The sequence below is a fragment of the Nocardioides bruguierae genome (genome assembly GCF_023656415.1).
Classification (GTDB): domain Bacteria; phylum Actinomycetota; class Actinomycetes; order Propionibacteriales; family Nocardioidaceae; genus Nocardioides; species Nocardioides bruguierae.
In genome coordinates this window covers 1-53909 of sequence record NZ_JAMOIL010000031.1, presented here as the reverse complement: position 1 = coordinate 53909, position 53909 = coordinate 1, and the positions used below count along the sequence as shown (strand labels likewise).

The following is a 53909-nucleotide window of genomic DNA, read 5'->3' as shown; positions in this document are numbered from 1 at the left end:
CCAGGATCAAACTCTCCATCGAAAACCCACACACAGTGTGAGATGATGCAAAATCAATCACTGACAGAAAGAACCTGACAAACTTGTCAGAATCATCGTCAAAGAAACCCACCCACCAACACAACCAGACCAAAGCCCAGCCATGCCAACGAGAGGGGCATAAACAAACTAATTCGTCGACTATCAATGACACACTGTTGAGTTCTCAAGAATCACACGCACCAACCAGACCCATCTCCCGACGAGCCCGAAAGGACTTCCAACACGCTAGCGACGCGTTCTCACAGACCCAAACCGGGCCCGGCGACGTCTTCGCCAACACCATCAACCCCGGGGCCGGAAGCCCGACCAGACCGGCCTTGCTCCCCGCCGCTCCCTGGCGACAGATGAAACATTAGACGCCAGGCGGTGCGATGCCAAATCGGATGCGCTCCCCCACCGGGTCCGCACCGTCGTCGCAGGTCAGCGCGGTACGGGCCGCCGCTCAGAGGCCCGGATCGAGCAGTCCTCGAGCGTCCGGGGGCGTCCTGCTCCCTGTGAGCCGGAGCACCTCGGTCGTCTCCTCGCGGAGCCGCCGGTGCACCTGCGCGACGCCGTCGGCGCCGTCGACCAGGCCGTACAGCGGCAGCCGGCCGAGGAAGACGGCGTCCGCGCCGGCCGCGAACGCTGTGACGACGTCCGTGCCCGAGCGGATGCCGCCGTCCACGTAGACCGTGCCGCTCTCCCCCACCGCGGCGCGCACCGCGCGTACCGCGGTGGCCGTGTCGACCGCCCGGTCCAGCTGACGTCCCCCGTGGGTGGAGACCCACACCGCGGCGGCACCCGCCTGGAGGCAGCGCAGTGCGTCGTCCGGTCGGAGGACACCCTTGGCGACCACGGGGAGGCCGGTGCGCCGCAGGAGCCAGTCCACGTCCTGCGGGCCGAGGTCGGTGGCCTTCTCCGAGCCGGGCTGCGAGTCGTGGTCGGCGGGGAAGTTGGCCCGCGCCGAGCCGGGGGGCACGACGTCCCAGACGAGGTCCCCCGCCACGTCCCACGACGCGACGACGGGGGTGTCGACGGTGAGGACGACCGCCGAGGCCCCGGCCGCGACGGCGCGCTGCAGCATGGGGAGCGCGAGGGTGCGGTCGGCGGGCAGGTAGACCTGGAGCCACCAGGTGACCCCGGTGGCCGCGATGTCCTCGAACGGCGTGCCGGTGTTGCTGCTGACGACCATGACCCCGCCGGCCTCGGCGGTGGCGCGGGCCATGGCGACGTCGCCCTCGGGGTGGAGGGCGACCTGGAGCGAGGTCGGGGCGACGCCCCACGGCAGGGCAGGAGTGCCGAGCAGGTCGACGGTGAGGTCGGCGTCCGTGACGTCGCGCAGCACCCGCGGCCACAGCCGCAGCGACGACCACGCCGGCGCCGCCTCGTCCCGGGTGAGGGACTGCCCCGAGCCGTGCTCGACGTAGTCCCACACCGCGGCCGGGGTGAGCTCCCCCGCCCGTGCCCGCAGCCGCTCCTGCCAGGACGTCACCTCAGACGACCTCCACGCCCTTGAAGTTCTTCTTGCCCTTGCGCAGCACCAACCAGGAGCCGCCCACCAGGTCCTCGGGACCCGGCACGGCATCGCCGTCGGTCACGCGGACGTTGTTGAGGTAGGCGCCGCCCTCCTTGATCGCGCGTCGGGCCTCGTTGCGCCCCGCGACCAACCCGGCGGTGACGAACAGGTCGACGATGCTGGTGAGCTGGTCGCGGGTGACCTGGACCGACCCGGCCTCGCGCAGTGCCACCCCCAGGGTCTCCCCGGAGAGCCCGCTCATGTCACCGCCACCGAAGAGGGCCGCGGACGCCGCCTGGATGCGCGCGGTCTCCTCGGCTCCGTGGACCAGCGTCGTCATCTCCTCGGCGAGCCGCTTCTGGCCGGTGCGCAGGAACGGCTTCTCGGCCGTGAGCGCCTCGATCTCCTCGATCTCGGCGTGCTCCAGGAACGTGAAGACCCGCAGCAGCTCGCCGACCTTCTCGTCCTCGGCGTTGAGCCAGAACTGGAAGAAGGCGTAGGGCGAGAGCATCGTCGGGTCGAGCCAGAGGGCACCGCCCTCGGTCTTGCCGTACTTGGTGCCGTCCGCCTTCGTGATCAGCGGGGTGGCGAACGCGTGGGCCGTGCCGGACTCGGCGCGGCGGATGAGCTCGGCACCACCGGTGATGTTGCCCCACTGGTCGGACCCACCGAACTGCAGCGAGACCCCGTGGGTGCGGAACAGGTTCAGGAAGTCCATGGACTGCAGCAGGACGTAGGAGAACTCCGTGTAGCTGATGCCGCCGGCCTCGAGCCGACGCTTGACCGTCTCGCGGGCCAGCATCCGGTTGACCGGGAAGTGCTTGCCGATGTCGCGCAGGAAGTCGATGGTCGAGAGGTTCTGGGTCCAGTCGAGGTTGTTCACCATCGTGGCGGCGTTCTCGCCCTCGAAGGAGAGGAACGGCTCGATCTGGGCCCGGACCTTCGCCTCCCACTCGCGCACGGTGTCGTGCGAGTTCAGGGTGCGCTCGCCGGAGTCGCGAGGGTCGCCGATCATGCCGGTGGCGCCGCCGACGAGGACGAAGGGCGTGTGCCCGGCCCGCTGGAGGCGCATGGCGGTGACGATCTGGAGCAGGTTGCCCATGTGCAGGCTGGGCGCGGTGGGGTCGAAGCCGACGTAGTACCGGACGCTCCCCGACGCCAGCGCCTCACGCAGCGCGTCGATGTCCGTCGAGTGGGCGATGAGGCCGCGCCACTCGAGGTCGTCGAGGAGGGTCTGGTCGATGGGCACGTCGGCCCCTTCCGTCGTCCGGGCCCGACGTCCGCCGGGCCGCGCTGGTGCCGCCCGGCCGCACGACCGGGCGCGGCGCCGGTCCTCGACGCCGGGCCCAAGCCTGCCTCATGCCCGGTGTCGACCCGCAAGCCAGTTGCCGCCCTGACCGGTCCTGCTGCGCGCCGCAGACCGGCCTCACCCCGTCCGGCCTGTGCGTTTTCCTTTCCGCCCACCCGCCCGCGGCCGTATTCTTCGCGAGCACGACGACCACGCTGGGACGAGCGGGGTCGAGCGCGGTGTGGCGCGTCGTGACGGGACTGGGAGGTCGTGGATGGAGCTGGCGGGGCTGTACCGCGACGTGGTCGAGCGCTCGCCCAATGGCATCTGGGTCGTGGACCTGGAGGACCGCACGGTCTACGCGAACCCGGCCATGGAGCAGCTCGCGGGCGTCGGCCCGGGCGGGCTCGCGGAGCGTACGGTCACGGACCTGCTCGACGCCGCCGGCCGAACGCAGTACGCCGAGCACCTGCTCCGGCGCAAGGCCGACGGCGCCGAGGCGGACGCCGTGGAGGTGCGTCTCCAGCGCCCCGACGGCACCGTGCTGTGGTGCCTGGTCCGCGAGCGCGCGGCCCACGACGAGGACGGCACGCCCAGCGGTTGGGTCATCACCTACACCGAGATCACCGACCGGCGCGCGGTCGGTGCCGAGCTCGCGGCCTCGCAGCGGCTGATGGCCGAGGCGCAGAGCATCGCCCGGGTCGGCTCGTGGGAGATGGACGTGGCGACGGGCCACATGCTCGGCTCCGACCAGCTCGACGAGATGTACGGCCTCGACGGCTCCGACGGCCCGTGGACGCCGGGGCGGTTCCTCACCCTCGTCCACCCGGCGGACCGCGGGGAGCTGGCCGCCGGCCTGGCCGCCCTCGTCGAGCACGGCACCCCCCTCGACCAGACCGCCCGCGTCGAGGTCGACGGCGAGTACCAGTGGACCCGCGGCCGCGGCGTGGCGGTGCGCGACGAGCACGGCACCATCACCGCCCTGCGGGGCACCCTGCAGGACGTCACCGAGGCCATCCGTGCCCAAGGGGCGCTGCGTGCCCAGGTCGCCACGAACGACGTCATGTACATCGTCTCCAGCGCCGCCAACCAGGCGGAGACCCTGCAGGACCTCCTCGACCTCGTGCCGGTCACCCAGATGCCGCCGGACTGGGAGGGCGCGCAGGCCTTCGTCGTCACCGACGACGGCGTCTCCCCCTGGCCCGCCGACAGCACGGGCCCCCGCGTCGTGCTCACCGCGCCCCTCGCCCGGCAGGTCGCGGCCTGCGGGCAGCGCTGCTGGGACGAGACCGGCGCGCTCATCGGCTTCCCGCTCACCCTCGGGGGCGACGTGCTCGCGGTGGTCGTTCTCGAGGCCTCCGCACCGGTCGTCGACACCACCCTCGTCGAGGGCCTCGTCGACCACGTCGCGGAGCAGATGTCCCGCGTGGCCTGGCGCGAGCAGGTCGTCGCCGACCTGGCCGAGGCGCGCGACGCCGCCATGGAGGCCTCCCGCATGAAGTCGGACTTCCTGGCCACCATGAGTCACGAGATCCGCACGCCGCTCAACGGCGTCATCGGCCTCAACGACCTGCTCCTGCGCACCCGCCTCGACGCCGACCAGCAGCGCCTGGCCACCGGCGTCCAGGTCGCCTCCCGGGCGCTGCTCGGCGTCATCAACGACATCCTGGACTTCTCCAAGATCGAGGCGGGGCGCCTGGAGCTGGAGGTCATCGACTTTGAGGTCCGCCCGGTGTTCGACCAGGTCGCCGGCGTGCTCGGGGAGGCCGCCCGCGGCAAGGGGGTCGAGCTGGTCCTCTCGTGCGCCCCCGACGTGCCGCGCGTGCTGGCGGGCGACCCCACGCGGCTCGCGCAGGTGCTGACGAACCTCGTCTCCAACGCCGTGAAGTTCACGGCCGAGGGCGAGGTCGTCGTGCGCGCCACGTCCGTGCCGGGGCGCACGCCCGACGGCGCGGCCGTCCACCGGCTGCACGTCAGCGTGGCCGACACCGGGATCGGGGTGGACCCCGAGCGCGCCACGGGCCTCTTCGACCCCTTCACCCAGGCGGACGCCTCGACGACCCGCACCTTCGGCGGCACCGGTCTGGGCCTGGCCATCTCGCGCGAGATCGTCACCGCCCACGGTGGCGCCATCGGCTTCCGGGCCCGTGAGACCGGCGGCTCGGAGTTCTTCTTCGACGTGCTGCTCGGCGAGGCGCGCACGACGCTGCCCGCCGGCGCCGACGACGCCGCGCGGGACCTGCTGGGTGGCCTGCGGATGCTGGTCGTCGACGACCACGACCACAACCGGCTCATCGTCGGCGAGCAGCTGCGCTGGTGGGACGTCGAGCCGGACGGTGCGGTCGACGCGGACGGCGCCGAGGAGGCCGTGCGCCGGGCTCGCGAGGAGGGGCGGCCGTACGCCGCCGTCCTGCTCGACATGGCCATGCCCGGTCGCGACGGGCTCGCCCTGGCCCGGTCGCTGCGCGACGACCCCGCGAACGCGGACGTGCGCCTGCTGATGCTCACCTCGGTGACGCACCTGACCACCACCGAGGTCCAGGCCGCCGGCGTGGACGACCTGCTCGTCAAGCCGGTGCTCAGCGACGTCCTGCGCTCCGCGCTCACCAGCCAGCTCGGCGCCGAGGGCACCGCCACCCGCAGCAGCGCGACGCGCGCGGACCGGCCGGGCGCCGGACGACGGGTGCTCGTCGTGGAGGACAACCCGGTGAACCAGATGGTCGCCGCGGGCCTGCTCGAGCACCTCGGGTACGGCCACCGCACCGTGGACGACGGCCAGGCCGCCGTCCTGGCCGCCGAGACCGAGCGCTGGGACGCGATCCTGATGGACGTGCAGATGCCGGTGCTCGACGGCTACGGCGCCACCCGCCGCATCCGCGACGCCGAGGAGATGGGCGGGCGCCCGCGCTGCCCGATCATCGCGATGACCGCCGCCGCCGTCGAGGGCGAGCGCGAGCGCTGCGCCGAGGCGGGCATGGACGACTACCTGACCAAGCCGGTCGACCCCGCCTCGCTGTCGGCGGCCCTCGAGACCTGGCTCGGCCCCGCTGCCCAGCAGGCGCGGGCCGACCTGGCCTCCGGCCGCGCAGGCGTGCCGCCGCCCCGCACACCCGCGGGCTCCTCGTCCGCTCCCGGCCCCCTGAGCTCCCCCGAGTCCCCGACCCCCCACGGAGGCACCCTGATGGACACGTCCACCCCCCAGACCGCGCAGGAGGAGATGAACGGCCCGACCGTCGCCGAGCTGGCGACCCGGCCCGAGCTGGCCGGCCTCGACCTCCCGCGGCTCGAGACGCTGCGCGACCTGGACCCCGGCTCCACGGCGTACCTCGAGCGCGCGATCGGCAACTTCACGCGCAACAGCCTCGACGTCGTGGACCTGCTGCGGGCCGCCACCGCGGAGGGTGACGTCGTGGGGCTGCGCCAGCACGCGCACAAGCTCGCGGGCGGCGCGCTCAACCTGGGCGCCCGCGAGGCGGGCGTGGCGCTCCAGACGATCGAGCTGCTCGCCGACACCGGGACGACCCACGGCGCCGCGCCGCTCATCGACACCGCCGAGCAGGCCCTCGTGCAGGCCCGGGCCGCGCTCGACGCCTACGCGGCCACCTTCAGCACCGGAGGCTGAGCACGGAGCAGCCCGGGCCTGGACCAGCCCGGGCCTCAGACCGGCCGGTCTCCTGCCGATGGGCGCAGTGACGCCGCCCGCTGCGGTGGCGTCCGACGTCCTGCCCTCACCCACCCCGGGTCGAAGCCACCAGGAGCGGCCATGAGCCCCCGCCTCGAACGCATGCCCCGCCTCGGCAGCAGCCCCCGCGAGGAGGCCGGCCACTTCGGCGACCTGCCGCGGCTGCTCGTGGACCGCGGGACGACGGCGCCGCGGCAGGCCATCCAGGCGCTGCTGGCGTTCGGGCACCGCCCGCAGCAGTGCGTGGCCGTGCGCGACCAGGAGGGCACCGAGTGGCTGCTGGCGGCACTGGTGGCCGGCGGCCTGGTCGAGGTGCACGCGGAGGCCCGCGAGCCGTGGTCGTTCGAGGACGAGCAGGTGCCGTTCGGTGCCCGGGTGCGGGCGACGTGGCACCCGCTCGACACGGTGCGCGCCGTGCACTTCTCCGTGCCCGAGCTCGACGAGGCCCACGACGGGACCGCCCCGATGCGCGGCACGTGGACGATCCACCTGGCCGGGGGCGCCACGCTGCAGCTGGACTCCAGCGGCGAGGAGACCGCGCCCGGTGCCGCGGGCAGCGTCGAGGTCTTCGCGCAGGCCGTCACCGTCGCGCGCTGCCGCTGAGCGCGCCCCGCCGCGTGGGTCAGTCCGCCGGCCGGGGCCACCAGGGCGGCATCTGCGCGTAGACCGCCGCGGCCCAGGCCACGGAGTCCTTGTCGTCGGAGTGCGCCCACGCCTCGAGGGCGGTGGACAGCCCGCCGGCCCCGAACGGGACGGCGGCCCAGGCCTGGTCGTCCACGGCGAGCCCGGCCCGGGACATGAGGTCCATGGCGTACTGCATCCTCAGCGTCCACATGGCCAGCAGCGCACGCCTCAGCGGTGCGGACGCGTCGGAGTCGAGCCCCGCGCGGAAGAGCGTCCGCTCGCGCGCGACCAGCTCGAAGGTGTCGACCAGGTTGTCGCGCAGGCGCCGGCTCAGGGCCTCGAGGTCGAGCTGCTCGCCGTCGTCCACGCCGAGGGTGGCATCGACGCCGCCCACGAGCATGTCGGTGAGCAGCGCCGCGGGACTGGCGACGTGGGTGTAGAAGGTCGTGCGGCGGACGTCGGCGGCCCGGCACAGGTCCGAGACCGTGATGTCGTCGAGGGGCCGCTCCGCGAGCAGCGCCCGCAACCCCCGCCGCAGGGCGGCAACGGTGCGGGCGCTGCGCGGGTCACCCGTGGCGCGGTACGTCACGGGCGACATCCTCTCGCGCGGGTCGCTCACCTGGCCAGGCCGAACGGGGGCGCGTCCCGTGCGGGGAGCGACGAGGTGTTCACCAGACCAGGACGGCCTTCACGGCCTCGCCGGTCTGGGTGGCCTTGATCGCCGTGTCCATCTCGGAGAAGGGGTAGGTCGTGATGAGCTGGTCGAACGGGAACTGGCCGGCCCGGTAGAGGTCGAGCAGCCGGGGGATGAAGGTCTGCGGCACCGCGTCGCCCTCGATGGCGCCCACGAGGGACTTGCCCGCGCCGGAGAAGAGGCCCAGCGGGATGGTCGCGCCCGGCTTCGTCACGCCGATGGCGGCGATGGTGGCGCCGAACTGGGTGCCGGCGACGAGGTTCTCGATGACGGCGGGGACGGCCGTGGTGTCGACCGCGTACTTGGCGCCCAGGCCACCGGTGGCGGCCTTGATCTGGTCGGCGACGTCGTCGGCCTTGCCGTTGACGGTGTGCGTGGCCCCGAGCTTGGCGGCGAACTGCAGCCGCTCCTCGAGCACGTCGACGGCGACGATGGTCGTGGCGCCGGCGGCCTTGGCGGCCATGATCGCGGAGAGACCGACGGCGCCCGTGCCCGCGACGACGATCGACTCGCCGGCGCGCACACCGAGGCTGTTGAGCACGGTGCCGGCGCCGGTCTGGATGCCGCAGCCGAGCGGGCCGGTGAGCTCCAGCGGCACGTCCTCGGGCACCTTCACGGCGTTGCGCGGGGAGATCACCGCGTACGTGGCGAAGGAGGACTGACCGAAGAAGTTGCTGTGCAGGTCGTTGCCCTCGGTGTCCGCCAGGGCGGTGGAGCCGTCGGGGCGGGCGCCACCGAAGTTGTAGGGCCAGAAGTTCAGGCAGTAGGCGTTCTTGCCCTCGTCGCAGTTGGCGCAGTGGCCGCAGGAGTCGAACGAGGCCGCGACCTTGTCGCCCACGGCGAACTCGGTCACGGCGGAGCCGACCTGCTCGACGACACCGGCGCCCTCGTGCCCCAGCACGATCGGGAACGGGGACGGGATGTGACCGTGCTGGACCGACAGGTCGGTGTGGCAGAGGCCGGTGGCCGTGATCTTCACGAGGATCTCGTCGGCCCGGATGTCGCGGACCTCGATGTCGGCGAACTCGAACGCGGCGTCGGTGCCGGACAGGACGGCGGCCTTGGCGGTGGTCATGCGTACCCCTTCCAGGGTGATCGGGGACGGCCGCACGGGCGGCCGTGACGTGAGCGGGTGCCGGGATCGGCGAGTCGGGGTAGACCGGGACTTCTCGACACCCGTCGACAATCATGCCCGATATCTTGATATCAACACATGTCGGAGAACGTGGTCTCGCCCACGTGCACGCGAGGCCCGGAAATGACCCGCGACGACCCTGAAGTGGGCCCGAGATGACCGCGAAGATGGCCCCCCAGATGGGGCAGGGCCCGCCGTGATCCGGCGGGCCCTGTAGGGCGTGTGGGGCTCGAACCCACGACCCAAGGATTATGAGTCCTCTGCTCTGACCGACTGAGCTAACGCCCCGAGCACCGGGGGCGCAGCGCCCCCGGGTGCGCCGGGAGCGTACCCGGGCTCGGCCCGTGCGCGCCCACCGGGGCGAGCGCACACGGACCGCTGCGCGAGGCGGGGTCACTCGCAGCCGTCGACCCGCTCACCGCGGGCGGGCAGGGCGTCGGCGGCCGCCGGGTCGGTGGCGTCGAAGGAGCCGTCGGCCAGCGCCTCGGTGATGCCCTGCATGCTCGTCAGCGCCTCGCGCACCAGCGCACCCCTGTTCTTCTGCCCCGCCTCCTGCTGGCCGCGCTGCTCGATGAGGAGCGCCGGGTAGCCGTCGAGGCCGAGCCCGTTGCGGGCCGTGGTGGACGTGTCCGACTCCGGGTAGCGGGTCACCGTGGCGTGGCCGTCGCGCTCCAGGGCCGCGCCCACCACGGCCGCGGCGCGACGTCCGTCGGCGGCCACGGCCGGGTCGACGTCGGGGTGCGTCGACCACAGCACCGACATGGTGGCCATGTCCCCCTCGTCGGTCCGGTAGGTCACCTGGTGGTGGTAGTCGACCACCAGGTCCGGCTGGTGCTCGGCCAGCACGGCCTCCACCGCCGCGACCTCGGGTGCGGTGGCCGGGTCGGGGTCGGCGTCCGGGCCCCAGAGCCGGTTCAGGTCGAGGTCGGCGGAGTTGCGCCGGGGGTCGATGCCGTCGCGGAAGTCCTCGTCCGTGTAGCGCTCGAAGCCGTCGGGGTTGATGCGCGGCACGACGACGACGGTCACGGCCTCGCGCAGGGCGGCGGCCTGCGGGGTGTCGGCACTGATCTCGCGGAGGAAGGCGACGGCCGCCTCCGTGCCCATGGGCTCGTCGCCATGCTGCTGGGTCAGGATCGCCAGGGTGCGCGGCCCGTCGCCGACGACGGCCGAGTAGAGCGGCCGGCCGTCGAGGGACTCCCCCACGACGTCGAGGTCGAGGGCGTCCCGGCGCTCGGCCAGGGAGGTCAGCCGCTGCTGGAGCTCCTCGTGGGAGAGCAGGCCGGACAGCGGGACGGCCTCACCGCAGTTCCAGGGCCCGCCGGGGACAGGGTCGGCCGCGGCGGGGGCCACGAAGGCGGTCAGGGGCGCCGCGAGCACGGCCGCGGCGGCGAGCAGGCCGAGACGCCGCCGGGGCGCGCCGACGGCCGAGCGGGTGTCACCGCGCGTGGATGTGGGGCTGGTGGGCGTGGGGCATGCCGAGATCATGCGTCCTCCGTCGTGGGGGTGCTGCTGAGGTGGACGACCACCCGGTCGGGTGGCCGTGGTGCCCCTGCCTGCCCCGCGTCGGCGTCCCTCAAACCGGGGAGGGCGAGGTTCTCAGCGTCCGGGACGGGCGCGGGAGTACCACTCGGTGCCGAGGGCCACGGATCGCTGCTGGGGGTCGAGGGCGGCCACGACGCCGGGGGCCCCGCCCCGCTCGACCTCGCTGCGGTGCGCGAGGACGGCGGCCACCTTCGCCGGCAGCCACGGTCGGACGTCCAGGGTGAGCACGGCGTCGGCGTCCGGCACGGTGTGCCGGCTCCGTCGCTCCCCCAGCAGGGCCCGCAGCGAGGCGGCGGCACCGTGCGGGTGCGTGGCGAGCAGGACCTCGGTGGAGGTGAGGCCCGCGGCCTCCACCGCGGCCAGCGTCACCTCGTGGGTGCGCACGTGGTCGGGGTGCCCGGTGACGTTGCCCAGCGCGTCGTGGGTCAGCACCCGGGTCGGGGCCGTCGCGCGCAGCAGGGACGTGAGGGTCTCCGCGGCCTCGTGGAGGTCCAGGTCGAGGAGCCGGGGTGCGGCGGGCGCCGACTCCGGGACCCGGGCGTCGGCCCACCCGAGCAGCACCGGCGGGCGTCGCACGCCCAGCGCGGCCACCGCGCACGCCAGCTCGCGGGCACGCACGGTGCCCGGCGCCCAGGTCGCGGTCACGACCGTGACGTCGTCGCCCGCGGCGGCGTGCCGGGCCAGCATCCCGCCCACCGCGAGGGCCTCGTCGTCCGGGTGGGCGAGCACGGCGACGACGCGCTGCGGGGAGGACACGACGGACATGGTGCCGGGTCGCGGGGAGGGCGAAAAGCACCAGAGCCGCCGACCTGGTGGTCGGCGGCTCTGAGGTGGCTCCCCCGGCTGGACTCGAACCAGCAACCCTCCGGTTAACAGCCGAATGCTCTGCCAATTGAGCTACAGGGGATCGCTCCTTGCGGCGCCCGCACACTGTAACAACGCCGCTGCGCACGGATGAAATCGCGGGTCCGGCGGCCCTCGGCGGCCCAGGCGATCAGGCCCCGACGAGCCCCTTGGCCTCGGCCAGGAGGCCTCGCGCCACCTCGGCGACCCGGGGATCGGCAGGGTCGACCCCCTCGTCGAACTCGTAGAACCAGGAGAGCGCGCGATCACCGGTCGGGGCCCGCCGGACGACCACGCGGACGCCGGCCTCGCCGACCACGGCCCGGTGCCGCTGCACCACGACGGTGGCGGTGACGCGCTCGCGGACGAGGCGCAGGAGCGTGTCGGGGTCCTCCGGGTGCCAGCGGTGCACCGGACGGTCCGCGCCCCACTGCCCCACCTCGGACACCGTGAGCAGGCCGGACTCGGCGTCCCACTCGGCCGCCTGCACCCGCTCCCAGCCGACCGTCACCGTCGGCGTGCCACCGGGCGGGCCGGCGTGCAGCGCGGCGCGGGTGCCGACGAGCACGTCGCCCTCCTGCGTCGTCGCCGACACCAGCGGCTGCTCGCCGCGCACCCGCGGGCCGACGATCCTCCTGCTGCCGAACATCGCTGGTCTCCTCACGGGCGTCGGGTGGGCGCCGCCGTCGCGGCGGTGCGGCTCAGAGCGCGGCGGCGAGCCGGTCGCGCAGGCTGCGTCGGTGCTGCTCCAGGGCGGCGAGCTCGCCGAACATGCGGTTGTACTCCTCGACGTTGTCCACCGGGTTGGTGCGCTGCAGCTTCGACTTCACGTCGGCGATGCGGCGGGCCGCGGTGAGCTCGAGCAGGCGCAGGGCGTGCTGGGCGAGGTAGGGCCCGTCGGGCTCGCGGGCGATGGGCAGCGGCTCCACGGAGAGCGCGGCCACCAGGGCCACGGCCTCGGGGCTGCCCGCCGCCTGCCCGACGTGGGAGGCCCAGTGCTCGTCGGTCGAGCCGGCCAGCGGGCCGCCCAGGCCGGCCATGACCTCCCACAGCCCGCGGTACAGCGGGTGGGTGAAGTCCTCGGGGCCCAGCTCGCCGGTCGTGCGACCGACGACCATGGGGTGCTGCAGCAGGATCTTGAGGGTCTCCCGCTCGAGGGAGAACCGCGGGTCGCGCGGGTCCGGGCCGGTCGGGCGTCGCGGCGGCTCCGGGGCTTCCTCGCGCGGGTTGCGGCGGCGGGCGTCCCGCGAGGGCTGGGGCCCACGGGCGGCGGCCCGACGGACCTCGGCGCGCGCCTCGTCCGGGTCGATGCCGATCATCTGCGCGAGCTCGCGGGCGAAGGCGTCCACCTTGGCCTTGTCCCGGACGCTGGAGACCAGCCGCGCGGCCTCGCGCAGCGCGTCGACCCGGCCGTCGGCCCGGTCGAGGTCGTACTGCTCGAGGATGTTGGTGAGCACGAACCGGTACAGCGGGATGCGCTTGGCGACCAGCTCGCGGACCGCGCCGTCGCCCTCCGCCATCCGGAGGTCGCACGGGTCCTTGCCGGTGGGCTCGACCGCGACGTAGGTCTGGGAGACGAAGTTCTGGTCGCCCTCGAAGGCCCGCAGGGCGGCCTTCTGGCCGGCGGCGTCGCCGTCGAAGGTGAAGATGACCTCGCCCCGGAACTCCTCGTGGTCGGCCAGGAAGCGCCGCAGGACGCGGGCGTGGTCGTCGCCGAAGGCGGTGCCGCAGGTGGCCACGGCGGTGGTGATGCCGGCGAGGTGGCAGGCCATCACGTCGGTGTAGCCCTCGACGATGACGGCCTGGCTGGACCTGCCGATGTCGCGGCGGGCCAGGTCGATCCCGTAGAGCACCTGGGACTTCTTGTAGATCGGTGTCTCGGCGGTGTTGAGGTACTTGGCCTCGATGCGGTCGTCGTCGTGCAGACGCCGGGCACCGAAGCCGATCGTGTCGCCCCCGGGCTCGCGGATCGGCCACAGCAGGCGGCCCCGGAACTTGTCGTAGGGCGAGCGACCGACCGCCACCAGCCCACCGACCGTCATCTCCTCGATGGAGAAGCCCTTCTGGCGCAGGTGCCGGTAGAGGTCCTCACCTCCGCGCGGGGCGTAGCCGAGGCCGAAGTGCTCGGCGGAGGCCTGGTCGAAGCCGCGCTCGGCGAGGAACCGACGGGCGACCACCGCGTCCGAGCCGGGGGCCATCAGCTGGTCGGCGTACCACTCCTGCGCGACGCGGTGGGCCTCGAGCAGCCGGCTGCGCTGCGGCCCCTTGGGACGCTCCGGGGCGCCGTCGCCGTCCTCCCGCTCCAGCGGGATGCTCACCTTCTCGGCGAGCCGCTCGACGGCCTCGGCGAAGGAGAGGGCGTCGATCTTCATCAGGAACGAGATGGCGTCCCCGCCCTCGCCGCACCCGAAGCAGTGGAAGAACCCACGGCCGGGGTTGACGTTGAACGACGGCGACTTCTCGTCGTGGAACGGGCACAGGCCCTTGAGGGAGCCACCGCCGGCGCGCTTGAGCGTGACGTACTGGCTGACGACGTCGTCGATGCGGACCTTGTCGCGCACCGCGGCGATGCTCGTCTCGCGAATCCGGCCGGCCACGACGCGATCCTACGGGCGCCCCGGGCGCGGCGTGCAGCCCGCCCGGGACCCCTGTGGAGACCCGCTCGTCCGGGGGCTCAGTAGGCACCGTCCATGACGTTGTCGAGCGGCTGCCCGGCAGCGAACTTCTCTAGCTGGGAGCGCACGAGCCGGTGGGCCCGGGGCCACATCGCCGTGCTCGCGCCACCCACGTGCGGGGAGATGAGCAGGTTCTCCAGCGCCCACAGCTCGCTGTCGGCGGGCAGCGGCTCCTCGGGGAGCACGTCGACGGCGGCACGCAGGCGGCCGGAGCGGAGCTCGGCGACGAGGGCCGAGGTGTCCACCACCGGGCCGCGGGCCATGTTGACCAGGAGCGCGCCGTCGGGCATCCGGGCGAGCAGGTCGGCGTCGACCAGCCCGCGCGTCTCGTCGGTGAGCGGGCAGATGAGGACGACGACGTCGGCGTCGGCGACCAGGTCGCCCAGCTCGGTGAAGGCGTGGACGTGGCCGGCGTCCGTGTCACGGGCGGTGCGCGCCACCCGCACGACCTCGACCTCGAACGGGGCGAACCTGGCCTCGATGGCCGAGCCGATGGACCCGTAGCCCACCAGCACGACCTTCCGGTCGGCCAGGGCGGTGCGCCAGGGCGTCGTCCAGCGGGACGCCTGCTGGTCGCGCACCATCGCCGGCACGCCGTTCATCGCCGCCAGGGTGAGGGTGAGGGTCAGCTCGGCGGTGGAGGTGTCGTGGATGCCACGGCCGTTGCACAGGGTCACGCCCTCGGGCACCACGCCGCGCACGTTGTCGACGCCCGCGGAGAGCACCTGGAGCACCTGGAGGCTGCTCATCTGCGGCACCGCCTCGGCCACCGCGGGGCTCATCCCGTAGGGCGCGACGAAGTAGGCGACCTCCGAGACCGAGGCCGGCACCTGCTCGCGCGGGTCGACGTGCTCGTAGCGCAGGTTCGTGGGCAGGCCCTCACCGAGGTCGGCGGGGTCGAACGGCAGCCAGACGAGGGGATCGCTCATGGGACCGAACCTAGTCCGACGGCTGTCGAGGCGATCACCCGCCCGGACGGTGGGCGGACGTGCGCGCCTCCGGTCTCGCGACAGGACTTCGTCCTTCCTCGACCATCGGAGGTCAGGCCTCGGCCTTCCTCGACCACCGGTGGGCGCCGGTGCGAGCAGGTGTCAGCAGAGGCGCTGGTGCCAGGCGACGGCGGAGGCGTCGGTGAGGCTGGCGACCTGGTCGACCACCACGCGCAGCCGCCCGGCGTCGTCCGCCGCGTCGCGCCAGTCGTCGGCGAACGGGCGGTCGAGCACCTCGGGGCCGCGCTCGCACAGCACGGTCACCAGCTCGGCGAGCAGCTCGCGCTGGCGCTCCAGCAGGGCCAGGCGCTCGTCGGTCTGCATGACGTAGTGGGCGGCCACGCCCTTGAGCAGGCTGATCTCGAGCAGGGTGCGGCGAGGCACGACGAGGTCGGTGGCGTAGCGGACGAAGGGGCCGTCAGCAGCGGCGGACGTGGCGGTCTGCACGTCCCCGCAGAACCGACCGATGAGGTCGCTGGTGAGGTTCTTCAGCGCCGCGAGGGCGGCTCGGCTGCCGTCGTGCGCGCGGCCCGGCCAGGAGCCGACCGCTCGCAGGTCGGCGAGCACGGCGGCCAGCGTCGCGTCGTCGGCGTCGGGCACGTACCAGGTGCGCACCGTCTCGCCCAGCGCGGCCACGTCGAGCCGGGTGAGGTCGATCTTGCCGGCCACCACCCCGTCCTCCACGTCGTGCACGGAGTAGGCGACGTCGTCGGCGAGGTCCATCACCTGGGCCTCCAGGCAGCGTCGGCGGGACCCCTCCCCCGTGGGCGCCCCGCGGCGCAGCCAGGTGAAGACGGGGAGGTCGTCGTCGTAGACACCGAACTTCACCACGCCCCGGGGAGTCCCGTCGGTGTGCACCCCGCCGGCCGGCTCGGCCTCGTCCCGCGTCCAGGGGTACTTGGTGCAGGCGTCGAGCGTGGCACGGGTGAGGTTCAGCCCGACCGAGCGGCCGGCGGCGTCCACCGACTTGGCCTCCAGCCGCGTCAGCAGCCGCAGGGTCTGGGCGTTGCCCTCGAACCCACCGCAGGACTCGCTGACGGTCGCGAGCAGCCGCTCGCCGTTGTGCCCGAAGGGCGGGTGGCCGAGGTCGTGGGCCAGCGCGGCCGTCTCGGCGATGTCGGGCTGCGAGCCCAGCGCCCGGGAGAGGTCCCGCGCGACCTGGGCGACCTCGAGGGAGTGCGTGAGCCGGTTGCGGACGAAGTCGTCGCTGCTGGGACCCACCACCTGCGTCTTGGCCGCCAGGCGGCGCGAGGACGCGGCGTGCACGACGCGCGCGCGGTCGCGCTCGAACGGGGTCCGCTCGGGGGCGTCCACCCGCTTGGGCGGCTCGGGCACGAGACGTTCCGCCGCAGCGGCGTCGTAGAGGTCGTCGGCGTCCATCGCGGGCACTCTAGGGCCCAGCACCGACCGTTCGTCCGGCGGTGCCGAGCACGGCCCCCACGGGACCTGTCGACCCGGCGCGCTCAGTACGTGGTGACGTGCACGTGGTCGTAGTGGTTCGCGGTGGTGGAGCCCCGGTCCTCCATCGGCCGCCAGCCCTCGCTCGCCCGCTCCACCGACCAGATGTGCTGGGCGTAGATCAGGTACTCGATGTCGAGCGCGGAGTAGTTGGCGCGCAGGTAGTCGGCGACGTCCCAGCCCAGGTCGCCGGAGACCATGACGTCGATCGCGAGGCCCTGGCTGTGCTCGCCGTCGCTGCGGAACGTGCCGTAGGAGGTGATCTCGGGCCAGCGCGCGCACACGGCCTCGTGCGTGGCGACGACGCCCGCGCTCACGCCGGAGGGCACCGAGGAGCCGTTGGTGCAGGTGCCACCGGTGCCGCGGGCGGCGGTGGTTCCCGAGCCCGCCGTGGCGTCCTCGGTCTCCTCGACCTCGGTCGGGTCCTCGTCGGAGAGGTAGCCGGCCGTCACCCAGCGCGCGGTGCCGCCGACGACGACCTCCTCGCGGCCACGCAGGGACCGCCCGGTCACGAGGACCTTCTGGCCCTCGTCGAGCAGGCCGGCCTGCTTGCTGTCGGCGGCCGGCGTGCGCCAGAGGTTGAGCGGCGCGGTGGCCCACAGCCGGGTGTCCGCCGCGGCCGCGGCCCGACGGACGGCCCGGTCGGAGAGCACCCGCTGCAGCGTGCGCTCGGCGGGCGTCAGGGCGGCGCGCCGGGCCGCCGCGCGGGCGGCCCGCTGCTCGGCCGGCGTGGTGCGGGGAGCGGTGCGGTCCAGGCTGCGGCTGAGCACGTCGCGCGAGGTGGTGACGGCCGGGGGCGCGGTGTCGACCGCTGCCTCGCCGGGCAGGGACAGCCCGTCGTCCAGGGTGTAGGAGACGGACGTCGCCGTCACGGTGGCCTCGTCGACCTGACCGCTGCCCGCGGCGACACCCACGGCCACGGCACCGCTGGTCGCCAGGAGGGCGACGGGGGCCGCGACGAGGGTCGCGAATGAGGGCCGGGGGCGTCGCGCGGGGCGCGCCGCGTGGCCTCCCTTGTCTCGGGTGACCGCGTCTCGGGTCGCTGCGTCTCGCTTCACGTGGGGTTCAGGGCCTTCGTGATCGGGGCTCGTGGTCGTGCAGCACCAGCAGGACTGGTGGCTCTGGGTCCGGTAGCCAAGCACATCTGGTACTTGAATCGGCAATCGGGCCCATCATCTGCCCATTCCTGATGAACGTGCGGCAGAACCGCCGACCGCGGCGGGCGGGACGCCAGCAGCGACTCAACCGCCGGTGGGCGCGCCCGCGTCCTCGGTGATCGCGCACCGGGCACCGTCGGTGTCGTCGAGCCACCCCTCGGGCAGCACCACCTTCGACCGCGGCGAGCCCTGGCGGCCGCGCGGCGTGCCCAGCTCGGAGACCGGGAACGGCTCGGTCGGGTCGAGCTCGGCCAGCAGCCGGTCGACGTCCTCGAGCGTGACCACGAGGGCGAGCGCCTTGCGCAGCTCGCCCCCGGCGGCGAAGCCCTTGAGGTACCAGGAGACGTGCTTGCGGAACTCCTTGCAGCCGCGTTCCTCCCCCATGTGCTGGCACAGCAGCTCGGCGTGCCGCCGCATCATGCCCGCGACCTCGCCGAGGGTGGGCAGGGTGGCGACCTCCTCGCCGGCGAACGCCGCGGCCAGGTCGCGGAACAGCCAGGGACGCCCCAGGCAGCCGCGGCCGACGACGACGCCGGCCACGCCGGTCTGCTCGACCATCCGCAGGGCGTCGGCCGCCTCCCAGATGTCCCCGTTGCCCAGCACGGGGATGTCGACGGCCTCCACGAGCGCGGCGATGGACTCCCAGTCCGCCTGGCCGGAGTAGGCCTGCGCCACCGTCCGTCCGTGCAGCGCGATGGCCGCGGCGCCGGTCTCGGCGGCGATCCGGCCGGCGTCCAGGAACGTCAGGTGGTCGTCGTCCAGGCCCTTGCGGGTCTTCATCGTGACCGGCACGCCGAACGGCTCGGCGGCCTTCACCGCCTGCTCGAGGATCTCGCGCAGCAGCCCCCGCTTCCACGGCAGCGCACCGCCACCGCCCTTGCGCGTCACCTTGGGCACGGGGCAGCCGAAGTTGAGGTCGACGTGGGCGACGCCGTGCTCCTCGCAGAGGATCTGCACCGCGCGACCCACGTAGTAGGGGTCGGTCCCGTACAGCTGCACCGAGCGGGTCGTCTCCAGCTCGTCGAAGACCAGCATGTCCTGGGTGTGCTGGTCGCCCTCGACCAGGCCGCGGCTGGTGATCATCTCGCAGACGTAGAGTCCGGCGCCCTGCTCCGCGCACAGGCGGCGGTAGGCCGCGTTGGTGATGCCGGCCATCGGCGCGAGCACCACGGGTGCGTCGACGTGCAGGTTCCCCAACGTGAGGCCTGACGTCGGACCGGGGTGGGGCGCGGTGGTGGCGGCGGACATGACCTCCATGATCCGCCGGTGGCGGGCGCCGCGCGAATCGACTGCCGGCGTCCCTAGAGTGAGGCGGGTGGACACCGACGGCGTGCTGGAGATGCTCACCGAGGTCGCGGCCGAGGTGATCACGCCCCGCTTCGGCCACCTCGACGCCGCGGACGTGGCCAGCAAGGCGCACCGCTTCGACCTCGTCACGGTCGCCGACCGCGAGGCCGAGCAGGTCATCACCGCGCGCCTGCGCGGAGCCTTCCCGGACGCCGTCGTGGTCGGCGAGGAGGCGGTGGCGTCGGACCCGGGCGTGATGACAGGGGTCGCGGCGCCGCGCGCGTTCACGGTCGACCCCGTCGACGGGACGCGGCACTTCGTGGCCGGGTCCCCGGACCACGCCGTGATGCTGGCCGAGCTCCGGGCCGGCGAGGTCGTGCGCTCCTGGATCTGGCAGCCGCAGCACCGCCGCGCCTTCGTGGCCGAACTGGGAGGCGGCGCGTACGCCGACGGGGAGCGGCTGCGGCCGTCGTCCACCGGGGCCTCGCGCCTGGTCACCGCCACGGCCTGCGGCATCGACTACCCGCGGCTCGCGCTCGGCGAGGCCCGGCTCGGGGTCTTCCCCAAGACCAAGCCCTGGGACCACGCACCCGGCTCCCTGCTGCTCAGCGAGGCGGGCGGACGCGTGGGCTCGCCCACCGGGCGGCCCTACTCCCCTGGCACCTGGACAGGTCGGCTGCTGGTCGCGCACCGCCCGTGAGCGGTCCCTCCCGGCTCAGCGCTTGCCCGACTTCTTCGTGATCTTCTTCTTCGCGCCCACCGCCACGACCTTGCCCTTCCAGGTGATGGCCGCGACGTCCTGCGTCGGGCGGAAGGCGATCGACTCCAGCGAGCCGTCGTCGGGCACGAGGTAGACCAGGCAGGTGGTGACCTTGCTGCCCCGGGCGAACCCGCGCGGGAAGGAGTCCGACGGGCAGGCGTCGAAGCGGCTGGCGAACTGGGAGGACTCCACGAGCACGCCGTCACCGTCGCTGAGGTACAGCGGGGGGCGCTGACCGGCCAGGTTGGTGCGGCCGAGGTTGGTGAAGGTGGCGGTCACGAAGTAGGGCCGCGACGACTTCACCGAGGCCGGCAGCCGCCACCCGGAGAACGAGCGGGCGAACGTCGTCCGCTGGAGCCTGGTCACCTTGATCCGCAGCACCCCGACCTTCTTCTGGCTCACCCGGTACGCCACGGTCGCGGGCTCCCCCACCTTCAGCGAGGTGCCCTCGGGGGTCAGGGTGACGCCGTCCGGCACCGGCAGCGTGGACGTGGCGGTCGGCTCGGACGCGGCGGTGCCGGCGCTCGTGGCACCGTCGGCGGGGTCGTCGTCGCCCGAGCACGCCGTGAGGGCTCCGGCCAGCAGCACGGCCCCGGCCAGCAGCGCGGAGGCTGCGGCCGGGGCCGTGCCCCGGGTGCTGCGCGAGCGTGTGCGGCGGGGGGTGATGCTCATCCCGCCATTGTCCACACGGATCAGGAGCCAATCAGGCGACCCGCCATGAAGGAGACGACCTGGTCCAGCGAGACGCGCTGCTGGTTCATGGTGTCGCGCTCGCGGATGGTCACCGCGTCGTCCTCGAGGGTGTCGAAGTCGACCGTGACGCAGAACGGCGTGCCGATCTCGTCCTGGCGGCGGTAGCGCTTGCCGATGGCGCCGGCGTCGTCGAAGTCGACGTTCCAGTGCTTGCGCAGCTCGGCGGCGAGGTCCTTGGCCTTGGGCGAGAGGTCGGCGTTGCGCGAGAGCGGCAGCACCGCGACCTTGACCGGCGCCAGGCGCGGGTCGAGGCGCAGCACGACGCGCTTGTCGACGCCGCCCTTCGTGTTCGGCGCCTCGTCCTCGTGGTAGGCGTCGACCAGGAAGGTCATCAGGGAGCGGGACAGACCGGCTGCCGGCTCGATGACGTAGGGCGTGTAGCGCTCGCCGGCGGCCTGGTCGAAGTACGACAGGTCCTTGCCGGAGTGCTCGGCGTGGGTGGACAGGTCGAAGTCCGTGCGGTTGGCGACGCCCTCGAGCTCGCCCCACTCCGAGCCCGGGAAGCCGAAGCGGTACTCGATGTCGACGGTCCGCTTGGAGTAGTGGGAGAGCTTCTCCTGAGCGTGCTCGTAGTGCCGCAGGTTGTCGGGGTTGATGCCGAGGTCGGTGTACCAGGCGGTCCGGGTGTCCAACCAGTACTGGTGCCACTCCTCGTCCTCACCCGGCTTGACGAAGAACTCCATCTCCATCTGCTCGAACTCGCGGGTGCGGAAGATGAAGTTGCCCGGCGTGATCTCGTTGCGGAACGACTTGCCGATCTGCGCGATGCCGAACGGGGGCTTCATCCGCTGGCTGGTCACCACGTTGGCGAAGTTAAGGAAGATGCCCTGGGCGGTCTCGGGCCGCAGGTAGTGCAGGCCGGACTCGTCCTCGACGACGCCGAGGTAGGTCTTGAGCAGGCCGGAGAACTGCTTCGGCTCGGTCCAGGCGCCGCGGGTGCCGCAGTTGGTGCAGGCGATCTCCGACATCGGCACGGTGTCCGGGTCGTCGATGCCCTTCTTCTCGGCGACGGCCTCCTGCAGGTGGTCGGCGCGGAAGCGCTTGTGGCAGGACTGGCACTCGGTCAGCGGGTCCGTGAAGGTCGCGACGTGGCCGGAGGCCTCCCAGGTCTTGCGCGGGAGGATGACGGAGGAGTCGAGGCCGACGACGTCGCCGCGCGACTGCACCATCGAGCGCCACCACTGACGCTTGATGTTCTCCTTCAGCTCCACACCGAGCGGGCCGTAGTCCCAGGCGGAGCGCGTACCGCCGTAGATCTCACCGCACGGGTACACGAAACCTCGACGCTTCGCGAGCGAGACGACGGTGTCGACGACGGACGGCGGCGGCTTGGCCACAGGAGTTCCCTTCAGGTGAAAAGACCGCCGGCTGGCTGCCGGCGGCGGATGAGCGACCTCAGCGTAACGACCGGGGTTCGGCCACGTTCAGGTCGGTACCGGGCTCGAGCACCTCGTAGGCGCTCGGCTCGTCGAGGGCCCGGTAGAGCAGCGGGTGCACGCGCATCTTGATCTCCGTGGACGACAGCGCACGGCGGTAGGTGCCCACGCTCTCCCAGCGCGTCTGGAGGACCCACAGGTCCGGGTCGTCGACGTTGCGGCCCACGTGGCCGTCCTCGAAGCCGGGCCGCTGCCCCAGCAGGTCCAGGGCGAGCAGGACGTCGGCGCGGAACCCCTCCGCCTCGGCGGCGGGGACACGGAAGCGGGTGATCACGAGCACGCGCTCACGCTAGCCCGCCCGGATGGGGCGTGCCCGTGGCGCCTGGGTAGCGTCGGGCCGGTGAGCACCAGCACGGGCCAGGCGCCCCTCCAGGTCGTCGTCATGGGCGTCTCCGGCACCGGCAAGTCGACCGTGGCCGCCGCGCTGCGCGACCGGCTGGGCTGGGGCTTCGTCGAGGGCGACGACCTGCACCCGGCGTCCAACGTCACCAAGATGGCCCACGGCACGCCGCTGACCGACGAGGACCGCTGGCCCTGGCTGGACCGGGTGCGCGCGGCGATGGTGGACCGCTCCGGGGCGGGCGAGCACACCGTGGTGACCTGCTCGGCCCTGCGCCGCGCTTACCGGGACCGGCTCCGCCAGGACCTGCCCGGAGTCTTCTTCCTGCTGCTCGACGCCCCGTTCGACGTGCTCGAGCCGCGGGTCGCCGGGCGTGCCGACCACTTCATGCCGTCCTCCCTCCTGCGCTCGCAGGTCGACACCCTGGAGACGCTCGAGGGCGACGAGGACGGCGCCGTCGTGGACGTCACCGCCGCGCCGGAGGTCGTGCAGGACGAGGCGGAGGGCGCCGTGCGCCGACGGCTGGAGCGCTGAGGCTCAGGCCTGCGGCGGCACGACCTCGTTCGGCAGGGCGCCGCCGTAGCGCCGGTCCCGCGAGGCGTAGGTCTCGCAGGCCCGCCAGAGGGCACGACGGTCCACGTCGGGCCACAGGACGTCGGTGAAGACCATCTCGGCGTAGGCGGCCTGCCAGGTCATGAAGTTGGAGAGCCGCTGCTCGCCGGAGGTGCGCCACACCAGGTCGGCCTCGGAGTGCTCCGGGACGTAGAGGTAGCGGGCGAAGACCTTCTCGTCGATCTTGTCGGGCTTGAGCCGCCCGGCGGCGACGTCACGGGCGATGGCCCGGGTCGCGTCGGCGATCTCGGCGCGCCCGCCGTAGTTCACGCACATGGTGAGCGTGCAGACGTCGTTGTCCTTGGTCAGCTCCTCGGCGACCTGGAGCTCCTTGATCACCGACTTCCACAGCCGCGGCGCACGTCCGGCCCAGCGCACGCGCACCCCGAGCTCGTGCATCTCGTCGCGTCGGCGGCGGATGACGTCCCGGTTGAAGCCCATGAGGAAGCGCACCTCGTCGGGGCTGCGGGACCAGTTCTCGGTGGAGAACGCGTAGGCCGAGACGGCCTTCACGCCCAGCTCGATCGCGCCCTCGACCACCTCGAAGAGCGCGGCCTCGCCCGCCTCGTGGCCCTTCGTGCGGGGCAGCCCGCGCTCCTTGGCCCAGCGTCCGTTGCCGTCCATGATCACCGCGACGTGCCGGGGCACCAGGTCGGCCGGGATCGGCGGCGGGGTGGCGCCGGAGGGGTGCGGGGTCGGGCGACGGACGGCACGCTTCACGACCGGTGAGCCTACGACCCCGTGCCGGCTCCCGCGCGGGCCGGGACGCCCGCGGGCGCGATCAGCGCTCGACGTAGGCCATCGAGCGCAGCCCGCGCTCGAGGTGCCAGGCCAGGTAGGCGCCGACGACGCCGCTGGCCTCGCGCCGGGCGCGGGGCTCGGAGGCCGCCACGGTGGCCCAGTCGCCGGTGAGCAGCGCGGAGAGCAGCGTGACGGTCTCCGCCGCGGGGCTGGAGGAGCCCGGCACCCGGCAGGTGGCACAGAGCGCCCCGCCCATGCCGGGGTTGAACCAGCGGTGCGGCCCCTCGAGGCCGCACCGCGCGCACCCGTCGAAGCAGGGGGCGTAGCCTGCGACCGAGAGCGCGCGCAGCAGGTAGGAGTCGAGCACCTGCGCGGGGTCGCTGCCCTCGCGGCCGGCGACCAGCGCCCGCAGCGCGCCCGCGAGCAGCAGGAACTGCTGCACCGCGGGCTCCTTCTCCTCGGCGACGAGCCGCTCGGCCGTCTCGAGCATCACGGTGCCGGCGGTGTAGCGGTCGTAGTCCTCCCCCACCTTCTGGGCGAACGGGGTGACCGTCTCGGCCTGGGTGATGGTGTCGAGGCTTCGCCCCTCGGCCAGCTGGAGGTCGACGTGGGTGAACGGCTCGAGCCGAGCACCCCAGCGCGAGGACGTCCGACGGACCCCACGGGCGACGGCGCGCACCAGCCCGTGCTGACGCGTGAGCAGGGTGATGATGCGGTCGGCCTCGCCCAGCTTGTGGGTCCGCAGCACGACCGCCTCGTCGCGATAGAGGGGCACCTGAGCATTGTGCCGCGCCGGACCGACAGCGGGAGTGTCGCCGCGCTGGCCCCGCAACAGGTCCGCGTACGCCAGAATGGGTACATGACCATGGGTTCCCCCACCCGGGCCGGGTCCCCCGCCGCGCCCGCGAGCGCCCCCGGGGGCGCCCCCACGGGCACCGGCGCCGGCCGTGCCGGTGCAGGCCGCGGGGCGTCCGACCCGTCGGGGCAGGGCCTGCTCGTCGCCCTGGTCGTGGCCGTGCTCGTGGTGGTGGTCGTCGTCGGCAGCGGGGGCCGGCTGGGCACCGACGGCGCCAGCGTCCGCGTCATGCCGACCGTGGTGGCCGCCCTCTCTGGCCTCGCGGTGTGGCTGCTGGCCCGGGCGGGGACCCTCGGCCGGCTGGTCGTGGTGGCCCTGCTGCTCGTGCCCGCCCTCGGGGTGGCGCACGGCGTGGTGGTCGGTGGCGGCCTCGTCGAGGGCCTGCTGCTCGGCGCCATGGACTCCCTGGCCTGCGTGCTGGCCGCCCTCGTCCTGCGCGGCGGCCCGCACACCGTGTGGACCGGCCTCGAGGGCGTCCCGTCCCTGGGGAGGCTGCTGGTCGCCTCGGGCGTGGGCGGGCTCGTCTTCGGCGGCGCGTTCGCCATCGCTGCCCTCCTCCTCGACTCGGCCGGCGAAGACTCGCTCGTCGTCGCCCGCCACGCCTCGGCCGCGTTCCTCACCTGGGGCGCCTGGTCGGCCCTCGTGCTCAGCGCCCTGGGCGCACCGCCGCCCGTCCCCGGCGCGGGCCCCCGCGCGGGCGAGGGCCTGGCGCAGGTGGTGCTGGTCTCGCTGGCCTTCCTGGTGGTCTTCTCCCCCGCCCAGTCCCTCGCGCTGACCGCCATGCCCCTGCCCCTGCTGGCGTGGGCCGCGCTGCGGCTGGGCTCGCGGGCGACCGCGATCGAGCTGCTGGTGGCCGCCGCCTACGTCACCATTACCACCGACGCCGGGTGGGGCCCCTTCGGCGAGACCGAGGCCGGCACCGCGACGGTGGACGCGGCGCTCCTGCCCAGCGTCGTGCAGGGCTACCTCGTGTGCTCCCTGCTGCTCTCGCTGCCCCCGGCGCTCCTGCTGCACCAGCGCCGCATCCTCGCGGTCGCCCTGGAGCGCGAGCAGCACCTCTTCGGCCGCCACTTCACCGACTCCGCCTTCGGCAACCTCCTCCTGGAGGAGGACGTGCAGGGCACCGCCCGCGTCACCCGGGTCAACGACGCGGCCCTGGCCGCCCTCGGCCGCTCCCGCTCCAGCGTCCTGGCACTGCCCCTCGAGGCCCTCGTCGAGGTGGACGTGGTGGCGCGGCTGACCTTCGCGATGCAGATCGGCGAGCCCTGGCGTGGCCGCGCCCGTGTGCCCGGCCGGCCCGGGGCCGAGGTCGAGCTCGGCGTGACGCGGGTCAGCGGACCCGACGAGCGCCCCGCCACCTGGTCCGCCCAGCTGCTCGACGTGACCGAGGAGGAGGCCGCCCGCCGCCGGGCCGAGGACGCCGAGCGGCTCACCGACTCCACGCTCGCCACCACGGCCGCGATGATCGTGGTGACCGACCCCGAGGGGCGGGTGCGGCTGGTCAACGACGCGGCCACCCGGGTGACCGGCTGGACGACCGCCGACCTGGCCGGCCGGCACGTGTGGGAGACCGGGCTGCTGCCCGGCGCCCGGGCCGACCTGGAGGCACTCGCGACCTGGCCCAACCGCTCCGGGGCGCCGGTGGTGCGCGAGCGCAGCCTCGCCACCTCGACCGGTGCCACCCTGCGCGTGCGGTGGAGCGACAACGCGGTGCGGGACGCGACCGGCCAGGCCCGGATGCTGGTGCTCACCGGCATCGACGTGACCGAGGAGCGCGCCTCGTCCGCCCTCGTGGAGCACCTGCTGCGCGCGCCCGTCGGGACCGTGCTGCTGGGGCTGGACGAGCAGGGCACCATCCAGGTGGCCAACACCGGCGCGGAGCTGGTGCTGGGCCGGGCGCCGGCCGACCTGCTCGGCACGCCCGCCATCGACCTGGTCGACCCGGCCGACCTGGTGGAACGTTTCGGCCAGGAGGGCGCCGGCGACGGGTTCCGGGCAGCGCTCGCCTCCGCCGACCGACGCGACCAGGACCCGGCCGGGGCCACCGACTGGGTGGTCGTGGGGGCGTCCGGCGACCTGCTGACCCTGTCGGTGACCGTCACCCGCGTGGACGAGCCCGCGTCCCGCTCCCGGTTCCTCGTGGTGGCCCGCGACGTCACCGAGGAGCGGCGCCTGGTGCAGCAGCTGCGGGCGCTCGACAGCGCCAAGACCGACTTCGTCATGACGGTCTCGCACGAGCTGCGCACGCCCACCACCTCCATCCTCGGCTACTCGCAGTTCCTCGCCGAGGAGCCGCTGGAGCCCGAGCAGCTGCAGATGGTGCAGGCCGTGCTCCGCAACGCCCGCCGCCTCGCCGCGATGAACGAGGACCTGCTCTTCCTCGCCCGCCTCGACGCCGGCGTGGTGGACAGCAGCCAGAGCACCGCGGTGGACCTCGGCGAGCTCGCCACGGCCCTGGGCTGCACCCGCGAGGACGAGGCGCGCGAGCGCGGCCTCGCGCTGCGGATCGACGCCGAGCCCGGCGCCCGGGTGCAGGGCGACGCGGCCCAGCTGACCCGGATGCTCGACAACCTCATCGGCAACGCGCTGAAGTTCACCGACGCCGGAGGCAGCGTCACCGTCACCGTGGGCAGCGTCGGGGACGAGGTCAGCCTCGTCGTCGAGGACACCGGCATGGGCATCCCCGTGGACGAGCAGGACGGCTTGTTCCAGCGCTTCTACCGCTCCTCCACCGCCGTCCAGCGCGCGGTGCAGGGCCCGGGTCTCGGGCTCTCGATCGTCGCGGCCGTGGTGGCCGCCCACGCCGGCCGCGTCTCGGTCCGCTCGGCCCACCTCGAGGGCGCCACGTTCAGCGTCGCGCTCCCCCGGGCCGCGGACGAGCAGCGACCGGCCGGGCGGCACGCCGCCGTCGTCCCGCACGACTGAGCCGCTCCGGAGCACCGACGCCGAGCCGGCCCGGTGCGGGCCGACTCGGCGTCGGGTTGCTGCCACCGGCGTGCTGCCGGGGTGCTGCTCGGCTCAGGCGGAGCGGTTGACCGCGCTCACCACGGCCTTCATGGAGGCCCGGACGATGTTGGCGTCGATGCCGACGCCCCAGAGGATCTGGTCCCCGACGCCGCACTCGACGTAGGCGGCGGCCAGGGCGTCGCCGCCGGCGGAGAGGGCGTGCTCGGTGTAGTCGAGGACGCGGACGTCGAAGTCCTCCTCCAGGCCGTTGATCGCCGCGACGAACGCGGAGAGCGGGCCGTTGCCCTCACCGGTGAGGTGGCGCTTGTCGCCCTTGACGTAGACGTCGGCCTCGATGTGGTCCTTGTCCCCCTCGGTGGTGGAGCGGGACACGGAGTTCACCTTGAGCGGGGAGTCCTTCTCCAGGTACTCGGTGCGGAAGACGTCCCAGATCTGCTCCGGGGTGATCTCGCCGCCCTCGGCGTCGGTGCGCTGCTGGATGACGCGGCTGAACTCGATCTGCGCGCGGCGCGGCAGGTCCAGCTTGTGCTCGGCCTTGAGGACGTAGGCCACGCCGCCCTTGCCGGACTGGCTGTTGACCCGGATGACGGCCTCGTAGGAGCGGCCGACGTCCTTGGGGTCGATCGGCAGGTACGGGGCCTCCCACGGCAGGGTGTCGACGTCCACGCCCTGCTCGTCGGCCTGGCGCTGCAGGTCCTCCAGGCCCTTCTTGATGGCGTCCTGGTGGGAGCCGGAGAAGGCGGTGTAGACGAGGTCGCCGGCGTAGGGGTGGCGCGGGTGCACGGGCAGCTGGGTGCAGTACTCGACCGTGCGGCGGACCTCGTCGATGTCGGAGAAGTCGATCTGCGGGTCGATGCCCTGGCTGAACAGGTTCATGCCCAGGGTCACCAGGTCGACGTTGCCGGTGCGCTCGCCGTGACCGAACAGGCAGCCCTCGACGCGGTCGGCGCCGGCCATCAGGCCCAGTTCGGTGGCGGCCACGGCGGTGCCGCGGTCGTTGTGCGGGTGCAGCGAGATCGCGGAGTGCTCGCGCCGGGTCAGGCCGCGACCGAAGTACTCGATCTGGTCGGCGTAGGTGTTCGGCGTCGACATCTCGACGGTGGCCGGCAGGTTGAGGATGATCTCGCGACCGGCCTCGGGCTGCCACACGTCGGAGACGGCCTCGCACACGGCCAGCGCGAAGTCGGTGTCGGACTGGGTGAAGATCTCGGGGCTGTACTGGTAGCCGAAGCCCGCAAGGTCGGAGCCCAGGGTCTGCTCGGCGTACTTCATCACCAGCTCGGTGCCGCGCACCGCGATGCCCACGCACTCCTCGGGCGTCACCTTGAACACGACGCGCTGGAACAGCGGGGCGGTGGCGTTGTAGAGGTGGACGCTGGCGTTGGCCGCGCCGGCGATCGACTGCACGGTGCGCTCGATCAGGTCCTCGCGGGCCTGGGTGAGGACGGAGATGCGGACGTCGTCCGGGATCTTGTCGCCCTCGACGAGCTGCCGCACGAAGTCGAAGTCGGTCTGGCTGGCGCTCGGGAACCCGACCTCGATCTCCTTGTAGCCCATGGCCACCAGCAGCTCGAACATCTTCATCTTGCGGGCCGGGCTCATCGGGTCGATCAGCGCCTGGTTGCCGTCGCGCAGGTCGGTGGACAGCCACCGCGGCGCCTTCTCGATCTTCTTCGTCGGCCACGTCCGGTCGGGGACGTCGACGGGCACGAAGGGGCGGTACCGCTCGACCGGCATGCCGCTGGGGGCCTGGGTGTTGGCGGTGTTGCTCAGGTGGATCCGGGACGTGCTCATGAGAGTGCTTCCTCGATGGTGTGCGCGCCAGGCACAGAGGGTCCGGCGCTGAGAGGGGCCGGCGCGCGCGAGTCACCCGCAGCGAGGAGGTCCGGCTGGCTCAGACCCCGCTGCGGCGACCAAGGAGGAGGCGGCGCGTCATGGTGCGTCCAGGGTAGCGCAGGCCGGGCCCGGTGCGTACCCGGTGCCTGCCCGGTGCGTCCCCGGTGCGTACCCGTGGCCGGCACGCGGCCACGTCCACGGACCCGGCGCGACGCACGCCACCCCCCTCCGGAAAGTTTCACCACTACGGGTGAGGCTCTAAGAGTGCAGGTCAGGACACTCCCGCACTAGTTTCCCTGGCATGTCGTCCCCTCCCCTGAGGATCGGCCTCCTCGGCGAGCCCGAGCTGGTCGTCCGCGGCCTCGGCCCGCTCCTCGCCACCGCCGACGAGGGGGCCGTCGACCTGCGGGTCGTGCCCGCGGCCACCGCGCAGCACGAGGTCGACGTCGTCCTCCTCGACCCGCAGCCGCCGGACGGCCGCGGCCCGGCGTCGCGCACCGCCTGGATCGCCGGCGTCGCACCCGCGCGCGTCCTCGCCTGGACCTGGCGCCTGCACCCGGCCGTGGTCCGCGGGACGCTGGCCGCCGGCGCGCACGGGATCGTCGCGAAGTCCGCGCCGGCCGCCGAGCTGCTCCGTGCCATGCGCACCGTCGCGGGCGGCGGCAGCGTCGTGCCGCCCACCGAGCCGATGTTCCCCGGGCTCTCGGACCGGCAGTCCGAGGTGCTCGTCCTCATCGGCCAGGGGCTGTCCAACGACGAGATCGCCGCGACCCTGCGGGTGTCGGTGAACTCGGTGAAGACCTACATCCGCGAGATCTACAGCCGCACCGGCACCTCGCGCCGCACCCAGGCGGTGGCCTGGGCGCACCGGCACGGCTGGTCGCACTGAGCCTCGCGCCTCCGTTGTCGGAGGGGCGGCCCTCAGCCGACCGAGGGGTCCGGGCTCTCCGCCTCCCGGGTGGCGATCGCGAGCAGGTCGCGCACCGGCCCGGCCGGCGGACGCGACGACCCCGCCCACACGGCCCGCAGGGGCCGGGCGAGGTCGAGACCCTCGGTGGGCACGAGGACGACGGCACCCGACCGCGCCGCCGGCTCCGCCGCCCAGCCCGACACGAACGCGGGCGCGCCGCCGGCCCGCACCGAGGCCAGCACGGCGGCGGTCGAGGTCAGCTCGGACTCGCTGCGCAGCCGTCGTCCCGTGGCCGCCGCGACGGTGCCCTCCAGCACCGCCCGCGTCCCCGAGCCGGGCTCGCGCAGCGTGAGCGGCCGCTCGGCGACCTCGGCGGGGGTGATCGGCGCGCGACGACGGGCCCAGCGGTCGTCGGGCGCCGCCACGAGGACGAGCCGGTCGTGGCCGACGGTCGCCGAGGCGAGTCCCGCCAGGTCGACCGGTCCCTCGACGAAGCCGAGGTCGCACTCGCCGGCCCGCACGGCGGCCACCACCTGCTCGGAGTTCACCGCCCGCAGGCTGGCGGCGACCTCGCGCTGGCTGCGCAGGCGCACCAGCCAGCGCGGCAGCAGGTGCTCGGCCGTCGTCATGGAGGCGTGCACGCGCAGCTCGCGCGAGCGCCCGTCCGCCAGCGTGCGGACGGCGGCGGCCACCTCCTCGGCGCGCACGAGCAGGTCGTGGCTCCACTCCACCAGCAGCCGCCCGGCCGGGGTCAGCGCCGAGCCGCGGGCCCGGCGCTCCACCAGCGTGAGTCGGGTCCGGGTCTCCAGCGCCCGCAGCCGCTCGGACGCGCTCTGCTGGGTCAGCCCCAGCGCGCGGCCGGCCGCCGCGATGCCACCGAGCCGCTCCACCTCGGCCAGCAGCCGCAGGGAGGCGAGGTCGGGGAGGTCGGAGGGCTCGTGCAGGTCGGGCACGGGTCGACCCTAGGGCCACGGCGCCGGGCCGCCGGAAGGCGCTCCGCACGGGTCCGGCGGGTAGCATCCGACGCCGGCTGCCCGTGCACCCCGAGCACGTCGTCGCCGCGCACCCGCGCACCCCGTCCGCCCCGCGAGAGGAAGCCGTGCCCCGCCGCCCCCTGCGTGTCACCGTCGCCACCCTCGGCGTGGCCCTGTGCGCGGGCCTGGCCACCGCCCTGGTGGGGTGCACGACGGACGCCGGCGCCGACGGCGGCGAGGCGGGCGACGACCAGCTGACCGCGCCGGCCAGCGGCGCCTGCTACGACCTCTCCCCCGACGACGTCGCCCGCGACACGAACGCCTCCGGCACCGTCGAGTGCGCAGCGCGGCACACGGCCGAGACCATCGCCGCGGGCGACCTGCCGGAGCGCTTCGCGGACGCGGACCGGGACGCCGACGCGCTGGCCGCCTGGGTCCACGAGAAGTGCACGACGCGTTTCGAGAAGCACCTGCGCGCCGACGAGTCCACGGCCATGCGCACGCTGCTGTCGTGGGTCTGGTTCCAGCCCACCGACGCGGCCTGGGAGGCCGGTGCCCGGTGGTTCCGCTGCGACCTCGTGGGCGGCGGGCCCGGCCTCGACGGCTACCGCTCCCTGCCCGAGTCCACGGTCGGCCTCCTGCGGGAGCCTTCGGACGCGTGGATGCTCTGCTCCGACGGGGAGACGCTCGAGAGCGGCGGCCTCGTCGACTGCACCGAGGACCACCGCTGGCGGGCCGTGACCACCATCAAGGTCGTGCCCTACCCCGATGCCGAGTACCCCGGTGACGAGGAGGTCGAGGCGACCACGCAGGACTACTGCGAGGACTCCGTCAACGCCTGGCTGGGCTACCCCACCGAGTTCGACTTCGCCTACACCTGGTTCGGGCAGGACGCCTGGCAGCAGGGCAACCGCCGCTCGGTGTGCTGGGCGAGGACCCAGGCATGAGCGGGCGTCGACGGGCACGGCGCTCCGCCCGCGCGGTGCTGCTGCGCGTGCTCGGCGCGCTGGTGGCCCTGGCCGTGGTGGTGGGACTCGCCGTCGTCGGCGTCCGCTGGGTCACCGGCGACGACACGCCGACCGCCTCGTCCGGCGGCGCCGGCACCGCCGCGTCCGACGCCACGCCCTCGGTCGCCGACGGCACCTCCTCGACCGAGGCCTCGCCCTCGCCGTCCGCGTCGTCCTCCGCGGCCGGTGCCTCCCCGTCGACGTCGTCGGCGGCAGGCGGCTCGGCCTCCGCGTCGCGCACGGCCACGCCCGCGGCCGACCGCCCCCGCGACGGCGCCTGCTACCGGCTCGGCTACGACGCGGTCGTCTCCCCCACCAACGGCGCGCGCAGCGTCGCCTGCCGGACGAGGCACACCGCCCAGACCTTCGCCGTGACCACGCTGGACACGGTGGTCGACGGCCACCTGCTCGCCGTCGACGCCGACCTGGTGACCAGCCAGGGCCAGGACGTCTGCCCGGCCCGGCTCGTGCGCTACCTCGGTGGCGGCGAGGAGCAGTGGCGGCTCTCGATGCTGCGCAGCGTCTGGTTCACCCCCAGCCTGGACGAGGCGGCGGCCGGTGCCTCCTGGCTGCGCTGCGACGTCGTGCTCCGCTCGGGCAGCAGCCTGGGCCGCCTGGGCACCGACCTCGAGGGCGTCCTCTCCACCCAGGACGGCCGCGACACCTACGGCATGTGCGGCACCGCGGAGCCCGGCACGTCCAGCTTCTCCCGGGTGCCCTGCCGCGAGAACCACTCCTGGCGGGCGATCAGCACCGTCGACGTCAGCGGGGACGACGGCGCCTACCCCGGTCGGGCGGCCGCCCGTTCCGCCGGCCAGAGCACCTGCGAGGACGCCGGCCGCTCGGCCGCGGACGACGCCCTGGACTTCCAGTGGGGCTACGAGTGGCCCACCGCCGAGCAGTGGGACGCGGGCCAGACGTGGGGCTACTGCTGGGCCCCTGCCTGAGCCCCTGCCTGAGTCCCTGCCTGAGTCCCTGCCTGAGTCCCTGCCTGAGCTCGGAGGACCGACCCGCTCACCGCACGGTGAAGAGGTCCCCGACGTCGCACCCCAGGACGTCGCAGATCGCGGTCAGCGTCGAGAACCGCACGGCGCGTGCCCGGTCGTTCTTGAGCACGGAGAGGTTCACGACGGTCACGCCGACGCGGTCCGCGAGGTCGGTGAGGGTCATCCCCCGGTCGGCGAGCAGCTCGTCGAGGCGGCAGTGCACCCGATGTGCGTCGTCCGGAGCCGGGCTCACACCAGCCCCTCGAGGTCGCGGCGCATGACGGCCGCCTCGCGCCAGGCGGTCGCGAGCACCAGCAGGACCAGCCCCACCACGACGGACCACCACGGGACGAGTGCGGCGGGCGCCGCGTCCGCGATGTCCGCGGCCCACGAGGACTCCACCAGGTGGACGGCGAGCACCTGGCGCAGGACCGCGGTCACCGGCACGCCCACGAGCACCAGGCCCCCGATGACGGCGACCCGCCGGGCGACCCGGGTGGTGAACACGTCCCCGCGCCGCACGTCACGCATGGTGAGGGCCAGCAGGAGCCAGATCAGCGACAGCCCCAGGAGCGGCAGCGCCCTGGTCCCGGTCCAGGCGAGCGACTCCCACCGCCCCAGGCCCCAGAAGGACAGCTGGGCCTGAGCGCCGTAGAACTCGACGAACCCCGACGGGCTCGCGCTCGTGGCGTCTGCCTCCCGCTGCGGGGCGAGGGCCTCGTTCGCCGCCGCGGCGGTCGCCACGCCGGCACGTCCCGAGACGACCACGGCCTCGTGCGCGACGGTGTTCTGCTCGCTGGTGCCGATGGCCTCGCCGAGGCGGTACAGCGGGACGACGTCCGCGCCGTTCGGCCCCAGCACCCAGGCGAGGGAGCCCACCAGGCTCAGGGCCGCCAGGGCGAGGCAGAGGCCCTGGACGACCCAGGTCAGCGTGCCGGCAGGTCTCATCCGGTTCTCCATGACGATGATCGATACCATCGTTATTCGATACCATCGACAAACGATGTGTCAAGGAGTGAGCAAGAGGCCCCGGAGCCAGGCTCCGGGGCCTCCCTGTCGTCCGGCTCGGCTCAGAAGCCGAGCTTGCGCAGCTGGCGCGGGTCCCGCTGCCAGTCCTTGGCGATCTTGACGCGGAGGTCGAGGTAGACCGGTGTGCCGAGCATGGCCTCGATCTGACGGCGCGCGGCGGCGCCGACGGTCTTGAGCCGGGCGCCCTTCCTGCCGATCACGATGCCCTTCTGGGAGTCACGCTCGACGTAGAGCGTGGCGTGCACGTCGAGGAGCGGCTTGTCCTCCGGGCGGTCCTCGCGCAGGCCCATCTCCTCGACCACGACGGCGATGGAGTGGGGCAGCTCGTCGCGGACGCCGTCCAGGGCGGCCTCGCGGACGAGCTCGGCGACCAGCGTCTCCTCCGGCGAGTCGGTCAGCTCGCCCTCGGGGTAGAGCGGCGGGCCCTCGGGCAGGCGCTTGACCAGCAGGTCGGCGAGCAGGTCGACCTGGTCGCCGTCCTGCGCGGAGACCGGGACGATCTCCATCCAGTCGGTGCCGGTGTCGTGACCCAGCGCGGAGATGTCGAGCAGGTGCTCGGCGATCCGCTCGGGCGTGGCAAGGTCGGTCTTGGTCGCCACCGCGATCTTCGGCGTCCGCTTGACCTTGGTCAGCTCGTTGACGATGAACCGGTCGCCGGGGCCGATCTTCTCGTTCGCGGGGAAGCAGACGGCGACGACGTCCACCTCGTTCCAGGTGGTAAGGACGAGGTCGTTGAGCCGCTCGCCCAGCAGGGTGCGCGGGCGGTGCACGCCGGGGGTGTCGACGAGCACGAGCTGGGCGTCGGGGCGGTGCACGATGCCGCGCACGACCGAGCGGGTGGTCTGCGGCTTGTCGCTGGTGATGGCGACCTTGGTGCCGACGATCGCGTTGGTGAGCGTCGACTTGCCGGCGTTGGGCCGGCCCACGAACGAGGCGAAGCCGCTGCGGTGGCCCTCGGGCACGGGCGAGCCCGACGAGAACACCGGCGGTGCGGGTGGCGGAAGGCTCATCGGTCGGTCTCCTGTGCGTCGCGGGCGGCGTCGTAGTCCGCCCAGATCTCGTCGTCGCTCTTGCCGGCGGCCTTGCCGGCGCGCCAGATGGGGCCGGGGTCGACGGCGCGGGGCTGGCGCTGCTGCCCGCCGCGCCAGTAGCCCATCACGTCGTAGTGGTCGGAGGCCATGGCGACCTCGCGCATGAGGTGCTTGCGGATGGCGCGCATCTGGGCGGACTCCCCCGCCATCCAGAAGTAGCCGGGGCCCGCGGGCCACGCGAGGCCGGCGACGACGTCGGCCAGGGCGGAGCCGTGGTCGGCCGGCTGCGGCAGCCAGGTGACGTCGGCGCCGTCGGGCAGGTAGCCGGGCACCTTCTCCGGCACCTCGGCGTGGATGCTCACGGGCAGGCCGGCGGCCAGGGCGTGCTCGGCGGTGCGGGCCATCGCGGGCATCGCGGTGAGGTCGCCCACGAGGACGACCCACCCGGCGTCGTCCGGGATGCTCACGGAGCCCTTGGGGTCGGTGACCGTGACCTGCTCGCCGATCACGCCGTCGGCGCGCTGGGCCCACTCGGTGACGAGGCCGACCTCGTGCACGACGACGTCGAGGACGAGCTCGGTGCCGTCCCACGAGCGCACCGTGTAGTAGCGGCTCTGGAACTGGCCGGGGACGACCAGCCCGAGCCACTCGTCGGGCAGGCCGGTGGAGACCAGGCCGGCCAGGCCCTCGCCGCCGATGACCAGGCGCAGCAGGTGCGGCGTCAGGCGCTCACGGCGCAGGACGGTACCGACGTGCTGCTGGGCCCTCGTGCTCACCGCTCGAGGCTACTCACCACTGCAGGCGCAGCCCGAATCCGTCGTCCCCCTCGGCCGTGGGCTTGGAGGCCAGCACCTGGTGCAGCTGGATCTCGTTGCGCTCGAACGCGAGGCGCGAGCCGGCCATGTAGAGGCCCCACACGCGGGCGGTGCCCTCACCGACCTCGGCCACGCACTCCTCCCACGAGTCGCGCAGGTTGCGGTTCCAGTCGCGCAGCGTCATCGCGTAGTGCTTGCGGAAGTTCTCCTCGTGGACGACCTCGAGGCCGGCGTCCTGCGCGGCGGCGATGATCGTGCCCGAGCCGGTGAGCTCCCCGTCGGGGAAGACGTAGCGGTCGATGAAGGCGCCCGTGCTGGTCGGCTTGTTGTGCGGCCGGGTGATCTGGTGGTTGAGCAGCTTGCCGCCGGGGCGCAGGTGGTCGGTGACGAAGCCGAAGTACTCGGGGTACTGCTTGACGCCGATGTGCTCGAGCAGACCGATGGAGCTGATCGCGTCGAAGTCGGACTCCAGCACGTCGCGGTAGTCGCTGTGCCGCACCTCGGCGACGTCGCCGAGGCCGTCGGCGTCGATCGCGGCCTTGGCCCAGGACGCCTGCTCGCGGCTCAGCGTGACGCCGAGCGCGGTGACGCCGTAGTGCTTGGCGGCGTGGCGGACCATGCCGCCCCAGCCGCAGCCGATGTCGAGGAGCCGCTGCCCGGGCTGCAGGCCCAGCTTGCGGCACACGAGGTCGAACTTCTCCTCCTGCGCGGCCTCGAGCGTGCTGTCCAGCTCGGGGTAGACCGCGCAGGTGTAGGCCATGGAGGGCCCGAGGACGTGCTCGTAGAAGGTGTTGGAGACGTCGTAGTGGTGGTGGATGGCCTCGGCGTCGCGGATGAGCGAGTGCCGGACGCCCTCGACCACGCGACGCCAGCGGGGCAGGTGCTCCTGCGGCGGCACGGGCGGCGGCGCGAGCGACTTCAGGCCGATGGTGGACCGGATGCCCTGGAGCAGCCCGACGACCTCCGAGGGCGTCGGCGCGCGGAACTTGGTGTGGTTCATCAGCAGCGAGAGCGCCTCGTAGGGGTCGCCGGGGTGCACGCCGTGCACGACCAGCTCGCCCGTCACGTAGGCCCGGGCGAGGCCCAGGTCGCCCGGGGCGCCCAGCAGGTAGGCCAGGCCGCGCTCGCTGGTGAGCTCGAGGGTCACCGCCCCGTCCTCCGGGCCCGCGGAGGAACCGTCGAAGGCCACCAGCCGCAGCGGCATGCCGTCGCGCATGAGGGCCGCGAGGGCCGGGGCCAGCTGGAATCCACTGTTGCTCGAAGCGCTGCTCACTGCGCGCGCACCACCTTGTCGTAGAGGGAGGTCAGCCGGTCGTCGGGGTCGTGGACGGCCTTGACGCGCGCGAGGCCGGGGCCGTCGTAGAGCGCGTCGAACGTCTCGCGGTCGTAGAAGGCCTGCGAGTAGAGCGACTTGTGGCCGCCCAGCTCGTGGACCCGCGCCTCGATGGCGCGGTTCGTGGGGCCGTCGGAGGCGTCGGGGCCGACCGGCACGGTGCCCCAGAAGCCGATGTTCACGTAGGTCTCGCCCGGCTCCAGCGGGTAGGTCGGCCACCGGCCGCCGCTGGCGGTGCCGCGCGCGACGAGCGGGCACAGCCACACGGGGCGCATGCCGACGGCCTCGTCGAACCAGTCGAGGAAGTCACCCAGCCGGTCGAGGGGCACCTCGACGTCCTGCACCACCTTCTCGCGCAGGGGCCGACCGGCGCGGGCGTCGAGGCGCTCGACGAGCCGGTACCTCTCGTCGAGGCCGACGAGGCGGTGGTAGACGTCGGAGCGGCGCCAGCGGCGCGGCCACAGCCGGCGCACGGTGGGGTTCTGGACGCCGAACGCGCCCGAGCACCAGAACCAGTCGGTGTCCCAGCGCCACAGGTAGTCGTGCATCGTCAGGACGTCGGTGGAGCGCTGCTGCAGGGAGCGGTAGAAGACCTGCTGCCCGGTGTAGTCGCTGGGCGTGGCCTCGGGGTGCCGGGCCCACGTGGCGAGGCTGAGGTAGTACTCCCCCGGCGCGAACGCCACCCCGTCCATCCCGTCGACGCGCACGCCGTCGTGCTCGCCGGTGGTCACGACCTCCTCGATGGCCGCCCGGAGGGCGTCGGTGTCGTGGAACCGGACGTGGCGCAGGGTGACGTAGCCGGGGACCTGCTCGAGCTCGATCCGCAGCCGCACCGCGTACCCGAGGGAGCCGTAGGAGTTGGGGAAGGCGTCGAACAGGTCGTCGCCGGGCTTGCAGGTGACGACCGTGCCCGAGCCGGTGATGACGTCCATCTCCAGCACCGCCTCGTGCGGGAGGCCCGAGCGGAAGCTGGTCGACTCGATGCCCAGGCCCGTGACGGCACCGCCGAGGGTGATGGTGCGCAGCTGCGGCACGACGGTCGGGATCAGGCCGTGCGGCAGGGTGGCGTCCACGAGGTCCTCGTAGGTGCACATGCCCTGCACCTCGGCGGTGCGCCCCGCCGCGTCCACCTCGATCACGCCGTCGAGCCCGGAGACGTCGAGGCCGACGGTCGCCGCGGCGCGTGGCCGGAAGAGGTTCGACGTGCGCTTGGCCAGCCGGACGGGCGCGCCGGACGGCAGCGCGGCGTAGGAGGCGCGCAGCCGGGCCACGGCCTCCTCGTGGGACGTCCAGCCCTTCGCAGCGTTCACCCTCCCCAACGTACGCCCGCCGGAGGGCCTGGTGCCACGGGCTGTGACGGACCCGGACGGCGGCGTCTGCTGGATCACAGCGGAGGCGAGGTCCGGGCCCGTCGGTGGCCCGCTGGTGGGGCCGTCAGTGGGCCCGTCAGTGGGCACTGCCCACCTCGTCCTCCTCCGCGGCGGCCTCGGCGAGCGTCTCCTCGACGTAGGCCCGCGCCTTGTCGTCGGGCAGGCGCCAGGCGAAGGCCATGACGTAGACGACGGCCGACAGCGCGCCGAGCAGGAGGAAGGAGGTGACGAAGCCGAGGGTCATGGTGTTGCCGGCGGCGGGCTCCGGGTAGGAGCCGAGGAACGAGATGAGCGTGAGGCCGCCGAGCCAGGGCAGCACCCACAGCCCGCTGCGCGCGTCGAGGTCGCGACCCTTGAGCCCGCCGGTGGCGGCGAAGACGCCGAGCAGCACGAAGCCGATCAGCACGGCGACCATGAGCTTCCACACCGTCGTCCAGCCGCTCCAGTAGACGATCAGGTTGGAGCCCCAGAAGGCCAGGAACGGGATGGTGTGGCCGCCGGGCAGGCGGAACGGGCGGACGGCGTCGGGCAGCTGCTTGCGCAGAGCGGCGTGCACCAGCGGACCGGAGGCGAAGCTGAGCACGGTGGCCGAGGTGATGAACCCGACCAGCTGCTGCCACGAGGGGAACGGCAGCAGCGCGATCAGGCCGACGACGAAGGCGATGACCAGGCCGACCATCGGGACGCCGCGCTCGGTGGTGCGCGCGAGGGTCCGCGGGGCGTTGCCGTTGCGGGCCATCGCGTAGGTGATGCGAGCGGTGACCGTCGTGTAGATGAGCCCGGTGTCGCCGGGAGAGATGATCGCGTCGGCGTAGAGGAGGAAGGCCAGCCAGGCCAGGCCGAGGGCGGTGGCGACCGCGGCCAGGGGGCCGAAGTCGTTGGCGAAGGAGAGGTCCGCCCAGGACCCGGAGTCGGCCAGCGTGGCGGGGTCCAGGGCGCCGATGAAGGCGACCTGGAGGGCGACGTAGAGGACGACGGTGAGCAGCACCGAGCCGATCACGGCGAGCGGCACGTTGCGGCGCGGGTTGTCGGTCTCCCCCGCCAGCTCGATGCCCTGGCGGAAGCCGAGGTAGGAGAAGACGATGCCGCTGGTGGCCACCGCGGTGAACACGCCGTGGTAGCCGGACGGGGCGAAGCCGGCCGAGGAGAAGTTCTCTCCGTGGAAGGCCGCCACCAGGAACGCGGCGATGACCAGCACGATGATGACGAGCTTCCAGCCGACCAGGACGTTGTTGATGCGCGCGAACCAGCGCACGCCGATCGCGTTGACGACCACGAAGAGCGCCATCAGCACGACCGCGGCCGCGTAGCCGAGGGCGGTCAGCGTGTAGACGGTGTCGCCGCCGACGGTGTTCTCGGCCGTGAAGGGCGCGTACCTCGTCCCGTACTGGAGCGCGGCCGCCACCTCGATCGGGGCGGTGGTCGCGACCGCGACCCAGGTGATCCAGCCCGAGGCGAAGCTGGCGAGGTTGCCGAAGCTCATGTGCGGGTAGCGCACGACGCCGCCGGAGAGCGGGTACATCGTGCCGAGCTCGGCGTAGACGAGCGCGAGCAGCAGGATGAGGGCGCCTCCCAGCACCCAGGACAGGATCGCCGCGGGGCCGGCGGTCTGGGCGGCGTTCAGCGCTCCGAAGAGCCAGCCGGAGCCGATGATGGAGCCGACGCTGGCGAAGAGGAGACCGACGACACCGACGTGTCGCTTCAGGCCTGCCTCACCGCCGCCCGGCGCGGGTGCGGGGCGGTGCTGGGTGTCGAGAGCCATGCAGACATGGTTGACCCTGACAACCGGCCTGTCACCTCACCCGTCAGGTGGTACCGCTCACCTCGTCACGACCCGGGGGCTGCCCCGGACTCGCCTGCTCCGACGCGGGGCAGACAGGTACGCCCCACCACATGCGTGGTGCCAGAGAGTCGAGACCACGAATGTGGTGGGTCGTACCAGCGGCGAGCAGGCCGCGACGGGCTCAGCTCAGGACGGTGGCGTCCAGCGTGCCGCGGGCGTCGCCGTGGTGCACGGGGACGCCGGGGCCGGCGAACTCGGCGACGGCGGCGAGGTCGGTCTCGGCGACGTCGTCCTCACCAAGCACCACGACGGCCTCGAGGCCGCCGGAGCCGGAGGCCACGGCCATGGCGATGCAGACGCCGATCGCCGAGACGGCGAGCGAGGGCAGCGCGACGGTCGCGGCGGCGTAGGTGCGTCCGTCGGAGTCGCGGACGGCGGCGCCCTGCGCGGCCTGGGTGCGGGCCCGGGTGGCGCGGGCCAGGGTCACGAGCTTCTTGTCCTCGGCCTCGAGCGTGGCCGGGGGCTCCGTGCGGGTCCGTGCGTCACTCATCCTCGTCGTCCTCCTCCTCGGGCTCGACGACGGCGATCAGCACCGTGCCGAGCTTGTTGCGTCGTCCTGCTGTCCCCTCGGCCACGAACCGGAGGCCGTGGGCCTCCACATGGGAGCCGGGGATGGGCACGAGGCCCAGGTGCTTGGCCATGAGGCCGCCGACGGAGTCGACGTCCTCCTCCTCGACCTCCACGCCGATCAGCTCCTCCAGGTCGTCGACCGGGAAGCGGCTGGAGACCCGGACGACGCCCTCGGCGACCGTCTGCACGGGCACCTCCTCGGCGTCGTACTCGTCGGTGATCTCGCCGACGATCTCCTCCAGGACGTCCTCGATGGTGACCAGGCCGGCGGTGCCGCCGTACTCGTCGACCACGACGGCCACGTGCTGGCGGCGGGCCTGCATCTCCTTGAGCAGGTCGTCGACCGGCTTGGAGTCCGGAACGAAGGCCGGCGTCCGCATGATCTCGTCGACCCGCACCGTCAGCTCGGCCTCGGGGTCGTCGAAGTCGCGGCGCACGAGGTCCTTGAGGTAGGCGACGCCGACCACGTGGTCGAGGTTGTCGTCGATGACCGGCAGCCGCGAGAAGCCGCTGCGCAGGCACAGCGAGAGCGTCTGGCGCAGGTTCTTGTAGCGCTCGACGTAGACCACGTCGTTGCGGGGCACCATCACCTCGCGCACCATCGTGTCGCCCAGCTCGAAGACGGAGTGGATCATCCGTCGTTCCTCGGACTCGATCACCGAGGACGCCTCGGCCAGGTCGACCAGCTCGCGCAGCTCGGTCTCGGTCGAGAACGGACCCTGGCGGAAGCCGCGGCCGGGGGTGATCGCGTTGCCGAGCGCGATGAGGAGCACGGGCAGCGGGCCCAGCACCTTGGTGAGGAACGAGACCGGCCCGGCCGAGAGCAGCGCCACCGTCTCGGAGTGCTGGCGGCCCACCGTGCGGGGGGCCACGCCCATCACGACGAACGAGACGACCACCATGATCGCGATCGAGGTGAGCACGCTGGCCCACCAGGCGCCGTCGTAGAGCGCGTCCACCTGGAGCGCGACCAGCACGATCGCCGAGACCTCGAAGACCAGCCGCAGCAGCAGCGCGGTGTTGAGGTAGCGGGAGGCGTCGTCGAGCACGGCGACGAGCCGCTTGGCACCGGCCCGGTCCTCGTCGGCCAGCTCCTCCGCGCGGGCGCGGCTGAAGCCGGAGAGTGCCGCGTCGGCGGCCGAGAACGCCCCGGCCAGCACGACCAGGACGGCCGCCGTCACCAGCAGCCAGACGTGGTTCATGTCGGGATCAGCCGTCCTGGCCGCGCCAGCGCGCGAGCAGCTCGTCCTGGAGCCCGAACATCACCTTGTGCTCCTCGGGCTCGGCGTGGTCGTAGCCGAGCAGGTGCAGGATGCCGTGGGTGGTGAGCAGCTCGATCTCGGCCAGGGTGCCGTGACCGGCCGTCTCGCCCTGCCGCTCGGCGACCACGGGGCACAGCACGAGGTCGCCGAGGACGCCCTCCTCGGGCTCCTCGTCGACCAGGCCGGGGCGCAGCTCGTCCATGGGGAAGGCCAGGACGTCGGTCGGCCCCTCCTTCTCCATCCACTGCTCGTTGAGCTCGGCGATGGTCGGCTCGTCCACCGCGCGGATGCAGAGCTCGGCCTCGGGGTGGACGCGCATCGCGTCCATCACGAAGCGGCTCAGCCGGGCCAGGTGGTGGACGTCCAGCCCCTGACCGGACTCGTCCAGGACCTCGATGCTCACCGTGCTCCTCCTGCGCGCGGGCCCTCGGCCCGGGACTCGTGGGTGCCGCGGGCGCTCGCCCGGGCCTCTTCCTCGCGCTGAGCGCGGCGGCGCTCCGCGACGGCGTCGAACGCGTCGTAGGCGGCGACGATCTTGCCGACCAGGCGGTGGCGGACGACGTCCTGGCTGGTCAGCCGGTGGAAGCCGATGTCGTCCACGCCGTCGAGGATGTCCTCCACGACCCGCAGGCCCGACTTCGCGCTGCCCGGCAGGTCGGTCTGGGTGACGTCACCGGTGACCACCATCTTCGAGCCGAAGCCCAGGCGGGTCAGGAACATCTTCATCTGCTCGGGCGTCGTGTTCTGCGCCTCGTCCAGGATGATGAAGGAGTCGTTGAGCGTGCGGCCGCGCATGTAGGCCAGTGGCGCCACCTCGATGGTGCCGGCGGCCAGGAGCTTCGGGATCGACTCCGGGTCGACCATGTCGTGCAGCGCGTCGTAGAGCGGCCGCAGGTAGGGGTCGATCTTCTCCGAGAGCGTGCCGGGCAGGAAGCCGAGCTTCTCGCCGGCCTCGACGGCCGGGCGGGTCAGGATGATCCGGTTGACCTCCTTGGCGTGCAGCGCCTGCACGGCCTTAGCCATGGCCAGGTAGGTCTTGCCGGTGCCCGCGGGGCCGATGCCGAACGTGATGGTGTGGGTGTCGATCGAGTCGACGTACTTCTTCTGGTTCAGCGTCTTCGGCCGGATCGAGCGGCCGCGGTTGGACAGGATGTTGAGGCTCAGGACGTCGGCCGGGCGCTCCGTCGTCTCGGCGCGCAGCATCGAGACCGCCCGCTCGACGGTCTCCGCAGTCACGCCCTGACCGGTGCGGATGATCCGCACCAGCTCGTCCAGGAGCCGCTCCGCCAGCGCGACCTCACCGGGCTCGCCCTCGAGCGTGATCCGGTTGCCGCGCACGTGCAGGTCGAGGTCGAAGGACTTCTCGAGCACGCCGAGGTGCTCGTCACCGGGGCCGAGCAGGCTCACCATGTCAATGCTGTTGGGCACCGTCACGGTGTGCCGGGTCGAGGCGGCGGACCGCTCGTCGGCGCTGCTGTCGGGGGTGCTGTCAGGAGGAGTCATGGATGCCCCGCGGCGGGGCGCCTTTCAGGTTGCGTCTGCGTGCGTGCACCCGGTGCAACGCACGGGAGCGGCTGAGGCTTCCATGCTACGGCGCAGCCCCCGCGGGGCGCGCGTCGGTTTGGGCTCGGGTGGACCGGCCCTGTCCACCGGGCCTGTCCACCGGCCCTGTCCACCGGGCCGTTCACCGGGCCGTGACGCAGGTGCAGCCCCACCGCGACGTCCCTGCCCTACCGTGGGGGCCATGTCAGGCGGAGCGGACGTGCGCGAGTGGCTGGAGGAGGACCCGGACGACGACGACACCGAGCCCGTCTGGTTCCCCGGCCACGGGCTGCCGGACGAGGCCCGCCGGCTGGGGCTGACCCACCACACGCAGGAGGGGGCGCTGCTCGACTTCGCCGGGCGGCTGGACTCCTCCAAGCCGTTCCACCGGGCCGTCGCCTGGGTGATGATCGCGGTGTTCTGCTTCCCGGTCGTGATGGCGGTGCTGCGGGTCCTGGTCTACCTCGGCCCGCACTGACCGCCGCACGGCTCAGCCCGGCGGCCAGGTGAAGTCGCGCCCGGCGAGCACGTGCAGGTGCGCGTGGAACACGGTCTGGCCGGCGCCCGCACCGGTGTTGAAGGTGAGCCGGTAGTCGTCGGGGTGGCCGGCGGCCGTGGCCACGGCGGCGGCGGTCGCGACGAGCTCGGCCATCGTGTCCGGCTCGGCGGCGGCCAGCGCGGCGGCGTTCGGCACGTGCGTGCGCGGCACGACGAGCGCGTGCAGGGGTGCCTGCGGCTCGATGTCGGCGAACGCCACCGTGCGCTCGGTGACGTGCAGCGTGGTCGCGGGGATCTCGCCGGCCACGATCTTGCAGAAGAGGCAGTCGTCCACGCCGTCATCCTGGCATCCCCCGCGGCACTCCCGCCGCGCCCTCCCGGTCGCACCCGGCCCGGCGGGAACCTTTTCGTGCCGCGAGGCGTCACACCAGCACCACACGACACGCACGACCGAACCGGCCCCGGGCACCCGCCCGGTGTGTCGGGGCCGCCACGGAGGCCCCGAACGGGGAGGCTTGCCCGGTGAGCACAGACGGGAGCACCACCATGACCAGCACGCGCACCACCCCCCGCACCGCCCCGCACCGAGGCGGGCTGCGACGTGGGCTGGCCGCCCTGGCCCTGCTCGGCGCGGGCGCCACGGCGCTCACCGCCTGCGGCTCGGACGACGACACCGCCGCCACCGACACCACCACGCCGGCCGGCAGCACCAGCGCGGCGGCCCCGAGCGACGCGGCCACCTCCGAGGCGCCGGTGGAGTCCAGCCCCAGCCCCACCGAGACCTCCTCGCAGGCCGAGGCGACCACCAGCACCGTGCCCGTCTACTGGGTCGGCACCACTCCCCTGGGCGATCGCCTCTACCGCGAGTTCGAGCAGGTCACCGGCGACGCGGCCGCCGGCGCCGTCCAGGCGCTGCTCACCGGCGAGCCCCTCGACCCCGACTACCGCTCCCCCTTCACCGCCGGCTCCGGCGTGGCGAGCGTGACCGACGACGGCGGCACCATCACCGTCACCCTGAGCGACGACGCCCTCGCCGCGCGGCCGGACGGCACGAGCAAGGCCGACGCCGAGCTCGCGGTGCAGGCAGTCGTCCACACCGTCCAGGGCGCCCTCCAGGAGCGGCTCCCGGTGGTCGTCACCGACCCCTCGGGCGGCACCAGCCTGCTCGGGGTCGAGACCGGCAACGGCGTGAGCAACCGCGACCAGACGACCGTGCAGTCGCTGGTCAACCTCACCACGCCCGAGGAGGGCGCGACCGTCACCGGCGGCACGCTCACGCTGGACGGCGTGGCCAGCTCGTTCGAGGCCACCGTGCCGTGGACGATCACCGACTCCGAGGGCAAGCAGGTGCTCGAGGGCTACGCCACCGCCGAGGGCTGGATGGACAAGCTCTACCCGTTCACCACGGACGTCGACGTCTCCGACCTGAAGGCCGGCACGTACACCGTGCTCGTGGCCAGCAGTGGCGGCGAGGGCGTGGCCGCACCCATGACGGACACGCGGACCTTCACGATCGGCTGACGCCGCGGCGGCGGTGCCCCGGAGGCCGTCCGACGGGATCGGGCAGCGGCTCAGGCACCGCCCCAGCGCGCGGTGCGCGAGAGCAGCGCCGCACAGGCGGCCAGGCCGGCGGTCGAGGTGCGGAGCACCTCGGTGCCCAGCAGGACGGTGCGCGCCCCGGCGTCCTCGAAGGCGGCGAGCTCCTCGGGGGTCAGACCGCCCTCGGGGCCGACGACGACGGCGACGCGACCGGACGCCGGCACCGGGACGGTCGCCAGGGACGAGGTCGCCTCCTCGTGCAGGACGACGACGAGGTCGTGCTCGCGCAGCAGGTCGGCCACCTGCCCGGTGGTGGCGAGCGGGTCCACGACCGGGTGCCACGGGCGGCGTGCCTGCTTGGCGGCCTCGCGGGCCGTGGCGGCCCACTTGGCGTGCGACCTGGCGGCGCGCTCGCCCTTCCAGACGGCCACCGAGCGAGCGGCCGCCCAGGGCACGACCCGGGCGACACCGACCTCGGTGAGCACCTCGACGGCGAGCTCGCCGCGATCGCCCTTCGGCAGCGCCTGCACCACGGTCAGGGCCGGTGCGGGCTCGGGATGGTCGACGACCTTCTCGACGGTCACGGAGAAGACCTTCTTGCCGGTGGCGGACACCGGGCCCGTCGCCGTCCTGCCGTGCCCGTCGGTGAGGACGACGCGCTCCCCCACCGCGAGCCGGCGGACGGCGACGGCGTGGTGGGCCTCGTCGCCCTCGATCCGCACCTCGCCACCGACGTGGGCGTCGGCGAGCGAGGGCGCGAGGTGCACCGGGAGGCTCATGCGTGCGACCCGCTCAGTGGTTGAACGCGTCGCGCAGCCGGCCGAAGACCGACTTCGTGCCCGGCTTCACGGTGCCCGACGGGGCCTCCTCGCCGCGCACGGCGGCGAGCTCGCGGAGCAGCTCCTCCTGGCGGGCGTCGAGCTTGGTGGGCGTGTCGACGGCGATGGTGACGACCAGGTCGCCACGCCCGCCGCGCAGGCCGGGCACGCCGCGCCCGCGCAGCACCTGCTGCGTGCCGGACTGGGTGCCGGGCTTCACGTCGATCTCGAAGCTCGTCTCCAGGTCGGTCGAGGGCTCGCTGCCCTCGGGCACCACGTCGGCCTCCAGGGTCGGCAGGGTCAGGGTGGTGCCGAGCGCGGCGGCCGTCATCGGCAGGCTGACCGTGCAGTGCAGGTCGGTGCCCTCACGGGTGAAGGTGTCGTGCCGGCCGACGTGCACCTCGACGTAGAGGTCGCCGGCGGGGCCACCGCCGGGGCCGACCTCGCCCTGCTCGGAGAGCTGGACGCGGGTGCCGGTGTCGACGCCGCCGGGGATCTTGACGGTGAGGGTGCGGCGGGAGCGGACACGGCCGTCGCCGGCGCACTCGCGGCAGGGGTCGGGGATGACCGTGCCGAAGCCGCGGCAGGCGGCGCAGGGACGCAGCGTGCGCACCTCGCCGAGGAACGAGCGCTGCACGTGGGCGACCTCGCCCTGGCCGTGGCAGGTCTCGCAGGGCACCGGCGAGGAGCCGGGCGCCGCGCCGTCGCCGCCGCAGGTGCCGCAGGTGACCGCGGTGTCGACGGTGATCTCGCGGGTGGTGCCGAACGCCGCCTCGGCCAGGCTCACCTCGAGCTGGATGAGCGCGTCCTGGCCGCGACGCATCCGCGGGCGCGGGCCACGGCCCTGGGCCTGGCCGGCACCGCCGAAGAAGGCGTCCATGATGTCGGTGAACGAGAAGCCCTGGGCCCCACCACCGCCGAAGCCGCCGCCGGCGGAGCCGAACGGGTCGCCGCCGCGGTCGTAGTGGGCCTTCTTGTCCGGGTCGGAGAGCACCTCGTAGGCGCGGCTGACCTCGCCGAACTTCTCCTGGGCCTCCGGGTCGGGGTTCACGTCCGGGTGGTACTTGCGCGCCATCCGGCGGTACGCCTTCTTGATCGCGTCGGCGTCGGCGTCGCGGGAGACCCCGAGGGTCTCGTACAGGTCCTGGGCCACGGTGTTCCTTCGTGTTCCTTCGCTGGGTCTGTCAGGCGGTGTGTCAGGGGTGTGTCAGGTGGTGTGTCAGGGGGGGGTCGTGCGGGAGGTGCGGCAGAGGGCGGCGTCAGCCCTCGTCGAGGATGCGGGAGACGTAGCCGGCCACGGCGCGCACGGCGGCCATGGTGCTCGGGTAGTCCATGCGGGTCGGCCCGACGATGCCGAGCGAGGCCAGGGACTGGCTGCCCGGGCCGTAGCCGGTGGAGACGACGCTGGTCGAGGACAGCTGCTCGATCGGGCCCTCGGCGCCGATCCGCACCGTCACCAGCCCGCCGGAGCCCGCCTCGCCGATGAGCTTGAGCAGCACGACGTGCTCCTCGAGCGCCTCCAGGAGCGGGCGGACGGCGGTGTCGAAGCTGTCCCCGAAGCGCGCCAGGTTCGCGGCACCACCGACGGCCACGCGCTGGTCGGAGCGCTCGTCGCTCATCGCCTCCAGCAGCACGTCGACCACGGCGGCGACGCTGCGCGGGTCGGCACCGGGCACCGGCGAGGGCGCGCCGTGCGGCAGCTCCTCGGGGTCCGGCGCCAGGGTGGCGAGCGCCTCCATGGCCTCGGCGATCCGCTGGCCGGTCGCCGCGTGCAGCACGCGGCTGCGCAGGGTGGCCAGCGCCTCCTCGTCCAGCGCGGCGGGCAGCTCGACGACGCGTTGCTCCACCCGCCCGGAGGAGAGGATGAGCACGACGAGGACCCGCTCGGGCGTGAGCACGACGAGCTCGACGTGCCGCACCGTCGAGCCCGAGAGCGTCGGGTACTGGACCACGGCGACCTGGCGGGTCAGCTGCGAGAGCAGCCGCACCGAGCGCTGGACGACGTCGTCGATGTCCACGGCGCCCTCGAGGAAGGTCGAGATGGCCCGGCGCTCGGCCCCCGAGAGCGGCTTGACGGTGGTCAGCCGGTCGACGAAGAGCCGGTAGCCCTTGTCGGTGGGGATGCGGCCCGCGCTGGTGTGCGGCTGGGCGATGTAGCCCTCGTCCTCCAGCGCGGCCATGTCGTTGCGCACGGTGGCCGGCGAGACGCCGAGGCCGTGCCGCTCGACGAGCGCCTTGGAGCCGACGGGCTCCTCGGTGGCCACGTAGTCCTCCACGATGGCGCGCAGGACGGCGAGTCGTCGCTCCTCCTGGATCACGGCACCTCCTGGCGTCGACGGGGCTGAACGGGGCTGGGCTGATCTGGACTGGGTGGACCGGCGCGCGTGAGCCGTGCCGGACCAGGGCCCACCACTGGCACTCGCGCGTCGTGAGTGCCAAGCCTACTCGCCACGTCGCGTGACGCACGTCGGGCGAGCCGCGGCGCCCTGCCCCGAGTTGCTCGCAGGAACCGTCGTCCCACCAAGTGAGGCAACCCTTGGTTAGGCAAGCCTCTCCATGCCACACTCGAGGCTGCCGGCGGTCGTCCGGCGCACCGACCACCCTCGCACCGAGCACCGGAGGCCATCCGCATGACCCTGCACCGCGCGCCCAGCACCGACGTCGAGGCGGCCCGCGCCGCCCGCTCCGTGCTCGCGGCACCGGCACGGGCGTCGTTGCACCTGGCCACGCCCACGCAGGCGCAGGAGCCGGCCACCGCGCCGCTCTCGCTGGCGGGCGTCTCGCTCGTGGACGACGGCGGCCGGCCGCACCTCCTGGTGCCCACCGACCACGTGCTGGTGGCCGCGGCCCGGGAGGGCCTGGGCGTGCGCCTGTGGCTGGCCGAGGCGGCTCCCGGCGAGCTGCTCCCCGGCGGCGTCGAGGCCGCGCGCCTCGACCTGCACGGCACGCTGGCCCTGGCGGACGTCGAGGCCCACGGCGACCAGGTGACGCTGCGGCTCGAGGTCGCCACGGTCGTGCTGCACCGCTCCGCAGGGTCGGTGCCGGTGGACGTGTCGACGTTCTCCGCCCCCGACCTGGCGCTCAACGCCGGCCACCTGGCCCGCTGCTGCGCGCACGCCAACGCCAGCCACGGCGACCTGCTGCGCGAGGCCGTGGGGCGGCTCGTCGGCCGTCCGGAGGCGCGGATGATCGCCGCGTCCCTGACCTCGATGGACGCCGACGGCGCGGTCGTGGCCTGGATCGACCACGAGGGCGCCCACGAGCGCCGGGTGCCGTTCGTGCTGCCCGCGGAGGGCCCCGAGGACCTCGGCCCGCTGCTGCGCGACGCGCTCGGCCTCGCCCTGCACTGACCTCCGCGCCCCGGGGCTGTCCGGTTGGCCCGAGCATCGCGCCCCTAGGGTGGTGGTGTGAGCACGTTCACGGAGATCGCCGACCGCGTCTGGGTCTCGGCCCGCCCCTGGTACGACGTCAACGTCACCGTCGTCGCCGGTGAGCGCGGCCTGGTGGTGGTCGACACGCACGCGTGCCTGGCCGCCGGAGCAGCGCTGCGCGACGACGTCGTGTCGCTCGCCTCGTCCCTGGCGCCCGGCACCGCCGTGGTGGCGACGGTGCTGACCCACGCGCACCACGACCACGTCCTCGGCACCCCCGCGCTGCGCGCCACCTGGGGCGACGACCTGCCGGTGCACGCGCACGAGGGCTGCCTCGCCGAGCTCACCGCCTGGTCCGCGGACCCCGGGCCTGCGCCCGAGAACACCTCCGCCGAGGGGTGGCGCACGACGCAGGACGACGTCGACGCGCTCGTGCTGCCCGACCACGTCTTCTCCTCCGCCGGGTTCGTCGACCTCGGCGACCGGCTCGTCGAGCTGCTGCACCCCGGGCGCGGCCACACCAGCGGCGACCTCGTCGCGGTCGTGCCCGACGCCGACGTGGTCGTCGCGGGCGACCTCGTGGAGTCCGCCGGCCCGCCCGCCCTGGGCCCCGACAGCTTCCCCCTGGAGTGGCCGCTCACCCTCGACGTCGTCCTGCCCCTCCTGCGCCCCTCGACCGTGGTGGTCCCCGGGCACGGCACCCCGGTCGACCGGGACTTCGTCGAGACCCAGCGCGGCGCCCTGGGCGTGCTCGCCGAGACCGTGCGCGACCTCGCCTCGCGCGGGGTGAGCGTGGAGGACGCCGTGGCCCACGAGGGCTGGACCAGCACGGACGCCGGGCTCACCCTGCCCTGGGAGCCGGCCGACCTCGCGGACGCGGTCCGCCGCGTCTACGAGCACCTGCCCCGCAGCCAGAAGCGTCTCCCCCTGCTCTGAGCCCTCGTCGCCGGTGGTCCCGACGTGCTGGACCCGGCGTGCCGCCGACACCGCCCTGAGCCGGGCGCCTAGCGTGTCCGGGTGGCTGATCGATACGGCACCGACGTCCTCGCGGGCGACTGGAACGTCCCGAAGCGTGGCCGCGCCACCGAGGCGCCGGCGAACCTCGGTGAGGTGGTCGAGGAGGTGACCACGGACTTCTGCGGCGAGATCGTCCAGGTCGACCGCGACCTGCACGTGCTCACGCTGGAGGACCGTCGCGGCACGCGCCGCACCTTCCCCCTCGGCGCCGGCTTCCTGCTCGACGGCAAGCCGGTCGTCCTGACCCCGCCGGTGACCCGCCCGGGCCCGGAGAAGAAGACCCGCACCGCGTCCGGCTCGGTGGCCGTGCACGACGCCAAGGCCCGCGTCGCCCGCGCCAGCCGCATCCTCGTCGAGGGACGTCACGACGCCGAGCTGGTGGAGAAGGTCTGGGGCGACGACCTGCGCATCGAGGGTGTCGTCGTGGAGTACCTCGGCGGCGTGGACGACCTCGTGGAGCACCTGCGCGACGTGCGACCCGGGCCGCAGAAGAAGGTCGGCGTCCTCGTGGACCACCTGGTCCGCGGCTCCAAGGAGGCCAAGATCGCCGACGCCGTCGCCCGTTCCCCCATGGGTCCGCACGTGCTCGTGGTCGGCCACCCCTTCATCGACATCTGGCAGGCGGTGAAGCCCGCCCGGCTCGGCATCGGCTCGTGGCCCGACGTCCCGCGCCGCGAGGACTGGAAGAAGGGCACCTGCCAGCGCCTCGGCTGGCCGCACCGCGACCAGGCCGACATCGCCCGGGCGTGGAAGCACATCCTGGGCGGCGTGCGGGACTACCGCGACCTCGACCCCGCCCTGCTCGGCCGCGTCGAGGAGCTCATCGACTTCGTCACGGCCCCCTGAGAAGACCCCCTGGCGAGACCTCCGGCGAGACCCTGGACGAGACCCTGGACGAGACCCTGGGCGGCACCCCGGGTACGCGGCCGGAAGTCCTCCCCGGATCAGGGCCTTCCCCGAGGCCGTGGGGCACCCGGGGCCACTAGTGTCGTCGCCATCACCCGGGCGACCGGACCACGCACCTGGAGGAACGACCATGACGCAGGACCCGTACCCGGAGCAGCCCTACCAGGGCCAGGACCCGGCCGAGCAGCACCAGGCCCCGCCGCCCCCGCCCCCGGGCGGGCAGCCGCCGTACGGCTACGGCGCGCCCGGTGGCCCGGTGCCGATGTCGCCGGCCGAGGAGAACACCTGGTCGTGCGCCGCGCACTGGACGGCGCTGCTCGGCTCGGTCATCGGCGGGCTGGCCTTCCTCGGCCCGCTGCTGGTCATGCTGATCAAGGGCAACGCCTCGCCGCGGGTCCGCGCCCACGCCGTGGAGTCGCTCAACTTCCAGCTCTCGATCCTGATCTACGCGGTCATCTCGTTCGTGCTGGTCTTCGTGCTGGTCGGGATCGTGCTGCTGCCGATCGTCGGCATCGCCTGGCTCGTGCTCACCATCATCGGCACCGTGAAGTCCGCGAACGGCGAGTACTACCGCTACCCGCTGACCATCCGCATGGTCAGCTGACCCGACAGTCCCCGGCCGGTGCCCGGACCCGGAGGTCCGGTTCGATCAGGGCAGCAGGTCCCGCACGACGGCGTCCGCCACCAGGCGGGCGCCGTCGGTGATCCGGACGCGGTCGGCGCCGGGGTCGACCTCGAGCAGGCCGCGGGCCACCAGGCCGGGCACGGCCGCTCGCCCGCCGTCGTCCAGGACCGGCAGCGGCATCCCCTCGCGCAGCCGCAGCTCCAGCAGGACCCGCTCGACGCGACGGTCCTCCGCCGAGAGCACCTCCCGGGCCAGCGCCGGGCTGAGACCCGAGCCCAGCCGCTGCGCGTAGGCGACGGGGTGCTTGACGTTCCACCAGCGGGTGCCGCCCACGTGGCTGTGCGCGCCGGGGCCGACGCCCCACCAGTCGGCGCCCGTCCAGTACAGGACGTTGTGGCGGCAGCGTGTCTCCTCCGAGGTGGACCAGTTGCTGACCTCGTACCAGGAGAGCCCCGCCTCGACGAGGCGGGAGTCGGCGGCGGCGTACTTGTCGGCCAGGTCGTCCTCGTCGGGCATGGGCAGCTCGCCACGACGGACGCGGCGGGCCAGAGCGGTGCCGTCCTCGACGATGAGCGAGTAGGCCGAGACGTGGTCGGGCTCGCACGCCAGGGCGGCCTCCACCGAGGTCTCCCAGTCGGCCAGCGACTCACCGGGAGTGCCGTAGATGAGGTCGAGGCTGACCTGCTCGATGCCACCCTCCCGGGCCCAGCGGACGACGTCGGGGACGCGGCGGGGGTCGTGGGTGCGGTCGAGCACCGTCAGGACGTGGGAGACCTGGCTCTGCATGCCGAAGCTGACCCGGTTCACCCCGACCTCGGCCAGGCGGGCCAGCGCGGCCGCGTCGACGGAGTCGGGGTTGGACTCGGTGGTGACCTCCACGTCGGGCGCGAGCCCGAACTCCTGGCGGGCCGCGTCGATGACCGAGCCGAGGTCGTCGGGGCTCAGCAGCGTGGGCGTGCCGCCGCCGAAGAAGATGGTGTCGACGGGGAGGTCGACGTCGCCGAGCACCTGCCGCGCGCGGCGCACCTCGGCCACCGCGGCCTGGGCGTAGGTGTCGCGGGAGGCACCGGGGGTGCCGCGGCCGTCGGGGCCGACGCCCAGCTCGGCGGAGGTGTAGGTGTTGAAGTCGCAGTAGCCGCAGCGCACGGTGCAGAACGGCACGTGGACGTAGAGGCCGAAGGGTCGACTGCCGAGACCGTCGAGGGCGGAGGCCGGCAGCGCGCCGTCGTCCGGCGCCTGCTCACCGTCGGG

49 protein-coding genes and 2 tRNA genes are annotated in these 53909 nt (G+C 73.6%); 14 read left to right on the top strand and 37 right to left on the bottom strand.

Annotation, left to right across the window (positions count from 1 at the left end; translation table 11 throughout):
• Positions 1-484 precede the first annotated feature (484 nt).
• Together M8330_RS18510 and tyrS are read right to left on the bottom strand one after the other, a co-directional pair.
• On the bottom strand, positions 485-1513 hold the full coding sequence (locus M8330_RS18510) for an alpha-hydroxy acid oxidase (protein ID WP_250828522.1): 1029 nt from the start codon (positions 1511-1513) through the stop codon (positions 485-487).
• Between the two features lies 1 nt (position 1514).
• Positions 1515-2786 (bottom strand): tyrosine--tRNA ligase, encoded by a 1272-nt coding sequence (gene tyrS, locus M8330_RS18505; protein ID WP_250828521.1) that lies wholly within the window; start codon positions 2784-2786, stop codon positions 1515-1517.
• 313 nt (positions 2787-3099) lie between these two features.
• Between tyrS and M8330_RS18500 the strand changes: the two genes are divergently transcribed.
• Together M8330_RS18500 and M8330_RS18495 are read left to right on the top strand one after the other, a co-directional pair.
• A complete protein-coding gene (locus tag M8330_RS18500) occupies positions 3100-6447 on the top strand; it encodes a response regulator (protein ID WP_250828520.1) in 3348 nt (1115 codons plus the stop codon).
• A 141-nt stretch (positions 6448-6588) separates the two neighbouring features.
• Positions 6589-7110: a hypothetical protein gene (locus M8330_RS18495; protein ID WP_250828519.1), complete on the top strand. Its 522-nt coding sequence runs from the start codon at positions 6589-6591 to the stop codon at positions 7108-7110.
• A 19-nt stretch (positions 7111-7129) separates the two neighbouring features.
• Here M8330_RS18495 and M8330_RS18490 read toward each other — a convergent pair whose 3' ends face one another.
• From M8330_RS18490 to dusB, 12 genes are all read right to left on the bottom strand, one after another.
• Positions 7130-7720, bottom strand: a complete 591-nt coding sequence (locus tag M8330_RS18490; protein WP_250828518.1) for a TetR/AcrR family transcriptional regulator — start codon at positions 7718-7720, stop codon at positions 7130-7132.
• 79 nt (positions 7721-7799) lie between these two features.
• Complete coding sequence (locus M8330_RS18485) at positions 7800-8900, bottom strand: NAD(P)-dependent alcohol dehydrogenase (RefSeq protein WP_250828517.1); 1101 nt, start codon at positions 8898-8900, stop codon at positions 7800-7802.
• A 274-nt stretch (positions 8901-9174) separates the two neighbouring features.
• Positions 9175-9248, bottom strand: a tRNA-Ile gene (locus M8330_RS18480).
• Positions 9249-9353: 105 nt separating this feature from the next.
• Positions 9354-10445 carry a M14 family zinc carboxypeptidase gene (locus M8330_RS18475; protein ID WP_250828516.1) on the bottom strand — a complete coding sequence of 364 codons (1092 nt, stop codon included), beginning with the start codon at positions 10443-10445 and terminating at the stop codon, positions 9354-9356.
• A 111-nt stretch (positions 10446-10556) separates the two neighbouring features.
• The gene (locus M8330_RS18470; RefSeq protein ID WP_250828515.1) at positions 10557-11258 is read right to left on the bottom strand and encodes a PIG-L deacetylase family protein; all 702 of its coding nucleotides are present in this window, start codon (positions 11256-11258) and stop codon (positions 10557-10559) included.
• Between the two features lie 75 nt (positions 11259-11333).
• Positions 11334-11409, bottom strand: a tRNA-Asn gene (locus M8330_RS18465).
• A gap of 87 nt (positions 11410-11496) precedes the next feature.
• Positions 11497-11994 (bottom strand): hypothetical protein, encoded by a 498-nt coding sequence (locus M8330_RS18460; RefSeq protein ID WP_250828514.1) that lies wholly within the window; start codon positions 11992-11994, stop codon positions 11497-11499.
• 52 nt (positions 11995-12046) lie between these two features.
• Positions 12047-13942 (bottom strand): DNA primase, encoded by a 1896-nt coding sequence (gene dnaG / locus M8330_RS18455; protein WP_250828513.1) that lies wholly within the window; start codon positions 13940-13942, stop codon positions 12047-12049.
• 77 nt (positions 13943-14019) lie between these two features.
• Positions 14020-14949, bottom strand: a complete 930-nt coding sequence (locus M8330_RS18450) for a 2-hydroxyacid dehydrogenase (RefSeq protein ID WP_250828512.1) — start codon at positions 14947-14949, stop codon at positions 14020-14022.
• 162 nt (positions 14950-15111) lie between these two features.
• Positions 15112-16389 carry a deoxyguanosinetriphosphate triphosphohydrolase gene (locus M8330_RS18445; RefSeq protein ID WP_250828511.1) on the bottom strand — a complete coding sequence of 426 codons (1278 nt, stop codon included), beginning with the start codon at positions 16387-16389 and terminating at the stop codon, positions 15112-15114.
• An 83-nt stretch (positions 16390-16472) separates the two neighbouring features.
• Positions 16473-17339 (bottom strand): VldE C-terminal domain-containing protein, encoded by an 867-nt coding sequence (locus M8330_RS18440; protein WP_250828510.1) that lies wholly within the window; start codon positions 17337-17339, stop codon positions 16473-16475.
• A 369-nt stretch (positions 17340-17708) separates the two neighbouring features.
• Positions 17709-18872, bottom strand: coding sequence for a tRNA dihydrouridine synthase DusB (dusB, locus tag M8330_RS18435; protein WP_250828509.1), 1164 nt, complete (start codon positions 18870-18872; stop codon positions 17709-17711).
• 67 nt (positions 18873-18939) lie between these two features.
• Between dusB and M8330_RS18430 the strand changes: the two genes are divergently transcribed.
• A complete protein-coding gene (locus M8330_RS18430) occupies positions 18940-19611 on the top strand; it encodes an inositol monophosphatase family protein (RefSeq protein ID WP_250828508.1) in 672 nt (223 codons plus the stop codon).
• Positions 19612-19626: 15 nt separating this feature from the next.
• Here M8330_RS18430 and M8330_RS18425 read toward each other — a convergent pair whose 3' ends face one another.
• The 3 genes from M8330_RS18425 to M8330_RS18415 are packed head-to-tail and all read right to left on the bottom strand — an operon-like array spanning position 19627 to position 22140.
• Positions 19627-20343 (bottom strand): hypothetical protein, encoded by a 717-nt coding sequence (locus M8330_RS18425; RefSeq protein WP_250828507.1) that lies wholly within the window; start codon positions 20341-20343, stop codon positions 19627-19629.
• A 20-nt stretch (positions 20344-20363) separates the two neighbouring features.
• Positions 20364-21761 carry a glycine--tRNA ligase gene (locus tag M8330_RS18420; RefSeq protein ID WP_372490265.1) on the bottom strand — a complete coding sequence of 466 codons (1398 nt, stop codon included), beginning with the start codon at positions 21759-21761 and terminating at the stop codon, positions 20364-20366.
• 58 nt (positions 21762-21819) lie between these two features.
• On the bottom strand, positions 21820-22140 hold the full coding sequence (locus tag M8330_RS18415) for an antibiotic biosynthesis monooxygenase family protein (protein ID WP_250828506.1): 321 nt from the start codon (positions 22138-22140) through the stop codon (positions 21820-21822).
• A 60-nt stretch (positions 22141-22200) separates the two neighbouring features.
• Between M8330_RS18415 and M8330_RS18410 the strand changes: the two genes are divergently transcribed.
• On the top strand, positions 22201-22734 hold the full coding sequence (locus M8330_RS18410; protein ID WP_250828505.1) for a gluconokinase: 534 nt from the start codon (positions 22201-22203) through the stop codon (positions 22732-22734).
• A 3-nt stretch (positions 22735-22737) separates the two neighbouring features.
• Here the strand turns inward: M8330_RS18410 and M8330_RS18405 are convergent, their stop codons facing one another.
• Both M8330_RS18405 and recO read right to left on the bottom strand, forming a co-directional pair.
• Positions 22738-23532 carry an isoprenyl transferase gene (locus tag M8330_RS18405; RefSeq protein ID WP_250052397.1) on the bottom strand — a complete coding sequence of 265 codons (795 nt, stop codon included), beginning with the start codon at positions 23530-23532 and terminating at the stop codon, positions 22738-22740.
• A gap of 61 nt (positions 23533-23593) precedes the next feature.
• Positions 23594-24328, bottom strand: a complete 735-nt coding sequence (recO, locus tag M8330_RS18400; protein WP_250828504.1) for a DNA repair protein RecO — start codon at positions 24326-24328, stop codon at positions 23594-23596.
• A gap of 84 nt (positions 24329-24412) precedes the next feature.
• Here recO and M8330_RS18395 point away from each other — a divergent pair, with 84 nt between their 5' ends.
• Entirely contained in the window at positions 24413-27334 is a 2922-nt protein-coding gene (locus tag M8330_RS18395; protein ID WP_250828503.1) for an ATP-binding protein, read from the top strand.
• Between the two features lie 93 nt (positions 27335-27427).
• Here the strand turns inward: M8330_RS18395 and leuA are convergent, their stop codons facing one another.
• The gene (gene leuA / locus M8330_RS18390) at positions 27428-29170 is read right to left on the bottom strand and encodes a 2-isopropylmalate synthase (protein WP_250828502.1); all 1743 of its coding nucleotides are present in this window, start codon (positions 29168-29170) and stop codon (positions 27428-27430) included.
• Between the two features lie 343 nt (positions 29171-29513).
• Between leuA and M8330_RS18385 the strand changes: the two genes are divergently transcribed.
• Positions 29514-30101 (top strand): helix-turn-helix transcriptional regulator, encoded by a 588-nt coding sequence (locus M8330_RS18385; protein WP_250828501.1) that lies wholly within the window; start codon positions 29514-29516, stop codon positions 30099-30101.
• A 32-nt stretch (positions 30102-30133) separates the two neighbouring features.
• Here the strand turns inward: M8330_RS18385 and M8330_RS18380 are convergent, their stop codons facing one another.
• Positions 30134-31075 (bottom strand): LysR family transcriptional regulator, encoded by a 942-nt coding sequence (locus M8330_RS18380; protein ID WP_250828500.1) that lies wholly within the window; start codon positions 31073-31075, stop codon positions 30134-30136.
• A 146-nt stretch (positions 31076-31221) separates the two neighbouring features.
• On the opposite strand from M8330_RS18380, the gene M8330_RS18375 reads away from it, so the two are divergent.
• Entirely contained in the window at positions 31222-32043 is an 822-nt protein-coding gene (locus M8330_RS18375) for a septum formation family protein (RefSeq protein ID WP_250828499.1), read from the top strand.
• Positions 32040-33050 carry a septum formation family protein gene (locus tag M8330_RS18370; RefSeq protein WP_250828498.1) on the top strand — a complete coding sequence of 337 codons (1011 nt, stop codon included), beginning with the start codon at positions 32040-32042 and terminating at the stop codon, positions 33048-33050. The genes M8330_RS18375 and M8330_RS18370 overlap by 4 nt, the downstream gene beginning before the upstream one ends.
• A 67-nt stretch (positions 33051-33117) precedes the next feature.
• On the opposite strand, the gene M8330_RS18365 is transcribed toward M8330_RS18370, so the two are convergent.
• The 11 genes from M8330_RS18365 to M8330_RS18315 all read right to left on the bottom strand — a co-directional run bounded on the left by M8330_RS18365 (position 33118) and on the right by M8330_RS18315 (position 43845).
• Positions 33118-33342 (bottom strand): helix-turn-helix domain-containing protein, encoded by a 225-nt coding sequence (locus tag M8330_RS18365; protein ID WP_308196311.1) that lies wholly within the window; start codon positions 33340-33342, stop codon positions 33118-33120.
• The gene (locus M8330_RS18360; protein ID WP_250828497.1) at positions 33339-34067 is read right to left on the bottom strand and encodes a DUF2975 domain-containing protein; all 729 of its coding nucleotides are present in this window, start codon (positions 34065-34067) and stop codon (positions 33339-33341) included. The genes M8330_RS18365 and M8330_RS18360 overlap by 4 nt, the downstream gene beginning before the upstream one ends.
• 92 nt (positions 34068-34159) lie before the next feature.
• Entirely contained in the window at positions 34160-35128 is a 969-nt protein-coding gene (gene era / locus M8330_RS18355; protein WP_250052414.1) for a GTPase Era, read from the bottom strand.
• Positions 35125-35925: a siderophore-interacting protein gene (locus M8330_RS18350; protein ID WP_250828496.1), complete on the bottom strand. Its 801-nt coding sequence runs from the start codon at positions 35923-35925 to the stop codon at positions 35125-35127. The genes era and M8330_RS18350 overlap by 4 nt, the downstream gene beginning before the upstream one ends.
• A gap of 13 nt (positions 35926-35938) precedes the next feature.
• Positions 35939-37237 (bottom strand): class I SAM-dependent methyltransferase, encoded by a 1299-nt coding sequence (locus tag M8330_RS18345; RefSeq protein WP_308196310.1) that lies wholly within the window; start codon positions 37235-37237, stop codon positions 35939-35941.
• The gene (locus M8330_RS18340; RefSeq protein ID WP_250828495.1) at positions 37234-38607 is read right to left on the bottom strand and encodes an FAD-binding oxidoreductase; all 1374 of its coding nucleotides are present in this window, start codon (positions 38605-38607) and stop codon (positions 37234-37236) included. The genes M8330_RS18345 and M8330_RS18340 overlap by 4 nt, the downstream gene beginning before the upstream one ends.
• A gap of 136 nt (positions 38608-38743) precedes the next feature.
• Positions 38744-40429: an APC family permease gene (locus M8330_RS18335; RefSeq protein ID WP_250828494.1), complete on the bottom strand. Its 1686-nt coding sequence runs from the start codon at positions 40427-40429 to the stop codon at positions 38744-38746.
• A gap of 202 nt (positions 40430-40631) precedes the next feature.
• A complete protein-coding gene (locus M8330_RS18330) occupies positions 40632-41000 on the bottom strand; it encodes a cytidine deaminase-like protein (RefSeq protein ID WP_250052422.1) in 369 nt (122 codons plus the stop codon).
• Positions 40993-42282, bottom strand: coding sequence for a hemolysin family protein (locus M8330_RS18325; RefSeq protein ID WP_250052424.1), 1290 nt, complete (start codon positions 42280-42282; stop codon positions 40993-40995). Before M8330_RS18325 ends, M8330_RS18330 begins: the two co-directional genes overlap by 8 nt.
• Positions 42283-42289: 7 nt before the next feature.
• A complete protein-coding gene (gene ybeY, locus M8330_RS18320; RefSeq protein ID WP_250052426.1) occupies positions 42290-42745 on the bottom strand; it encodes an rRNA maturation RNase YbeY in 456 nt (151 codons plus the stop codon).
• Positions 42742-43845 (bottom strand): PhoH family protein, encoded by a 1104-nt coding sequence (locus M8330_RS18315; RefSeq protein WP_250052429.1) that lies wholly within the window; start codon positions 43843-43845, stop codon positions 42742-42744. Before M8330_RS18315 ends, ybeY begins: the two co-directional genes overlap by 4 nt.
• Before the next feature lie 241 nt (positions 43846-44086).
• On the opposite strand from M8330_RS18315, the gene M8330_RS18310 reads away from it, so the two are divergent.
• Positions 44087-44362 carry a hypothetical protein gene (locus M8330_RS18310; RefSeq protein WP_250052431.1) on the top strand — a complete coding sequence of 92 codons (276 nt, stop codon included), beginning with the start codon at positions 44087-44089 and terminating at the stop codon, positions 44360-44362.
• Between the two features lie 12 nt (positions 44363-44374).
• Here M8330_RS18310 and M8330_RS22570 read toward each other — a convergent pair whose 3' ends face one another.
• A complete protein-coding gene (locus M8330_RS22570) occupies positions 44375-44716 on the bottom strand; it encodes an HIT domain-containing protein (RefSeq protein WP_250052434.1) in 342 nt (113 codons plus the stop codon).
• A gap of 188 nt (positions 44717-44904) precedes the next feature.
• On the opposite strand from M8330_RS22570, the gene M8330_RS18300 reads away from it, so the two are divergent.
• Positions 44905-45903: a Gmad2 immunoglobulin-like domain-containing protein gene (locus tag M8330_RS18300; protein ID WP_250828493.1), complete on the top strand. Its 999-nt coding sequence runs from the start codon at positions 44905-44907 to the stop codon at positions 45901-45903.
• A 50-nt stretch (positions 45904-45953) separates the two neighbouring features.
• Here M8330_RS18300 and M8330_RS18295 read toward each other — a convergent pair whose 3' ends face one another.
• The 3 genes from M8330_RS18295 to hrcA all read right to left on the bottom strand — a co-directional run bounded on the left by M8330_RS18295 (position 45954) and on the right by hrcA (position 49054).
• Entirely contained in the window at positions 45954-46700 is a 747-nt protein-coding gene (locus M8330_RS18295; RefSeq protein ID WP_250052438.1) for a 16S rRNA (uracil(1498)-N(3))-methyltransferase, read from the bottom strand.
• Positions 46701-46713: 13 nt separating this feature from the next.
• A complete protein-coding gene (gene dnaJ, locus M8330_RS18290) occupies positions 46714-47892 on the bottom strand; it encodes a molecular chaperone DnaJ (RefSeq protein ID WP_250052440.1) in 1179 nt (392 codons plus the stop codon).
• Positions 47893-47998: 106 nt separating this feature from the next.
• The gene (gene hrcA / locus M8330_RS18285) at positions 47999-49054 is read right to left on the bottom strand and encodes a heat-inducible transcriptional repressor HrcA (protein WP_250052457.1); all 1056 of its coding nucleotides are present in this window, start codon (positions 49052-49054) and stop codon (positions 47999-48001) included.
• 315 nt (positions 49055-49369) lie between these two features.
• Here hrcA and M8330_RS18280 point away from each other — a divergent pair, with 315 nt between their 5' ends.
• The 4 genes from M8330_RS18280 (at position 49370) to M8330_RS18265 (ending at position 52637) form a co-directional block, all read left to right on the top strand.
• Positions 49370-50089 (top strand): DUF2470 domain-containing protein, encoded by a 720-nt coding sequence (locus M8330_RS18280; protein WP_250828492.1) that lies wholly within the window; start codon positions 49370-49372, stop codon positions 50087-50089.
• A 57-nt stretch (positions 50090-50146) separates the two neighbouring features.
• A complete protein-coding gene (locus tag M8330_RS18275) occupies positions 50147-51046 on the top strand; it encodes an MBL fold metallo-hydrolase (RefSeq protein WP_250828491.1) in 900 nt (299 codons plus the stop codon).
• 81 nt (positions 51047-51127) lie between these two features.
• Positions 51128-51973, top strand: coding sequence for a DUF3097 domain-containing protein (locus tag M8330_RS18270; protein WP_250052445.1), 846 nt, complete (start codon positions 51128-51130; stop codon positions 51971-51973).
• A 190-nt stretch (positions 51974-52163) separates the two neighbouring features.
• Entirely contained in the window at positions 52164-52637 is a 474-nt protein-coding gene (locus M8330_RS18265; protein ID WP_250828490.1) for a DUF4870 domain-containing protein, read from the top strand.
• A 45-nt stretch (positions 52638-52682) separates the two neighbouring features.
• Here the strand turns inward: M8330_RS18265 and hemW are convergent.
• A partial coding sequence (hemW, locus tag M8330_RS18260; protein ID WP_250828489.1) for a radical SAM family heme chaperone HemW occupies positions 52683-53909 on the bottom strand: 1227 nt, incomplete at its 5' end.

Excerpts from the sequence above, each read along its gene's own strand:
- M8330_RS18500 (WP_250828520.1), top strand. The coding sequence starts at position 3,100 with ATGGAGCTGGCGGGGCTGTACCGCGACGTGGTCGAGCGCTCGCCCAAT.
- M8330_RS18495 (WP_250828519.1), top strand. The coding sequence starts at position 6,589 with ATGAGCCCCCGCCTCGAACGCATGCCCCGCCTCGGCAGCAGCCCCCGC.
- M8330_RS18485 (WP_250828517.1), bottom strand. The coding sequence starts at position 8,900 with ATGACCACCGCCAAGGCCGCCGTCCTGTCCGGCACCGACGCCGCGTTC.
- M8330_RS18475 (WP_250828516.1), bottom strand. The coding sequence starts at position 10,445 with ATGATCTCGGCATGCCCCACGCCCACCAGCCCCACATCCACGCGCGGT.
- M8330_RS18460 (WP_250828514.1), bottom strand. The coding sequence starts at position 11,994 with ATGTTCGGCAGCAGGAGGATCGTCGGCCCGCGGGTGCGCGGCGAGCAG.
- M8330_RS18450 (WP_250828512.1), bottom strand. The coding sequence starts at position 14,949 with ATGAGCGATCCCCTCGTCTGGCTGCCGTTCGACCCCGCCGACCTCGGT.
- M8330_RS18445 (WP_250828511.1), bottom strand. The coding sequence starts at position 16,389 with ATGGACGCCGACGACCTCTACGACGCCGCTGCGGCGGAACGTCTCGTG.
- dusB (WP_250828509.1), bottom strand. The coding sequence starts at position 18,872 with ATGTCCGCCGCCACCACCGCGCCCCACCCCGGTCCGACGTCAGGCCTC.
- M8330_RS18425 (WP_250828507.1), bottom strand. The coding sequence starts at position 20,343 with ATGAGCATCACCCCCCGCCGCACACGCTCGCGCAGCACCCGGGGCACG.
- M8330_RS18395 (WP_250828503.1), top strand. The coding sequence starts at position 24,413 with ATGACCATGGGTTCCCCCACCCGGGCCGGGTCCCCCGCCGCGCCCGCG.
- leuA (WP_250828502.1), bottom strand. The coding sequence starts at position 29,170 with ATGAGCACGTCCCGGATCCACCTGAGCAACACCGCCAACACCCAGGCC.
- M8330_RS18385 (WP_250828501.1), top strand. The coding sequence starts at position 29,514 with ATGTCGTCCCCTCCCCTGAGGATCGGCCTCCTCGGCGAGCCCGAGCTG.
- M8330_RS18370 (WP_250828498.1), top strand. The coding sequence starts at position 32,040 with ATGAGCGGGCGTCGACGGGCACGGCGCTCCGCCCGCGCGGTGCTGCTG.
- M8330_RS18360 (WP_250828497.1), bottom strand. The coding sequence starts at position 34,067 with ATGGTATCGATCATCGTCATGGAGAACCGGATGAGACCTGCCGGCACG.
- era (WP_250052414.1), bottom strand. The coding sequence starts at position 35,128 with ATGAGCCTTCCGCCACCCGCACCGCCGGTGTTCTCGTCGGGCTCGCCC.
- M8330_RS18335 (WP_250828494.1), bottom strand. The coding sequence starts at position 40,429 with ATGGCTCTCGACACCCAGCACCGCCCCGCACCCGCGCCGGGCGGCGGT.
- M8330_RS18330 (WP_250052422.1), bottom strand. The coding sequence starts at position 41,000 with ATGAGTGACGCACGGACCCGCACGGAGCCCCCGGCCACGCTCGAGGCC.
- M8330_RS18325 (WP_250052424.1), bottom strand. The coding sequence starts at position 42,282 with ATGAACCACGTCTGGCTGCTGGTGACGGCGGCCGTCCTGGTCGTGCTG.
- M8330_RS18315 (WP_250052429.1), bottom strand. The coding sequence starts at position 43,845 with ATGACTCCTCCTGACAGCACCCCCGACAGCAGCGCCGACGAGCGGTCC.
- M8330_RS18310 (WP_250052431.1), top strand. The coding sequence starts at position 44,087 with ATGTCAGGCGGAGCGGACGTGCGCGAGTGGCTGGAGGAGGACCCGGAC.
- M8330_RS18295 (WP_250052438.1), bottom strand. The coding sequence starts at position 46,700 with ATGAGCCTCCCGGTGCACCTCGCGCCCTCGCTCGCCGACGCCCACGTC.
- M8330_RS18280 (WP_250828492.1), top strand. The coding sequence starts at position 49,370 with ATGACCCTGCACCGCGCGCCCAGCACCGACGTCGAGGCGGCCCGCGCC.
- M8330_RS18265 (WP_250828490.1), top strand. The coding sequence starts at position 52,164 with ATGACGCAGGACCCGTACCCGGAGCAGCCCTACCAGGGCCAGGACCCG.